Source organism: Arsenicibacter sp. R0_47 (assembly GCF_057652235.1).
The window spans coordinates 1-57,671 of the sequence record NZ_JBYFCJ010000027.1 but is presented as its reverse complement, the minus strand read 5'-3'; the positions used below and the strand labels follow the sequence as shown (position 1 = coordinate 57,671).

Annotated in this window: 51 protein-coding genes; 25 read left to right on the top strand and 26 right to left on the bottom strand. The window is 52.9% G+C overall.

The window, feature by feature from the left end:
* Window positions 1-65: 65 nt before the first annotated feature.
* The 3 genes from AC23NW_RS28775 to AC23NW_RS28765 are packed head-to-tail and all read left to right on the top strand — an operon-like array spanning window position 66 to window position 1,228.
* Window positions 66-536 (top strand): hypothetical protein, encoded by a 471-nt coding sequence (locus tag AC23NW_RS28775; protein WP_487453923.1) that lies wholly within the window; start codon window positions 66-68, stop codon window positions 534-536.
* A 24-nt stretch (window positions 537-560) separates the two neighbouring features.
* The gene (locus AC23NW_RS28770) at window positions 561-1,031 is read left to right on the top strand and encodes a hypothetical protein (protein ID WP_487453922.1); all 471 of its coding nucleotides are present in this window, start codon (window positions 561-563) and stop codon (window positions 1,029-1,031) included.
* A complete protein-coding gene (locus AC23NW_RS28765; protein ID WP_293846004.1) occupies window positions 1,028-1,228 on the top strand; it encodes a helix-turn-helix transcriptional regulator in 201 nt (66 codons plus the stop codon). Before AC23NW_RS28770 ends, AC23NW_RS28765 begins: the two co-directional genes overlap by 4 nt.
* A gap of 110 nt (window positions 1,229-1,338) precedes the next feature.
* Here AC23NW_RS28765 and AC23NW_RS28760 read toward each other — a convergent pair whose 3' ends face one another.
* The 5 genes from AC23NW_RS28760 to AC23NW_RS28740 form a co-directional block, all read right to left on the bottom strand.
* Complete coding sequence (locus AC23NW_RS28760; RefSeq protein WP_487453921.1) at window positions 1,339-1,785, bottom strand: nuclear transport factor 2 family protein; 447 nt, start codon at window positions 1,783-1,785, stop codon at window positions 1,339-1,341.
* A 138-nt stretch (window positions 1,786-1,923) separates the two neighbouring features.
* Window positions 1,924-3,108: a glycoside hydrolase family 88 protein gene (locus AC23NW_RS28755; protein WP_487453920.1), complete on the bottom strand. Its 1,185-nt coding sequence runs from the start codon at window positions 3,106-3,108 to the stop codon at window positions 1,924-1,926.
* Window positions 3,109-3,141: 33 nt separating this feature from the next.
* The gene (locus tag AC23NW_RS28750; protein WP_487453918.1) at window positions 3,142-4,278 is read right to left on the bottom strand and encodes an alginate lyase family protein; all 1,137 of its coding nucleotides are present in this window, start codon (window positions 4,276-4,278) and stop codon (window positions 3,142-3,144) included.
* A 176-nt stretch (window positions 4,279-4,454) separates the two neighbouring features.
* Window positions 4,455-6,233, bottom strand: a complete 1,779-nt coding sequence (locus tag AC23NW_RS28745; RefSeq protein WP_487453917.1) for a DUF11 domain-containing protein — start codon at window positions 6,231-6,233, stop codon at window positions 4,455-4,457.
* 252 nt (window positions 6,234-6,485) lie between these two features.
* Window positions 6,486-6,980, bottom strand: a complete 495-nt coding sequence (locus AC23NW_RS28740; protein ID WP_487453915.1) for a DUF4385 domain-containing protein — start codon at window positions 6,978-6,980, stop codon at window positions 6,486-6,488.
* Window positions 6,981-7,096: 116 nt separating this feature from the next.
* Here AC23NW_RS28740 and AC23NW_RS28735 point away from each other — a divergent pair, with 116 nt between their 5' ends.
* Window positions 7,097-9,283 carry a S9 family peptidase gene (locus AC23NW_RS28735; RefSeq protein ID WP_487453914.1) on the top strand — a complete coding sequence of 729 codons (2,187 nt, stop codon included), beginning with the start codon at window positions 7,097-7,099 and terminating at the stop codon, window positions 9,281-9,283.
* Window positions 9,284-9,353: 70 nt separating this feature from the next.
* Here the strand turns inward: AC23NW_RS28735 and AC23NW_RS28730 are convergent, their stop codons facing one another.
* A complete protein-coding gene (locus tag AC23NW_RS28730) occupies window positions 9,354-9,683 on the bottom strand; it encodes a hypothetical protein (protein ID WP_487453912.1) in 330 nt (109 codons plus the stop codon).
* A 207-nt stretch (window positions 9,684-9,890) separates the two neighbouring features.
* Between AC23NW_RS28730 and AC23NW_RS28725 the strand changes: the two genes are divergently transcribed.
* Complete coding sequence (locus tag AC23NW_RS28725; RefSeq protein ID WP_487453910.1) at window positions 9,891-11,027, top strand: hypothetical protein; 1,137 nt, start codon at window positions 9,891-9,893, stop codon at window positions 11,025-11,027.
* A gap of 90 nt (window positions 11,028-11,117) precedes the next feature.
* Here the strand turns inward: AC23NW_RS28725 and AC23NW_RS28720 are convergent, their stop codons facing one another.
* The 5 genes from AC23NW_RS28720 to AC23NW_RS28700 form a co-directional block, all read right to left on the bottom strand.
* Complete coding sequence (locus tag AC23NW_RS28720) at window positions 11,118-12,662, bottom strand: alpha-N-arabinofuranosidase (RefSeq protein WP_487453909.1); 1,545 nt, start codon at window positions 12,660-12,662, stop codon at window positions 11,118-11,120.
* Between the two features lie 123 nt (window positions 12,663-12,785).
* Entirely contained in the window at window positions 12,786-13,568 is a 783-nt protein-coding gene (locus AC23NW_RS28715; RefSeq protein WP_487453908.1) for an SDR family NAD(P)-dependent oxidoreductase, read from the bottom strand.
* Between the two features lie 94 nt (window positions 13,569-13,662).
* Window positions 13,663-15,783: an alpha-glucuronidase family glycosyl hydrolase gene (locus AC23NW_RS28710; RefSeq protein WP_487453907.1), complete on the bottom strand. Its 2,121-nt coding sequence runs from the start codon at window positions 15,781-15,783 to the stop codon at window positions 13,663-13,665.
* A 22-nt stretch (window positions 15,784-15,805) separates the two neighbouring features.
* Window positions 15,806-17,020 (bottom strand): mannonate dehydratase, encoded by a 1,215-nt coding sequence (gene uxuA, locus AC23NW_RS28705; RefSeq protein ID WP_487453958.1) that lies wholly within the window; start codon window positions 17,018-17,020, stop codon window positions 15,806-15,808.
* Between the two features lie 57 nt (window positions 17,021-17,077).
* On the bottom strand, window positions 17,078-18,718 hold the full coding sequence (locus AC23NW_RS28700; RefSeq protein WP_487453905.1) for a sodium:solute symporter: 1,641 nt from the start codon (window positions 18,716-18,718) through the stop codon (window positions 17,078-17,080).
* Between the two features lie 826 nt (window positions 18,719-19,544).
* Between AC23NW_RS28700 and AC23NW_RS28695 the strand changes: the two genes are divergently transcribed.
* The 4 genes from AC23NW_RS28695 to AC23NW_RS28680 all read left to right on the top strand — a co-directional run bounded on the left by AC23NW_RS28695 (window position 19,545) and on the right by AC23NW_RS28680 (window position 22,859).
* The gene (locus AC23NW_RS28695; RefSeq protein ID WP_487453903.1) at window positions 19,545-19,694 is read left to right on the top strand and encodes a hypothetical protein; all 150 of its coding nucleotides are present in this window, start codon (window positions 19,545-19,547) and stop codon (window positions 19,692-19,694) included.
* Window positions 19,687-20,712, top strand: a complete 1,026-nt coding sequence (locus AC23NW_RS28690; protein WP_293841541.1) for a LacI family DNA-binding transcriptional regulator — start codon at window positions 19,687-19,689, stop codon at window positions 20,710-20,712. The genes AC23NW_RS28695 and AC23NW_RS28690 overlap by 8 nt, the downstream gene beginning before the upstream one ends.
* 77 nt (window positions 20,713-20,789) lie before the next feature.
* The gene (locus AC23NW_RS28685; protein ID WP_487453902.1) at window positions 20,790-21,476 is read left to right on the top strand and encodes a response regulator transcription factor; all 687 of its coding nucleotides are present in this window, start codon (window positions 20,790-20,792) and stop codon (window positions 21,474-21,476) included.
* Between the two features lie 3 nt (window positions 21,477-21,479).
* Window positions 21,480-22,859 (top strand): ATP-binding protein, encoded by a 1,380-nt coding sequence (locus AC23NW_RS28680; RefSeq protein WP_487453900.1) that lies wholly within the window; start codon window positions 21,480-21,482, stop codon window positions 22,857-22,859.
* Here AC23NW_RS28680 and AC23NW_RS28675 read toward each other — a convergent pair.
* Window positions 22,852-23,943 carry an aldose epimerase family protein gene (locus tag AC23NW_RS28675; RefSeq protein ID WP_487453899.1) on the bottom strand — a complete coding sequence of 364 codons (1,092 nt, stop codon included), beginning with the start codon at window positions 23,941-23,943 and terminating at the stop codon, window positions 22,852-22,854. The two genes, AC23NW_RS28680 and AC23NW_RS28675, sit on opposite strands and share 8 nt — an antisense overlap.
* A gap of 223 nt (window positions 23,944-24,166) precedes the next feature.
* Between AC23NW_RS28675 and AC23NW_RS28670 the strand changes: the two genes are divergently transcribed.
* From AC23NW_RS28670 to AC23NW_RS28655, 4 genes are all read left to right on the top strand, one after another.
* Window positions 24,167-25,423 (top strand): TolC family protein, encoded by a 1,257-nt coding sequence (locus AC23NW_RS28670; RefSeq protein WP_293841530.1) that lies wholly within the window; start codon window positions 24,167-24,169, stop codon window positions 25,421-25,423.
* Window positions 25,424-25,562: 139 nt separating this feature from the next.
* The gene (locus AC23NW_RS28665) at window positions 25,563-26,648 is read left to right on the top strand and encodes an efflux RND transporter periplasmic adaptor subunit (protein WP_487453897.1); all 1,086 of its coding nucleotides are present in this window, start codon (window positions 25,563-25,565) and stop codon (window positions 26,646-26,648) included.
* A gap of 111 nt (window positions 26,649-26,759) precedes the next feature.
* Window positions 26,760-29,879 (top strand): efflux RND transporter permease subunit, encoded by a 3,120-nt coding sequence (locus AC23NW_RS28660; protein ID WP_487453895.1) that lies wholly within the window; start codon window positions 26,760-26,762, stop codon window positions 29,877-29,879.
* An 83-nt stretch (window positions 29,880-29,962) separates the two neighbouring features.
* Entirely contained in the window at window positions 29,963-30,166 is a 204-nt protein-coding gene (locus tag AC23NW_RS28655) for a hypothetical protein (protein ID WP_293841522.1), read from the top strand.
* Window positions 30,167-30,401: 235 nt separating this feature from the next.
* Here AC23NW_RS28655 and AC23NW_RS28650 read toward each other — a convergent pair whose 3' ends face one another.
* From AC23NW_RS28650 to AC23NW_RS28640, 3 genes are all read right to left on the bottom strand, one after another.
* Window positions 30,402-32,273: an alpha-amylase family glycosyl hydrolase gene (locus AC23NW_RS28650; RefSeq protein ID WP_487453893.1), complete on the bottom strand. Its 1,872-nt coding sequence runs from the start codon at window positions 32,271-32,273 to the stop codon at window positions 30,402-30,404.
* An 81-nt stretch (window positions 32,274-32,354) separates the two neighbouring features.
* Window positions 32,355-33,170 (bottom strand): peptidoglycan-binding domain-containing protein, encoded by an 816-nt coding sequence (locus AC23NW_RS28645; RefSeq protein WP_487453891.1) that lies wholly within the window; start codon window positions 33,168-33,170, stop codon window positions 32,355-32,357.
* A 32-nt stretch (window positions 33,171-33,202) separates the two neighbouring features.
* A complete protein-coding gene (locus AC23NW_RS28640) occupies window positions 33,203-33,805 on the bottom strand; it encodes a transposase (protein WP_487453890.1) in 603 nt (200 codons plus the stop codon).
* Between the two features lie 528 nt (window positions 33,806-34,333).
* On the opposite strand from AC23NW_RS28640, the gene AC23NW_RS28635 reads away from it, so the two are divergent.
* The 4 genes from AC23NW_RS28635 to AC23NW_RS28620 all read left to right on the top strand — a co-directional run bounded on the left by AC23NW_RS28635 (window position 34,334) and on the right by AC23NW_RS28620 (window position 36,656).
* On the top strand, window positions 34,334-35,443 hold the full coding sequence (locus tag AC23NW_RS28635) for a D-TA family PLP-dependent enzyme (protein ID WP_487453888.1): 1,110 nt from the start codon (window positions 34,334-34,336) through the stop codon (window positions 35,441-35,443).
* Window positions 35,444-35,514: 71 nt separating this feature from the next.
* Entirely contained in the window at window positions 35,515-35,862 is a 348-nt protein-coding gene (locus AC23NW_RS28630) for a hypothetical protein (protein WP_487453887.1), read from the top strand.
* A gap of 14 nt (window positions 35,863-35,876) precedes the next feature.
* The gene (locus tag AC23NW_RS28625; protein WP_293837922.1) at window positions 35,877-36,269 is read left to right on the top strand and encodes a DoxX family membrane protein; all 393 of its coding nucleotides are present in this window, start codon (window positions 35,877-35,879) and stop codon (window positions 36,267-36,269) included.
* A gap of 72 nt (window positions 36,270-36,341) precedes the next feature.
* Complete coding sequence (locus tag AC23NW_RS28620; protein ID WP_293837920.1) at window positions 36,342-36,656, top strand: GNAT family N-acetyltransferase; 315 nt, start codon at window positions 36,342-36,344, stop codon at window positions 36,654-36,656.
* On the opposite strand, the gene AC23NW_RS28615 is transcribed toward AC23NW_RS28620, so the two are convergent.
* Window positions 36,653-37,666: a threonine aldolase family protein gene (locus AC23NW_RS28615; protein ID WP_487453886.1), complete on the bottom strand. Its 1,014-nt coding sequence runs from the start codon at window positions 37,664-37,666 to the stop codon at window positions 36,653-36,655. The genes AC23NW_RS28620 and AC23NW_RS28615 overlap by 4 nt on opposite strands.
* Before the next feature lie 104 nt (window positions 37,667-37,770).
* Here AC23NW_RS28615 and AC23NW_RS28610 point away from each other — a divergent pair, with 104 nt between their 5' ends.
* On the top strand, window positions 37,771-38,547 hold the full coding sequence (locus AC23NW_RS28610) for an MBL fold metallo-hydrolase (protein ID WP_487453885.1): 777 nt from the start codon (window positions 37,771-37,773) through the stop codon (window positions 38,545-38,547).
* A gap of 4 nt (window positions 38,548-38,551) precedes the next feature.
* Here the strand turns inward: AC23NW_RS28610 and AC23NW_RS28605 are convergent, their stop codons facing one another.
* The gene (locus AC23NW_RS28605) at window positions 38,552-39,622 is read right to left on the bottom strand and encodes a DUF4249 domain-containing protein (protein ID WP_487453883.1); all 1,071 of its coding nucleotides are present in this window, start codon (window positions 39,620-39,622) and stop codon (window positions 38,552-38,554) included.
* A gap of 252 nt (window positions 39,623-39,874) precedes the next feature.
* Between AC23NW_RS28605 and AC23NW_RS28600 the strand changes: the two genes are divergently transcribed.
* The 5 genes from AC23NW_RS28600 to AC23NW_RS28580 all read left to right on the top strand — a co-directional run bounded on the left by AC23NW_RS28600 (window position 39,875) and on the right by AC23NW_RS28580 (window position 46,822).
* Window positions 39,875-41,236: a glycoside hydrolase family 88/105 protein gene (locus AC23NW_RS28600; RefSeq protein WP_487453881.1), complete on the top strand. Its 1,362-nt coding sequence runs from the start codon at window positions 39,875-39,877 to the stop codon at window positions 41,234-41,236.
* Between the two features lie 10 nt (window positions 41,237-41,246).
* Window positions 41,247-42,557 carry a rhamnogalacturonan acetylesterase gene (locus tag AC23NW_RS28595; RefSeq protein WP_487453879.1) on the top strand — a complete coding sequence of 437 codons (1,311 nt, stop codon included), beginning with the start codon at window positions 41,247-41,249 and terminating at the stop codon, window positions 42,555-42,557.
* A 13-nt stretch (window positions 42,558-42,570) separates the two neighbouring features.
* The gene (locus AC23NW_RS28590; RefSeq protein WP_487453878.1) at window positions 42,571-44,430 is read left to right on the top strand and encodes a rhamnogalacturonan lyase; all 1,860 of its coding nucleotides are present in this window, start codon (window positions 42,571-42,573) and stop codon (window positions 44,428-44,430) included.
* A gap of 45 nt (window positions 44,431-44,475) precedes the next feature.
* A complete protein-coding gene (locus AC23NW_RS28585; RefSeq protein ID WP_487453877.1) occupies window positions 44,476-45,246 on the top strand; it encodes a rhamnogalacturonan acetylesterase in 771 nt (256 codons plus the stop codon).
* Between the two features lie 178 nt (window positions 45,247-45,424).
* Window positions 45,425-46,822, top strand: coding sequence for a glycoside hydrolase family 30 protein (locus AC23NW_RS28580; RefSeq protein ID WP_487453876.1), 1,398 nt, complete (start codon window positions 45,425-45,427; stop codon window positions 46,820-46,822).
* 96 nt (window positions 46,823-46,918) lie between these two features.
* Here the strand turns inward: AC23NW_RS28580 and AC23NW_RS28575 are convergent, their stop codons facing one another.
* The 3 genes from AC23NW_RS28575 to AC23NW_RS28565 are packed head-to-tail and all read right to left on the bottom strand — an operon-like array spanning window position 46,919 to window position 48,845.
* On the bottom strand, window positions 46,919-47,818 hold the full coding sequence (locus tag AC23NW_RS28575) for a carbon-nitrogen hydrolase family protein (RefSeq protein WP_487453875.1): 900 nt from the start codon (window positions 47,816-47,818) through the stop codon (window positions 46,919-46,921).
* Between the two features lie 17 nt (window positions 47,819-47,835).
* A complete protein-coding gene (locus tag AC23NW_RS28570; protein ID WP_487453873.1) occupies window positions 47,836-48,435 on the bottom strand; it encodes a GNAT family N-acetyltransferase in 600 nt (199 codons plus the stop codon).
* A gap of 8 nt (window positions 48,436-48,443) precedes the next feature.
* Window positions 48,444-48,845 carry a nuclear transport factor 2 family protein gene (locus AC23NW_RS28565; protein WP_487453871.1) on the bottom strand — a complete coding sequence of 134 codons (402 nt, stop codon included), beginning with the start codon at window positions 48,843-48,845 and terminating at the stop codon, window positions 48,444-48,446.
* Window positions 48,846-49,209: 364 nt separating this feature from the next.
* Between AC23NW_RS28565 and AC23NW_RS28560 the strand changes: the two genes are divergently transcribed.
* Window positions 49,210-51,918: a TonB-dependent receptor gene (locus AC23NW_RS28560; RefSeq protein WP_487453869.1), complete on the top strand. Its 2,709-nt coding sequence runs from the start codon at window positions 49,210-49,212 to the stop codon at window positions 51,916-51,918.
* A gap of 138 nt (window positions 51,919-52,056) precedes the next feature.
* On the opposite strand, the gene AC23NW_RS28555 is transcribed toward AC23NW_RS28560, so the two are convergent.
* Together AC23NW_RS28555 and AC23NW_RS28550 are read right to left on the bottom strand one after the other, a co-directional pair.
* Complete coding sequence (locus AC23NW_RS28555; RefSeq protein ID WP_487453867.1) at window positions 52,057-52,836, bottom strand: class I SAM-dependent methyltransferase; 780 nt, start codon at window positions 52,834-52,836, stop codon at window positions 52,057-52,059.
* A gap of 20 nt (window positions 52,837-52,856) precedes the next feature.
* Window positions 52,857-53,570 carry an SDR family oxidoreductase gene (locus tag AC23NW_RS28550; RefSeq protein ID WP_487453866.1) on the bottom strand — a complete coding sequence of 238 codons (714 nt, stop codon included), beginning with the start codon at window positions 53,568-53,570 and terminating at the stop codon, window positions 52,857-52,859.
* A 187-nt stretch (window positions 53,571-53,757) separates the two neighbouring features.
* Between AC23NW_RS28550 and AC23NW_RS28545 the strand changes: the two genes are divergently transcribed.
* Window positions 53,758-54,738 (top strand): porin family protein, encoded by a 981-nt coding sequence (locus tag AC23NW_RS28545; RefSeq protein WP_487453864.1) that lies wholly within the window; start codon window positions 53,758-53,760, stop codon window positions 54,736-54,738.
* Between the two features lie 104 nt (window positions 54,739-54,842).
* On the opposite strand, the gene AC23NW_RS28540 is transcribed toward AC23NW_RS28545, so the two are convergent.
* The 4 genes from AC23NW_RS28540 to AC23NW_RS28525 all read right to left on the bottom strand — a co-directional run bounded on the left by AC23NW_RS28540 (window position 54,843) and on the right by AC23NW_RS28525 (window position 57,596).
* Window positions 54,843-55,700 (bottom strand): SDR family NAD(P)-dependent oxidoreductase, encoded by an 858-nt coding sequence (locus tag AC23NW_RS28540; RefSeq protein ID WP_487453862.1) that lies wholly within the window; start codon window positions 55,698-55,700, stop codon window positions 54,843-54,845.
* Window positions 55,701-55,810: 110 nt separating this feature from the next.
* Window positions 55,811-56,032: a hypothetical protein gene (locus AC23NW_RS28535; protein WP_293837886.1), complete on the bottom strand. Its 222-nt coding sequence runs from the start codon at window positions 56,030-56,032 to the stop codon at window positions 55,811-55,813.
* A gap of 42 nt (window positions 56,033-56,074) precedes the next feature.
* Window positions 56,075-56,518: a MarR family winged helix-turn-helix transcriptional regulator gene (locus AC23NW_RS28530; protein WP_487453861.1), complete on the bottom strand. Its 444-nt coding sequence runs from the start codon at window positions 56,516-56,518 to the stop codon at window positions 56,075-56,077.
* Window positions 56,519-56,729: 211 nt separating this feature from the next.
* Window positions 56,730-57,596: a sterol desaturase family protein gene (locus AC23NW_RS28525; protein WP_487453860.1), complete on the bottom strand. Its 867-nt coding sequence runs from the start codon at window positions 57,594-57,596 to the stop codon at window positions 56,730-56,732.
* Window positions 57,597-57,671 lie beyond the last annotated feature (75 nt).

The window sequence follows — 57,671 nt, the reverse complement described above, 5'->3', positions numbered from 1 at the left end:
CCACTTCGTTTGACTATTTGTAAAGTAAACTTTACTTTTGGACAAACAAACTTATACTAGTCCGCATGAACACAACACTCTTATTCCCGCATTATTTCCGGTACATAGGCTGGGGACTAATCCTTGCCTTTTTGGGCACGTGGGGTTATCTGGAATTACATCCGGACTCCGGCATTGACGGCTACCTGACCATCCACGTCAGCAATGACTGGCTGTCGACATTCTATGACACCACCAGCCTTGATTTTACGGACGAAATCATGTGCATTGCCCTGATTGCCGGTTTGCTCTTTATTGGTTTCTCCCGCGAGAGACTTGAAGATGAGATGATTAATCAGCTACGGCTGAAAGCCCTACAGGCAAGCGTCTACCTGAACTACGCATTGCTGATGCTGGCCATTATGCTCATTTACGGACTAGGATTTTACAACATCCTGATGTACAATATGTTCACTATACTGCTCTTCTTTATCGTCTATTTCCAGCTCACTTTACGCAAAAACCGGCGTATGGCCCGACGCATGCTGGCCTTTTAACCCTGCTAACCAACAGTAAACATCATGAACACGAACCTCTTATTCCCCCATCGCTACCGCCTCATCGGCTGGATAATTTTTATCCCGTCGCTGGTGCTGGGCTTACTCTATTTATACACTGAATTCCGGCTCAGCTTCCTGACGTTTGGTAAACCTGATGATAATGCCTCTATCGGGGCGCTATTCGGGCCATGGCCAATCAACCTGACAGACGAACTAGCCGCGCTCGGCCTGATTATCGGCCTGTTATTTATCGCCTTTGCGCGGGAGAAGCATGAAGACGAGATGATTCAGCACCTGCGGCTGGAGTCTTTGCAGTGGAGCGTATACGCTAACTACATCATTCTGAGTCTGGCCATTATGCTGATCCACGGCAGTCCGTTTCTATCGGTTATGATCTACAACATGTTCACGATTCTGCTGGTGTTTGTGATCCGGTTCAGAATTTTACTGTATAAAAACAGCCGCGAGCTGGAGAAGGAGGTTAGTGTATGAAGAACCGCATCAAAGTTGCCCGGGCCGAAAACAACTGGTCGCAGGCTGATTTAGCCGAGCGGATCGGCGTGAGCCGCCAGACGATCAACTCCATCGAAACCGGCCGTTACGTCCCTTCCACCATTCTCGCCCTCAAAATGGCGCATGAGTTCGGCAAACCGGTCGAGGAACTGTTTATGCTGGAAGAAGGGGAATAACACCCATTTGCTAAACAATAATCTGATTTACAGCGATATAACTCACCACATAACCACATCGAAAGCATAGCTTTTCTGTACTGGTTATGTGGTATTTATAGTATGTCTATTTACTCTTTATTCTCCTCAAAATCGTCAAAATAGGTAAAATCTTTTACGATGAGGCCATTTTCGATCGTAAGTATCGTGCATATCGGCAACTCAAACGTTACCTTATCCGGACCGGTTCCGCTTGAGGTAAACTCGACAATAATATGCTTATCACCTGACGGGTATATCTGAGTAACCTCATCGTGTAAATCGGGAAATAGTTTTGTCAACTCTGTATATTTCTTAATAGTCTGCTGCCTGGTTTGTTTGACAATTCCCGGCCCAAGCGTTGGGTCTTTAAACTCAGCTACTTCAGCATACATAGCTGTCATTTTCACAAAATCATGCGCATTGAAATACGTAAAATATTGTTTTACTAACCGCTCATTCTCTGTTGAAGTCACTGACGGATTCGTACAAGATGTCAGTATGAGAATTGACGCCAGAACGCCGAACAACTGTTTCATGATCAGGGCTTTTTATCAGGTTATCAATCTGTTTTATATGAAAGGGTGGCAGATAATACTTTCCTACCTTAATTGTTTATCGACAACGACAACTCTTTTCCAACTCATTTGATCTACCCTCTTAGCCGCAATCCCCCCCTACAATTTCTGCTTCCGCAGTAACGCCTCCAGATAGTAATAATCGGCATAGGACAACGGCACATCGACCTCGCTGTTTGCCGGTTTAGACCCGGTGCTGTGTAGCAGTATAAAGCCGTGGTTCCCCCCTTCCGGCGACACATAGTTTTTAGCCAGATTGGCGATGATCCGGTCAGCCTTTGCGCGGTACATAGTTCCCTGTTTGCTGAATGCCGATAATTCATAGAGTGCCGATGCCATCACTGTTGCGGCCGACACGTCGCGCGGTTCGTCCGGAATCTTCGGCGCATCAAAATCCCAGTACGGAATCAGGTCGGCAGGCATCCGCGGATGCTGCAGGATAAACACCGCCACCTTTTCGGCCTGTTCCAGAAATGCCTTGTCGCGGGTTTCACGGTAGCACATCGTATACCCGTACAATGCCCACGCCTGCCCGCGCGCCCAGGCCGACTCGTGACTGTAGCCCTGATGGGTATTTTTCTGAATGACCTTCCCCGTCAGCGTGTCATAATCCACGACGTGGTAGCTGCTCATGTCGGGACGGAAATGGTTTTTCATCGTCGTTTGAGCGTGTTTTACGGCAATGTCGGCAAAGGTCCTGTCGCCCGTCAGTTTCGTGGCCGCAAAGAGCAGTTCCAGGTTCATCATATTGTCGATGATCACGGGGCATTGCCAGACATCCTTGTGGTGATCCCACGACCGGATGATGCCGGCCGCCGGCTTATAGCGCTTAATGAGTGTCCGCGCCGACTGGATAATTACGTCCTTGTATGCCGGATCGTTGGTAAGCCGGTAGCCGTTGCCGAAACTACAATAGATTTTGAAACCCATGTCGTGGGTACCGGCATTGAGTTTTTCGTTCTCAATTTTTGCCGTGTACAGGCGTGCCTGTTTCAGCCATTCCGGATTGTGGGTGTATTCGTACAGGTACCAGAGTTCGCCGGGGAAAAAGCCGCTTGTCCAGTCGCGGGCGGGCACAAGCTGGAGCGCCCCCGTCGGGCTGAGGGTACGCGGAGAGACGGGCACCGCTTTCGCAGTAGCCGGTGTGGCGGCCGGTATATCAGCCAGCATCACCTTTGCCTGTTTCTCCGCCAGATCAAACTGGCTTTTAATCAAGGCTTTCTGAGCAAAGACGCTGCTGTTAAAGGCAGCGAAAGTAAGGGTAATAAGTATAGTTTTTTTCATGAGTAACGGGATGTGTAGTATTCTTCTCAGGGTTCACAACCAAATGACCGGATTACGGACGGGCAGATTCCGCAGCACTTCCTCTACCTTCGGGTCGTGCTCCAGCGATTGCCATGTTTTCAGCCAGGCCGGTTCCTGAAACTGTACAGCGCCGAGCACCAGAAACGGATGCGCTACCGGCCAGTCGTTCCAGTACATCACATCGGGCTTCAGAGGCCAGGCTGCCTTGTCGGCTACAAACGGATAGAGGTAGCTGATGCCTTTACGGATCGAACGGCCGTCGGCAGTCTGGTAGTGCCAGAGGTCATCGGCAGGGGTCGACAGGATCCGGCAGATCATGGTCATCGCGTCGAGGTTAAACAGCGAGTAGCCATAGGGCTTGGTGCGGCGCAGTTCCAGCGGAAAACTTCCGTCGGCAGCCATCTGGTTGGGCAGTAACACCGTTTTGTAGCGGTTCCGGCAAAACGCCATCAGGGTTTCATCGCCTGTCAGTTTAGCGAACGAAGCGACCTGCATGACCCAGCAGGTACCGTGGTTGTTTTTGGCCTCCATTTCGTCTTTGCCATACGGATGGGTCGTCAGCCAGACCAGGTACTCAGCGAACCAGTTACGGATTGCCGCCACCTGCCGTGGATCGGCCGGTTTCGCCTTTTCCATGACCAGCACGCACTGTGCCACCTCCATCAGGTGAATGGTGTCAATAATGCCGATCCCCCGTCCGGTAAACCGCCCTTTAATGGCCTGCGCATAGGTCAGCGACGGATTCATCCGCGTGGTGGTATCCACAAACCAGGCGTTCAGGTGACGGAAAGCCTGCCGTACATAACGGTCATCTCCGGTGAGCTTCCAGGCCGATGCCAGGGCACCGACAATCCGGCTGAAACGGATCATGGCTTGCCGGTGCGCCACAAAATTATCGGGATTCGTCAGGCCGTCGCGCTGGATATACGGCCCATTCAGGTTCGTGGAATCGGGCCACCAGTAATCGCCTTCTGAGAAAAAATCATGCTTCCCGCCCGCCGACCGCGGACTACGCTGCGCCGTTACGGTGACGGGTTGCTGCTGCATGGCCCATGCCGCTTCAGTCAGGATATGCTGCTTCAGGGTTTGAGCGACAATGCCGGACTGCGCATTAGCCTGCTGATACAGCCAACCAATAACGATCAACAAGATAGTTAACAGGTATTTCCGTAAATACGGTCGATTCAGAGTAAACAAAGTATATCTCTTTTTTTAAAGGGTAAAGAGCTCCATTCTACGTTACATACTCATGCCGGCATGGTCAATAAGCATAAAAAAAGCCCGGCAACTCGCCGGGCTTTTTTCTTCAACAAGTATGGGTTATTTTATCTTGACTTAGTTTTCTTAATCACAAAAGGTACACAGAGATTTGCCGGACAACATTCACCCTCAAAGACAATAATCGGGCAGCAACCTTCAGCCGGACAGGTTCCGACAGTTGTCAGATAAGTATATGTCCCCGGTTCTCGGATCGTATATGTACGACCTTCCCCTACCTTGATCCCATTCCGGAACCATTGCACACTGGTGACACTCGACGGAGTCGACACCTCAAATTCATCACCGGCACACATCGGAATCGGTACAGTCACACAAGCTGTTCCCAGGTCGTCTTCAAGGTAAGAACCGTTGTTAGGTATCGAATTCGGATCGCTCTGATCGACTTTTGTAATTTCGGCTTTATTGAAAAGTGGTCCGTAGGCCATTACTCTGGCCTGTAGAATCAGCGATGTCGATGTATTTGCCGACAGGCTGCTTACTTTCCATTGGGCGATACCATTCACAACTGTTACGTTCGGTGTTGCACTGACAAACTGTAGGCCGGCTGGCAGTGTATCGGTTACCACCACATTTGTTGCGGTATTTGGCCCCTTATTCGTCAATGTCAGGGAGAAACTCACAACGCTATTCATCGTAACCGGCCCTGTCGCCAATGCTTTCTTTCTCAACGATAAGTCAGTAGCAACTGAAGAACATAACTGCTGCGGACAAATATTCAGATTATCATAAATCGTACCAGTTGGCACGGTAACAAGCGAGAAGGTATTTGCTCCGGTGATGGCTACTTTATTCATGATTGTAACCGGAACCGGATCTGTTGATTTTCGCCAGTCGATAGTAAAGCAAGGGGCGGTACTGCTACCGATGTAGTCAAACTGAATACAGGAAACCGTCGTCCAATCGGTTGATACAGCTTTGGCAATGGTTACGCTGCCAGGCGGACTGAATTTTACATTAAGCGAAAGGATACCAGCTGAACCGGATACGGCAGATCCATTCAAATCCTGCGGTGTATAGCCGTTATTGGAAGCGGGAGCATTGCTGGAATAATTTTCTTCCAGTACAATCTGCGGATTCGTCAGCATAGCGGCGCTGTAATTAAACCGGAAGTTAGCATCTCCCATCAGGAACGTGCCCGAATTTGGTGATGTTGACTTGACCTGCACCCGCATAGTTACTTTCTTCGTCACACAGTCGAATGATTTCAGGTTAAGCCGTACCCCGTAACTGTCACTACAGTACTGGTTCGGACATACATTCAGATTGTTGTGGGTAACCGGCGTAACATCGCTGGTGGTGTAGGAAAATGAGTTTCCGCTGGCAACAATTACCTCGCTCATCCCGGTAGCCGGAAAGGTTGTATCCCACCGCAAATCGAAGCAGGTAACCAACTGTTTAAGCGTAAACTCAATGCAGGAAACGGTCATGTACGACGTTCCGACGCGGGTTGGATTCGGTCGCCCGCCATAAATGTTGTTCAACACAACCCGGCCCGTTGTCGGGCCTTCCGTTGATCCGTTCAGGTTCTGGCTCCCATAAGCACTCTGACTGGCCGGCGCATTTCCCGAAAAATTTTCCTCCGAAACGATTCTGGGATTTGTTAAGATCGTTGAGGGGTAAGTAAACCGGAAATTACCATCTCCCATTAGAAATGTAGAGTTTGCATCAGGAGCTTTAACTTCTACCCTGATTACAGCTTTCATGGTGGAACAGTCCACCGATTTCACAGTAAAGCGCACATCAAATTTACCATTCTGCGCAAAACCAGCATAACCCGCCAAGGTCAGCAAACCAAATAAAAATAATCGTAAACTTGTTTTCATGGTCACATAATTAAATGCCTACGGTGTTCTTTTTCAGAATTTTTATGCTTGATCTTAGGACGTATAACCAGATCAATTAGTATCAATTACACGACCATTTTTTCATTTATTATTATCTCTTTCACCAATGACACAAATAGTACATTCAGTTATCTATTTCATATAATAAATCATTGTTTTTGGCACACTAATGATTTTTTGAGTACGTTTAACTTTCCAGTATTGGTATAGTTGTTGCCAAAAGCAAAACAATTACCCATGATTTAGTTGCCATGATTTCTTTTGCACTGCATATACCTCATCTTCTCTGACTTTCAGATACATCTCATAAAAAATCCGTGCGCTTTCAGCCTTTTCAGCATCTTCTTCGCGGGGTAGCTGTGCGCGGCCGTGTGCCCCGCTCCGGCCTTTCTGATCTGCCGGTACCGGGCCATCGTATTTCTGCCCTGACTTGTGATTGGCATATCGGCGGGCACGGGTATAGCCCATCTGGAGAAACTTACGGGCCATATCCATGCCGATGAAGTCACTGTTCTCCTTATAAGCCAGAAATAGTTTATAAATGGCTTCCGAGGATTCCCGGGCGATGTCGGGTGTTTTAAAACGCCAGTGGGGTAAAATCTCCGATTTGTACGGTTCTACCAGCAATACCCCCTGCTCGCCCTTGCCTACCCGGTACAGGTCAGGCTGTTTACGGAAATCAGTATTTTTAAAGTCAAGGCTGTAATCAAACGGTTCTTTTGCCATTGGTTTTAATCATTTATCCGGCTACTACTCTCCTAACCCGGCTGCGACGCAACGCTCACAAACTATTTATTTACTAACTTGTACCCCTTAATCGTTTTACTCAGATCACTTCACCAATGCGCAAGCTGCTTTTAGTAGGTGCTTTATTAGCTGCCTGGCTTTCGGGTTCGGCCCAGTCGGGGCAGGGAATCCGCTGGTCTGCCGACGGGAACGCGTATACACAGGTCCGTAATGCCGGCCTTGTGAAAGTCGATGTTGCCACGGGCCAGGAAACCCCGCTTATCACCCGTGACCAACTTAAAAAACCCGGCACCGACACGCCGCTTCAGATTGCCGGCTACTCCTTTTCAGCCGACGACAATACGGCCCTGATTTTTACCAATACCGCCCGCGTGTGGCGCTACAATACCCGTGGCGATTATTGGGTCCTCGACCGCAAATCGGGACAGCTGCGCCAGCTGGGCAAGGGCAAACCGGCTCAATCACTGATGTTTGCCAAACTCTCACCCGACGGCACGAAAGTGGGCTATGTCAGCGAGCACAATATTTACGTGGAAGATGTAGCTTCCGGCCAGATTACCCCGCTGACTACCGACGGCACCCGCAAACGCATCAACGGAACGTTTGACTGGGCCTACGAAGAAGAATTTGACTGCCGCGACGGCTTCCGGTGGAGCCCCGACAGCAAACAGATTGCCTACTGGCAGGTCGATGCCAGCGGCATCCGTGATTACCTGATGCTGAACACCACCGATTCGATTTACTCGTATACCATTCCGGTGGAATACCCGAAAGTCGGCGAAAGTCCGTCTCCGGCCAAAATCGGCGTTGTGAGCGTCAACGGCGGGCCAACCAGCTGGATTCAGCTGCCAGGCGATCCGCAGCAGCACTACATCACCCGCATGGAGTGGTTCCCGGCCGTCAATGACATCATTCTGGAGCAACTCGACCGCAAGCAGCAGGTCAGCAAGGTATTTATCTGCCAGCCGGCGACCAACACGATCAAAGCCGTTTACGGCGATCTGGACAAAGCATGGCTCGACGGCAAACACCGCTGGGGTACCGGCGATCCGTCGGGCTGGGAATGGCTCGAAGGCGGTAAAAGCTTCCTGTGGGTATCGGAAAAAGACAACTGGCGCCACCTTTACAAAGTAACCCTGACCCGCGACGGCATGAAGGAAGTACTGCTGACGCCGGGTCAATACGAAATCGGCACCATCAGCCACATCGACGAAGCGACCAACTACGTCTATTTCATCGCCTCGCCCGACAGCCCGATTCAGCGGTATCTGTACCGCGTGAAGATGGACGGAAAGGGTAAACTCGAAAAGGTAACGCCGGCCGGACTGAACGGAACCCACGGCTACAACATTTCGCCGAACGGCAAGTGGGCCATCCATACGTTTACCAGCCATACAGTACCGAACGGACGCGAATGGATTAAACTACCTGAGCACAAAGCGCTTAAAGAAGCCGAAAGTCTGGCCGCCACCATGAAACCGGTCCCCGACCGCAACATTAAGTTTTTTAAACTGACTACCGACGATGGTGTAACACTCGACGGCTGGATGGTGAAACCGGTGCCGTTCGACAGCACGAAAAAATACCCGGTGGTCTTCCACGTATACGGCGAACCGGCCGGCTCAACGGTCAACGATGTGTATTCGACCGGCTTCAACAACCTCTTCAACGGGGACATGGCCAAATCGGGGTACGTGTATGTGGCACTCGATAACCGCGGTACGCCGAACCTGAAAGGCACGACCTGGCGCAAGTCGATTTACCGGCAGATTGGCCGCCTCAACATCCGCGATCAGGCGATGGGCGCGAAGAAACTGTTCCAGCAACATGCCTGGATCGATACCAGCCGCGTGGCCGTCTGGGGATGGAGCGGCGGCGGTTCAACGACCCTGCACCTGCTGTTCCAGTATCCGGAGATTTACAAGACCGGTATCTCGATTGCGGCCGTTGGCAACCAGCTGTTCTACGACAACATTTATCAGGAACGCTACATGGGTATTCCGCAGGAAAACCGCGAAGACTTTGTACTGGGCTCGCCGATCACCTACGCGAAGAATCTGCGCGGCAACCTGTTGTACATTCACGGTACCGGCGATGATAACGTGCATTATTCCAATGCCGAAGTGCTGATCAATGAGCTGATTAAACACAATAAACAGTTCCAGGTCATGCCGTACCCGAACCGCTCGCACAGCATTTCGGAAGGGCCCGGTACCAACCTGCACCTACGGACATTGTATACCAACTACCTGTTGCAGCACTGCCCTCCGGGCGCGCGTTAATTCCCGTTGCAACATCATTAAAAAGGGCTGACGAACATCAGCCCTTTTTTAATATCGGATCGTAGTCGTTTTATTTTCCTGACTCTTTTTTGGCAACGGCCGTTTTTTTGAGCGTGACGAATATCACCCCGTTTACCGCATCAGGCCCGTAGGCCACCACCAGCGCCGGTTCGTTTTTACGGACATCGATACGCTCGATCATATTCGGATCAATCGCATTCTTCTTCTTAACCTCATCCATCGCCATCACCTTGCCATCGATGACAAGAATTGTTGGCATCGGCGCCGGCTGTACACTGGCTCCAGCCACAGGCTCCGGCGTAATTCTAGTGTTATTCGGGCTACACCCGGCCAGCGTCCCTACCAAGGCTACGGCTAAAAGAGCGTGTACGTTTTTCATACGGTGATCGGTTAACTATGTGATTTGTAAGCACGTAAAGATAGAAAGATTATATAGATCAGGATATCGTAAAACGTAAATTTAATCGCTGCCCACAACACTTCATAAACCCAAACCAACCGTCAGTCGGTGTAACCGTGCAGTTCGTGAAATGCCCGTGCACCATAGCTACAGGCGTGGGTAGCTTTGCTCAAAAGAGCAAAGGATATGAACCCATACAAGATTAAAGGCATCACGCTGGCCATTGCCCTGCTGGGGGCTCAGCAGGTAAACGGCCAGGGACTTTTCCAGAAACTGAAAGATAAGGCAGAGGCCGCTACCGGATCCATATCGGGCAGCGGTGGCCAGAAACCCACAAAAGCGCTGTTCGAGAAACAACAGGCCGACGCGGCGAAAACCGTTCTGGAAGGTAAACTGCCGGCCAAAGACAAATACGGCCTCACCGGCATTTACTACTGCCGTGAGCTATTTGTGTGCGGAACAAAGGAAGACAAACCCGATATGGCCATCGGTAAGTTTCTGGTTACGTTTGAGAAAGGCACGAATGAGGTGAAGGCAGTACTGACCCCTAGCTACGGCGTGGAAGCAGGCGTAGCTCCCCTGATGATCGGCCGGAACGACTACCCCGCCGACCTGGTCCTGAAAATCAGCTCGGCCATTAATCAGCCCCGGTTTGACGCGACACTTGGAAACGGCAGCTTTTATGGATTTTACGCCAAACAACGCATTGTGAAGGACGGTCAGGACGTGAAAGATACCAAAGAGACGTTGCGCAATGGAGCAGGCCTGCACCTGGTCCTGATTGAGCCGGGCCTCATCCTGATTACACCCGGCAGCGGCCTGTATTATATCCCTAAAAACGGCCGCGCGCCAGAAGATGTCGCGAAGGAGAAGATGGATCCGGTTGCGGTACTGTACAGCAAAGACAAGGAAGCTAAGGCGAAAAACCTTACCGATGAGCAGCTTTACGACCTCCTCGTTACCCACCAGAAAGCCTATCAAAAACGGGATGCACTGATGATCGACGGCCAGAAAGAAGCGTACAAAGAAATTGATGCCGCCAATACGCACCTGTTTAACGGCAGTTCGTCCGGGAAAAGCAGCAGTACCAAAGAGAGCAGTACGGGTGCGGTTAAACCCTTCAGGGTTGAACTCCAGAACCTGACCGGCGACGATGTTTATTATACCCTTCAGGGTATGAGCAACTCGCTTCAGCGGATCGGCAATAAGATCATTACCAGCATCACGGTAAAACCCGGCGTCAGTATCGTCTCGAAAAGCGGAAGGGTGATCGCTACCATCACGGAAAGCACCAAACCAGGCTCCCGCATCAAAATCGAGTAAAACGGGCTGAAGCTGCCCCTGAGTGACTATATGTCAGTCAGGGGCAGTGCTCCACAATTGCAGTGAAACGGAATAGCATTCCGTTCTACATTAATTCAGTTCCAGAACCGCTACTGAGGCCGCCGGCAGCGTCACCGTCAGCTGATTGCCCTGTACCTTTGCACCGGTAAACGGAGCCGGTTTAATTTTCGACGGATTCTCGAAGGTGTTATGGTCACGAACATTGCCTGATGCCAGTATCCGGCCGGTAACGCCCGCCGCCTTTACCGATCCCAGCGACAGCGTAATCTGCTGCGGCTGCTTCGGATCGATGTTGGTCAGTGAAATGTGGACACGGCCGTTTTTATCCTTCGACGCCGATGCCGAAATGGCCGGCAGTTTAATGTCGCCAAGCACATAGTCGTTGGTTTTTACCTCCACCGGCAGCATCAGCGCATCCTGGTGCACATTGTACATTTCGAGTACGTGATAGGTCGGCGTCAGGATCATCTTTTCTTCGTTCGTCAGAATCACCGATTGCAATACGTTGATCGCCTGGGCCAGATTCGCCATTTTTACCCGCTCACAATGTTTGTGGAAAATGTTGAGTGTTGCACCGGCCAGTACGGCGTCGCGCATGGTGTTCTGCTGATACAAAAAGCCCGGATTGGTGTTAGGCTCGACATTGTACCACCCACCCCATTCATCAACCACCATCGCCACTTTTTTCTGCGGATCATACTTGTCCATGATCGCAATGTGTTTAGTCAGGTAGTCGTCCATCAGCAGCGCCTGCTTCATGGTTTTGGCATATTCTTCGTCGGAATACTGGGTGGCGGAGCCTTTTTTGCCTTCATCCCAGGTCAGCACCGAATAGTGGTGTAAGGCAATGCCTTCCATCAGACTCGTTGGAATATCGCGCATCATCACCTCCGTCCAGTGGTAGTCGTTCGAGCTGGCCCCTGACGCCACGCGGAACAGCTTCCGGGTCGGCGAGTAGTTGTACATAAAGGTGGCATACTGGCGGTAGATGTTGGCGTAGTATTCCGGCTTCATGTTGCCGCCACATCCCCATGCCTCGTTCCCAACGCCCCAGATCTGCACATCCCACGGCTTTTCGCGGCCGTTTTGGCGGCGCAGGTTCGACATCGGACTTTCTTTCCCGAAGTTGACATATTGCACCCAGTCGGCGAGTTCCTGCACGGTGCCGCTGCCCACATTACCGGCCAGATAAGGTTCTGTTCCGATGAGCTCGCACATATTCAGGAAGTCGTGTGTACCGAAGCTGTTATTTTCCGTAACACCGCCCCACCACGCATTCACGATTGACGGGCGGTTTGCTTTCGGACCAATGCCGTCTTTCCAGTGGTAAGTATCGGCAAAGCAACCACCCGGCCAGCGCAGGTTCGGGATTTTGAGCTTCTTCAGCGCATCGACCACATCGTTCCGTACCCCGGCCGTGTTGGGGATCTGCTTATTATTTTCGCCGACGTAGAACCCGCCATAGATACAGCGGCCAAGGTGCTCGGCAAAATGCCCGTAAATATGCCGGTTAATGGTGTGCTTCGCCTCTTCGGCCTTGAGCGTCACCTGATTCTGGGCAATGCTCAAGCCACTGCTCAGCGCCAGCCCTATGAGTAAAAGTGCTTTTTTCATTGTAACATGTATTTAAACAACCACTGAGTTTATATGAGTGTTGCACGGAGCTACACGGAGTCATTCATGCCGGAAAGTGTGTAACTCCGTGTCTGAAACTCCGTGGAACGCTGTGGTTAAATCTTAAAAACCAATCGAATTTCCTCCGTCTACCGGCAGCGAGGCACCGGTGATGTAGCGGGCTGCTTCCGAGGCCAGGAACACGGCAGCATAGCCGATGTCGGCGGGTTTGCCGAACTTCGCCATCGGTGTCCGGCGCATAGCACGGTCACGGCGGTCGGGGTCGCTGTTGAAGGCGGTCCGGCTCATGGCGGTTTCGATAAAGCCCGGCGCAATGGCGTTCACCCGGACACCTTTACCCGACCACTCCGATGCCAGAATCTTCACCATACCTTCGACCGCCGATTTCGACGCCCCGTAAGCCGCCACACGGTCGATGCCGTAGTAGGCCGCCATCGACGAAATCATGATGATTGACCCGCTCTGCCGCTCCACCATGCGGCGGGCACAGGTCCGCGTCAGGGCAAATACGGCGTTCAGGTTGGTTTGAATGATCCGGTTAAAATCCTCGTCAGATACTTCCAGCGCGGGCTTTTTCATGTTAATCCCGGCGTTATTCACCAGAACATGAATCGGGCCGTGGGTCGCTTCGATTGTTTCGACCAGGGCCTCAAGGCTACCGAGTTCGGTTACGTCGTTGGTAAAATAAAAGGCCTGTTCGCCGCCCTGATTCAGTTCGGCAACGGCCTCCTGTAACGGCTGCTCACGGCGGCCCGTGATGACGACACGCGCCCCGGCCTGCACCATACAATGGGCAATGGCCAGGCCAATGCCGGTGCCGCCGCCGGTAATGAGAGCGAGTTTACCGGTGAGCGAAAAAGGGGTTTCTACTAGTATGTCTTCCATGTTGTTTCGTATTTAAATCAGGCGACCACGTAATGCATCAAATTGGGCGACCACGTGGGGTCGCCCGTACGGGGCGGATCGGGGCGGGATAAAATCAGCGCATTTGATAAATATCCACAAGGCGTTTTACCTCTTCGAGCGTCCGGTCGGGTTTCTTGAACGGCGCGGGTATCGGCTGCTTGGCAAAGGTCTGGAAATAGAGTACACAGGCATCGCGCCACCAGATGGCTTCGCGGTGCTGCGTGGCCAGCCGACCGGCGACATCCGCGTAGAGTTCAGGATCAATCGCCGGTTTGGCTTGTGCCCACTGTTGCTGCATCCAGCCCACGGCATCCGCACCGGTATAGTAGCGGGTACAGATTTCGTCCCACAACGACCGGCCGGCCGGCAGTTTTTTGGTCCAGGCCACATGGTGGAACCACAGCAGATACGGCAGCGGGCAGGTTTCCGGATTATTCCACTGCGCCTGCACCTCCGGTTTGTACTGGCTCAGGGCATTGCTGCCGCTGGCCGTCCGGTCAAACCCGACACCAATGGAATCGGCACGGTGGTAATAGGTGTGCCGCCAGTCGGGCCGGGGGGCGCGGTCCAGCCACGGCTCAGGGCCGTAATGGATGCCATAGCCCATGATATGGTGTAGCCCCAGCGGATTCGTATAGTCTACGTAAATCTCGCGTGACCGCAACATCATATCGGTAATGGCTTTTGTGGCTTTCGGTTCGGTAGTCAGCGTCATGTTCACCCACTCGCGGGCCAGCGTTTCCGAGCTCAGGGTGTGGTCCCAGGCCAGCCGGCCAAAGGCATACCAGTTCGCCTGCCCCATCGGGTTGCCCGTCCAGTTGCGGTCAGAACCGGTATTAGCAACCCCGGCCATAGCCGACAGCGTGTAGTTACCAACGGAGCCGTCGATCACCTTTGCCACCGTAGACCCCTTACCCTTCTGCCACGTATCCGAGTCCAGACACTCCTTAAACAGCGGTGCTTCAAAAACCGAATGCGTCGCAAAGCCAAGATACTCCTGCGTGATCTGGAACTCCATTGCCAGCGGCGTTTTGTCCATGGCGCCGAACAACGGCGAAAACGGCTCCCGCACCTGAAAGTCGATCGGGCCGTTTTTTACCTGCACAATCACCTTTTTATTGAATTTGCCGTCAAGCGGCTTAAACTCCTCGTAAGCAGCCTTGAAGCGGTCGCCTTTGGGGTCGGCCTTATACACAAACGACCGCCACAATACGATGCCGTCGTGATCGCCCAGGGCTTCGGCCAGCATGTTCGCGCCGTCGGCATGCGTCCGCCCATAGTCCTGCGGACCGGGTTCGCCTTCGGAGTTGGCTTTCACCAGAAAACCGCCGAAGTCCGGAATCAGCCTGTAGATTTCGGCAACCTTGTCGGTCCACCACGCTTTAACCTGCGGATCGAGCGGATCGGAGGTCTTGAGGCCGCCCACCACTTTCGGGGCAGGAAAATAAACTGACAGATACACGCGGATGCCATACGCGCGGAACACCTTCGCAATGGCCGCCACCTTTTGCAGGTATTCGGCGGTCATGAACCGGGCACTCGCGTTGACATTGTTCAGCACCGAGCTGTTGATACCCAGCGAGGCATTTGCCCGGGCATAGTCGCGGTAGCGGGGATCGACGGTTTCGGGCAGTTCGTACCACTTCCAGAGCGTGCCACCGGCATACCCCCGTTCGATGGTTCCGTTTACGTTATCCCAGTGATTCAGCATCCGGTAACGGACTTTCGGGCTGCTGCTCTGCGGCAGTCCGGCCAGTGGCTGGCGGGTCTGCAAATGGCGCAGCAACGCAAACGCGCCGTACAACACCCCTGCATCGGTTTTGGCCGAGATAACCACATTGCCCCCTTGTCGGGTCAGCTGATAGCCTTCGGCGTTGGGCAAATCCACTGCCTGCGAAACCGTCAGCACGATGCCGCCGGTTTTGTTGCCCGACGCCACAACCGGCACCGGCTTGCCCAGCAACCCCTGCAAACCGGCCTGCAACTCACCGGCCGCCGAGGATAGAACCTCGCTCCGGCCGTTTACCTGAATAAATCCGGCCTGTGATGCATAAGCGGCCCGCAAGCCGGCATCGCTGATCAGATCGTATTTGAGCCAGAGCCGGTAGCCGTCATCAGCTTTCGCGGAAAACGACACCATCAATACTGCGAGCAGACAAAGCCAGTTGCCCGCCGTTTGCACGAATGTCCTCATAAAACGTTGTGTTTGTTATACGTTATGGATTCAGGGACCGGGTAATGCCCAGCTCCAGGCCGCGCAGTTCAGCCAGCCCGCGTAACCGCCCGATGGCCGAATAGCCGGGATAGGTTTTCTTCGCCAGGTCGTCCATCATCTGGTGGCCATGGTCGGGGCGCATCGGAATTGACGTGACGCCCTCACCGGCTGCTGCCCGCCGCTGTTGTTCTTCGACAATGGCTTTCACTACGGCATACATATCCACATCGCCGTCCAGGTGGTCGGCTTCAAAAAAGGACTCGTACCAGCCCTCGCGCGTTGTCGGCTCCCGTTTTGTGGTCCGGAGGTGGATGAAGTGAATCCGGTTGCCAAAGCGCTGAATGATACCCGCCAGATCGTTGTCCGGCCGGATCCCGAGCGAACCCGTACAGAACGTAATCCCGTTGGCAGTCAGGTCACAGGCGGCCATCAGTTGCGCCAGATCCGCCTCCGTACTAACCACACGCGGCAGGCCCAGCAACGGCATCGGCGGATCATCGGGGTGAATGCACAGATTGATACCAACCTCAGAGGCCACCGGCGCTACCTCCCGAATGAAGTAGTACAGGTTTTCGCGCAGTTGCACATCGCCGATTTCAGCGTATTCGTCCAGCAAGCCCTGAAACGTTTCCAGCTCAAAGGCTTCTTCGGAGCCGGGTAAGCCCAGCAGTACCGTATTACGCAGCAGCTGAATCTCGTCAGGTGTCATCGCAGCAAACCGCGCTTTGGCAGCTTCCTGCACAGCCGGGGCATAATCAGCTCCGGCATTGGGCCGGTTCAGGATGCAGAGGTCAAAAATGGCAAAGTCTTCCCACACAAACCGGAGTGCCCGTGAGCCGTCCGACATCACATAGTTCAGGTTTGTCCGCGACCAGTCAAGCACCGGCATAAAGTTGTAGCAGACGGTCGTAATGCCGCAAGCCGCCAGGTTCCGCAGCGACGTTTTATAATTGTCAATACAACGTGAGCGTCCCGGCCGTGCTTTTTTGATGTCTTCGTGAACAGGCAGACTTTCTACGACGGCCCAGTGCAGGGGCGTAAAGCGGTCATTGCCGGCTTCGATCAGGCTGATCCGCTCCTGAATGGCGTCAACCGGCCATACCTCGCCGACCGGAATCTGGTGCAGGGCAGTGACCACACCCGTACAACCCGCCTGCCGGATATCCATAAGGGAGACGGGATCGTTCGGCCCGAACCACCGCATGGTTTGTAGCATCATAAGGGGATAAAAAAAGGCGGTCAGCGTTTTTCACCCTGACCGCCGTATTGAAGGCTAGAAGAAAATAATCCAGAGAACAAGCAGCATCACACCCAGAATGATCGATGCTACCAGGTTTTGCCGGCGACGGGCCGGATTTTCAATTTTATAGTCCTCACTCATATCCACGTTACCTGCATATTTGAAGGTAAGGCCGTTCAGTTTTTCCTGCGTTGGCTTTTCGGTCATCACACTGACCACGATCAGCAGGAACACTGAAATCACGAACAGGATAATGGCAAAGTGCATGAAGTTCATCTCGACCATCGTCTTGATAAACGGGTTCGTAAACGGACTGGATTTGTGAACCACCTCCAGTACAAACCGGAGCAGACCCAACACAAAGCCGGTCCAGAGCACAACAGTAGCCCCTTTGGCGTTGGCGCGCGGCCAAAGCAGACCCACCAGGAATACGCAGGCAATCGGCGGGCTGATGTAGCCCTGCACGCTTTGCAGGTATACGTACAGCTGATCAGACAGTACCGTCACAAGCGGCACCCAAAACAGGCTCACCGCCACCAGCACTACAGTTGAGATCCGGCCGAAGTTTACCAGTTGTTTCTCCGACGCCTGCGGGCGGAATTTCTGGTATACGTCGAGGGTCATCAGGGTAGAAGCCGAGTTAAAACAGGCGGCCAGCGAGGCCATCAGGGCCGCCAGCAGCGAAGCAACCACCAGCCCGCGGAAACCCGTTGGCAGTAAGTACTTCACCATCACCGGATATACATCGTTTGGTTTCAGTTCCTGACCGGGCAGCAACAAACCCTTCTGGTGCAGCGCGTAGGCAATCAGACCAGGTAACACAAGGATAAATACCGGCAGGATTTTCAGGAAACCGGCCATTACCGTACCCGATTTGGCATGGTCAATGTTTTTAGCGGCCAGAACCCTCTGCACAATGCTCTGATCGGTACACCAGTACCAGATACCGACAATATAGGGCGCTATAATGACCCCCGTCCATGGAAATTCAGGGTCCGACATGGGCTTGAACATGTTGAAATGCTCAGCCGGTACATTGCGCACCAGTTCATCCCAGCCACCGACTTTATCGAGGCCGATCCACGTAAGCGCAATAGCCCCGATCAGCAGGATAAACGTCTGGATCAGTTCGGTATAGATTACGGCGCTCATGCCGCCGGCAATGGTATAAACCCCCGTAACGACCACGAGCAGAATCGACGATGTGTAAATATCCCAGCCCATTACCTCTTTCAGCAGGATGCCCGCCGCGAAGAGGTGAACCGAAATTTTGGTCAGAATGTAGGCAACAATCGATACCGAGCTCAGGTACCAGCGGCTGGCCGAGTTATAGCGGCGTTCGAGGAACTCCGGCATCGTAAACACCCCCGATTTCAGGTAGAACGGCACAAAGACCCAACCCAGAATCAGCAGACAGATACTGGCCGACCATTCGAAGTTACCCGTTGCGAGACCCGAGGCATACCCCGTCCCTGACAATCCGATAAAGTGTTCAGTTGAAATGTTCGAGGCAAACAACGACGCCCCTACGGCAAACCAGCCTACGTGCCGGCCGGCCAGAAAGTATTCGGTACTACTCCGCTCCTGCCGGGCAAAGTAAAAACCGATCGCAAATACGATCAGAAAGTAAACTGCAATGATCGCGTAATCCAGAACACCGAATTCCAGGTTCATACAAATAAATAGTAAGGTTGGGTTTAATGACTACGATACCTACTCAGACGGCAAAGATGCATTTTTTCAAAACAAGCCGGCACTTTTCCGTGCAATAGTTTCGTTGGCCCGGACATTGATTTCACCCTGTTTATTCCGGAAAAATGATTTTTAGAAAAATATCTGCCGGAAACAGAAACAACATGAAGCAGGCGCTGAAAAAGTTGGTCGTTGAAGAAAACAGGTTGGTTGTCGTACCGGCGTTACCGGTCTTTTTCCGATCAAAACAGCACTCCCGTCAGTGACAGGAGGCTGTCGAACAACTTACTTATGGTAATACCTATCAAATGAATACTGTATAGGAACAAAATAAACGTTAATTTCTACTGATCTTAACGCAGCATTTATTTTATACGGGTTCATTTCTTTCGGTGATGATACATAAAAAACACTGCTCCCCGTCCATCTCCAGACTGCACGCAGCATGGAACAGGACGGGGGTAGTCGTCACTCAACCTTGTTTTTCAAGACCAGTTCCTCACACGTACCGATCACCTGTTTTCGGGCCAGATTCCGGGCGCAGTGCGTGTGTGCTCTGATTCCGGTGCTAAATTTCAGGGATTATATTTATTCTTGCAACCGATTGCACAAAAATTTATGCCATTTTTTGCTGATAAAATATAAAACTATGGTTTACCCCGGGGTAAATTATCCGAACTTATTAAGCAGAGAGTCGCAATTTTATAAACCATATATACACGCAGATAAACAAAAAGGCCCGCTAGCCATGGCTTGCAGGCGTTCGAGGAGAAATTTTATCATTTATGTTGGGAAAATCTGAAAAGTAATGTACAAATTGCAATCGATTGCAGACTACATAGATACACCCCGACCGGCGTTATTCGGGCAGGCGAATGTGGATTTTACGGTCTGTACTATTCAACGCTTTGACGATACAGCCAGTCCCGGCCTTTTTGACGATTATTTTCATGGATAAAGACGTTACTATTTACGATATAGCCAAACTGCTTAACCTGTCACCGGCAACCGTAAGCAGGGCTCTCAATGACCACCCTTCCATCAACGCCAATACCAGGGAACTGATCACGGCCAAAGCAGCTGAGCTTGGTTACCGCTCCAATGCGTTTGCCAGCAACCTGCGGCGGCAGCGTACCAACACCATCGGGGTTATTGTGCCGCGGCTGAACAGTCATTTTGTTTCCAGTGTACTGTCGGGCATGGAAAAAGTAGCCAATGAACGAGGTTATAACCTGATTATCAGCCAATCGCAGGAGTCGGTAAAAAAAGAGAAGGCCAGTGCGAAAACCATGTTCAACGGACGGGTTGACGGATTATTGGTTTCGCTTGCTTACGATACCGAAGAGATTGACCACCTGGATGTATTCATCAAAAAAGGCATTCCGCTCTTGTTTTTCGACCGCGTCAGTACGCATACCAAAGCCACAAGTGTGGTGATTGATAACGTAAAGGCCGGTTATGCTGCAACGACGCACCTGATTGAGCAGGGCTGCCAACGGATCATGCATGTAACGGGCAACCTTAAACGGAATGTGTATACCGACCGTCTGAAAGGCTATAAACTCGCCCTCATTGACCATAATCTTCCTTATGATGAATCGCTGCTGGTTGTTAACGACATGAGCCGCGAAGCCGGTATCGATGTGGCAAAGCAAATCAGCAGCATGTATAATAAGCCTGACGGGCTGTTCATTACCAATGACTTATGTGCGGTTAGCTGCATGGCAGCCCTCAAAAAGGAAGGATTCCGGATCCCGCAGGACATTGCCGTTGTGGGCTTTAATGACGATCCGGTGGCGCAGGTCATCGAACCCAATCTTACGACCATCCATTATCCCGGGGAAGAAATGGGTGAAATTGCCGCGCAAAGCCTGATAAATCATCTGAACGGCTTGGTTAATATCCAGACAACCAATACCATTGTCCTGCATTTCGAACTGGTTGTCCGGGAATCTTCGGTACGCACTACGGGGTAATCTAAGCTTTTTCTAATCGGCAGCCGGAGACGAAAACGCATGGTTCAGAGTTAATCTATTGTCAACTTGCTGCCAATATGAAGAAAATACTGATCATCGAAGACGACCGGCGCATTGCCCAGAACATCAGCCGGGGCCTTCTGGATGAGGGTTACGAGACCGAAATTGTTTATGAAGGGACCAACGGCCGCCAGATAGCCCTCCAGCAGGATTTTGATCTGGTACTGCTCGATATAAACCTGCCGGGCCTGAACGGCTTCGAAATCTGCCGCAGCCTGCGTCAGGAAAAACCGGCAATGCCCATCATCATGCTGACGGCGATGGGTGAGGTTGAAGACAAAATCGAGGGTTTACAGCTCGGGGCCGATGACTACATTGTTAAGCCATTCGATTTCAGGGAATTGAGTGCCCGCGTAGCCACTTGTCTCCGGCGCGCCGATCTGCTCCGGAAAACCGACAGCGATGATGTTCTGCGGATTGCTGACCTGACCGTTAACGTATCGACGAAGGTGGTAAAACGCCAGAACCGTTATATTGACCTGACAGCCAAGGAATTTTCCCTGCTCGAATGCCTCCTCCGGAACCGTGGCCGCGTGATTTCAAAAATGGACCTTGCCGAGCAGGTCTGGAATCTCAACTTCGATCCGGGCACCAATGTGGTTGAGGTGTACATCAATTACCTGCGTAAAAAGGTAGACAAGGACTTTGACCAAAAACTGATTCATACCCGTCCGGGGCTGGGCTATATGATAAAGGATGAGTAAACCATGAAGATCAAAAACCGGATTGCCCTGCAATTTTCGATTATCGTAGCGTCGATCCTTTTCTTTTTCTCCCTCATTGTCTACCTGACCTCATCGACCTACCGGCGGGAAGAATTCTATGAACGGCTGAAAAAAAAGGCACGGACAACCGTCCGGTTTCTGGTTGAAGTACAGGAAGTCGATACGAAGCTGCTGAAAATCATTGACCGCAACACCATGACGGCCCTGATTGCCGAAAAGGTGCTGATCTTTAACGAGCGGAATCAGCTGATTTACAGCAGTGTCGATGATCAGGTGATCCGGTTTAAGCCCTCATTGCTCGAACAGGTACGACAGGAAGGCGAAATTGAGACCTTTTCCGATGAAAACGAGCTGGTCGGCATTCTCTACACCGATAACGGGCAGAAACTGGTCGTGCTGGCATCGGCGGTTGACCAGTTTGGCCGGAGCAAACTACGGAACCTGCGGAAGACACTGGCCTGGGGACTGGTCATCGGCATCGGGCTTACCGTCGGACTAGGCATCTTCTTCGCCGGTCAGTCGCTGCACCCCATCAGTGTGATTAACCAGCAGGTTCAGACGATTACGGCCAATAATTTGCGGCAACGGCTACCGGAGGGCAATCAGCGCGACGAAATTGACCAGCTGGCCATGAACTTCAACGTTGTCCTCGACCGCCTCGAACAGGCTTTTGAACAGCAGCGGAGTTTTGTTTCCCACGCCTCCCACGAGCTGCGCACACCGTTGGCCGCCCTTAAATCGGAGATTCAGCTGGGGTTGCGGAAACCACTCAATCCGGATGAGCATGAACTGATGATGCACAACCTGATGGAAGATACCGAGCGGCTTATCAACATCACCAACAGCCTGCTGTTTCTGGCCCGGATTCAGAACAACCTTGAGCCGTCCGCCCTCACTACCGTCCGCCTCGAGGAACTGATTTTCGACGCCCGCGACGAGCTCCTGAACATTCATCCCGACTACCAGATTCATATCGATTTCCAGAACATGCCCGATTCTGAAGACGAAACCAGTGTAAAAGGAAAACCCGACCTGTTACGCCGGGTTTTGCTGAATCTGATGGATAATGCGTGTAAATACAGTGCTGACCACACAACCCGCGTCAGTATTTCGACCAATGCCACCAACTGCCAGGTAGCCATTCAGGATAAGGGCATCGGCATTCCGCCCGAAGAGCTGGGGACGATTTTCAGTCCGTTTACCCGGGCGTCAAACTCGCTGGGTTATGACGGGTTCGGCATGGGGTTGTCGATCTGCCGCCGCATCGTTGAACTGCATCACGGCAAACTGACCGTTAGCAGCCGGCTTAATCACGGCAGTACTTTTTTCATGAGTATTCCGCACCTGCAATCAGCTACTTAGCCGAGAAACGGTATACTGTCGTTGTTTTATAGGTTTCACCCGGCCGCAGCGTTGTTGCCGGAAAATCCGGCTTATTCGGCGAATCCGGGAAGTGCTGGGTTTCGAGACACAGGCCGTACCGGCGCGTAAACGGCACACCTTCGCGGCCCTGGAATTTGCCGTTCAGGTGGTTACCGGTATACAGCTGCACGGCCGGTTCGGTCGTAAACATCTCCATGTACCGGCCGCTTTCGGGTTCATACAGCGTTGCACCGAGTCGCAGGGACGTTGGCTTTTCGGCAAATACCCAGCAATGATCATACCCGTTACCAAACCGGATCTGCTCTTCTGCCGTATCGTTGACCCGCTCGCCGACTACGGTTGGTTTCCGGAAATCGAACACCGTACCGGCTACCGGCCGCCGCTCCCCCGTCGGGATCTGCGTATTGTCCGTTGGCAGGAAATGATCGGCGTTGATAGTCAGTACGTGACTCATCGCATCGTGTTTCATACCCGACAGGTTGAAATACGCGTGGTTGGTCAGGTTCAGTACCGTCGGCTTATCCGTTGTTGCCTTATAATCAATCCGTAAACCGTTGTCTTTCTGTAAGGTATAGGTCACATCGACCGACAGGTTACCGGGATAGCCCTCCTCCCCGTCCGGCGACGTGTAGTGCAGGGTCACCGCCGGTTCGGCGCCGTTTGTTTCGGTAGCTGACCACAGTTTTTTATCAAAACCAACCATGCCGCCGTGCAGGTGATTCGCCCCGTTGTTGACCGCCAGTTTGTATTCCTGCCCATCGAGCGTGAAGCGCCCTTTGGCAATCCGGTTACCGAACCGGCCGACAACCGGTCCCAGATTCGGTGTGCCCTTCAGGTAATCGGCGAACGTCGGTACACCGAGGGTAACGTTTTCAAACTTGCCCTGCTTATCGGGGGCAGTGCATGAGACAATGTAAGCGCCGTAGTTCGTCACTTGCACTTCCATGCCGGCGGCATTCCGTAGTGTAAACAGATACGCTTCCCGGCCATCAGGCATTGTTCCGAAAACGGTTTTCTGCACGCCGGGTTTTGGTGCCGATTCCGCTTCTCCGTTAGTTGACATCAACATATAACTGATTAATAAAACCCAATAATAGACCTTTTTCATGGAGCCGGAAATTCTGATGACAGTATTTTGCGGTAAGCAGGCTGAGAGAACAGAGTCCAAAAGCCATATTTATCCTGTAATACTGTCCGTAAAACACGTATTTAATTTTTTTCTAAAGTGCTTTTAAGGGGCATCTAAGGTGCAAGAGGCAGTTTTGTGGTGTATTTACTCACTGAACATGCGCTTTATTCTTGTTCTTATTGGCTTCTTCATTACACTGACCGGTTCGGCACAGGATACGCTGCGGCTATCCATGCGGCAGGCGGACAGTCTTTTCCTGCGAACCAATGTCTTATTACTCGCCGAGCGTTTCCGGATCGAAGCGGCTCAGGCAGAGGTTATTCAGGCCAGCCTGCTGGCAAATCCTACGATTTCGTTTGAGCTGAGTGCGTTCAACAGCGCATCCCGGACCAAAGTCCTTGACGTTGGCCGGCAAGGGCAGAAAATTGTCAGTGCCGAGCAACTGTTGTTTACCGCCGGCAAACGCAATAAACGCATTGCGCTGGCGCAGGAAGCCGCCCGGCTTACCGAATTTGAATTTACCGACCTGCTGCGCGGCCTGCGTTTCGAGCTCCGGAGTCAGTTCTACGACACGTACTTTCAGCGGCAGACCATTAACCGGTACAACCAACAGATTCAGACCATTCAGCAGACCGTGGATGCGTTTGAAAAACAGTATGAACGTAACAACGTGTCGCTGCGTGAGCTGCTCCGGCTGAAGGCGCTCCTGTTTCAGCTGCGCAACGACCGGACCGATATTCTGTTCCAGCTCGCCGAAAACCAGAAATCGCTGCGAACCTTACTGGGCACCGAATTTCCGGTAGTACCGATTGTGAATGAAGCGGGTTTGCTCGGCTACAGCATCAACGGTCTGTCGGCCGACAGCCTGCGGGATACCGCTCTGCGGCAGCGTTCTGACCTGAAAGCCATGCAGTCGCTGACAAAACAGGCGGAACTCAATTACAACCTGCAGAAAGCCCTGGCCAGACCCGATGTGAAACTGGCGGGCACCTATGATCAGGCGGGCAGCTACATTCCGCACTATGTCGGTGTCGGGTTAGCCATTGATCTGCCGGTGTTTAACAAGAATCAGGGAGCCATCAAATCGGCACGCAGCCAGATCAGCTACCAGCAGCAGTACGAAAAGCAGAAGCAGCTCCAGATCGCGAATGAAGTCAGCACGGCCTACGACAAAGTCGTAACGGTAGAACGCATGGTACAGTCGGTGGAAGGACGTTTTACGGATCAGTTTGAACAACTGAATCAAGGCATTATGACCAATTTCGGCAAAGGCAATATTTCGCTGCTGGAGTTTGTCGACCTCATCGAAACCTATAACGAAAGTATTCGTGAACTCAACCGCCTGAAGGCCGACCGGATCGGGGCGTATGAAGCATTAACCTACGCCGTCGGGCAGGATTTATTCAGCCGGTAAACCACCCCTGCCCCTCCCGAATCGTCGGCCCGGCCTGAAATCAGGGAAGGGGAGCACTAAAAGCCACCAGGCATAAGCCCCTCCCCTCAATTGAGGGGAGGGGTCGGGGTGGAGTAAACACATTACAGACAAAAACACTATGAAAAACACACTGATGTATAGCCTGCTCTCCGCCCTGGCGGTACTGGCCGCCTCCTGCCATACACCGAATGAAACGGAAGAGGCAAAGGCATTTATGCTCTCCGACACCATGATGCACCGGATTAAAGTCGACAGTGTGGTACTGGAACCGGTGCGCTCTGAACTCACGCTGGTGGGCAAGGTCGCGGCCGACGAAAACAAGGTTATCAAGGTATTCCCGCTGGTGGGCGGGGTTGTGGAAGAAGTGGGTGTTGAACTAGGCGACTATGTCCGCAAAGGGCAGAAACTGGCCCTGATCCGGTCGGGCGAGGTGGCTGATTTTGAACGCCAGATGATACAGGCCCAATCGGACCTGCTGCTGGCCCAGAAAAACCAGCGGGTGGCCGAAGATCTGTTTGAAAGCAAACTGACAGCTCAGCGCGAAGTGGTGGCCGCCCAGAAGGAAGTGGAAAAGGCACAGGCCGAACTCAACCGCGTGAAAGAAGTTTTCCGGATTTATGGCCTCGGCCAGTCATCGACCTACACCGTTAAGGCGCCGATCGACGGCTTCGTGATTGAAAAAAACGTGAACCGGAACATGCAGCTGCGTTCCGACAACGCGGATAACCTGTTCACCATCGGGCAGATCAGCGACGTGTGGGTGCAGGCCAATGTAAACGAAAGCGATATTGGTCGGGTTAAGCTGGGTATGTCGGCCGCAATTCAGACGCTCAGCTACCCCGACCAGCTTTTTCATGGCCATGTCGACAAGATTTTCAGCGTCCTCGACCCGAATACCAAAGCCATGACGGTCAGGATCCGGTTGCAGAATCAGGCTATGAAGCTGAAGCCGGAAATGCACGCCACGGTCAAACTATACTTTGACGAAGGTCAGAAAATGGCGACCGTCCCGTCGGAAGCGGTCATCTTCGATCAGTCGAAACATTACGTACTGGTGTTTAAGGACCGCGCCAACATCCAACCCCGCGAAGTGACGATCCATAAGGCGCTGGGCGACATTACGTATATACGCTCCGGCATCGAACCCGGCGACCGCGTCATCTCCCGCAACCAGCTTCTGGTGTATAACGCACTTGGCAATTAATCAGCGATTGGGTGATTGAGTGATTGAGCGGACAAGCTGTAGTGAGTACGTTCGCAGCTGGTCATTCCCTCCCGACACTCAATCACTCATTCGCTCACCCACTCATTTTTTATGAATAAACTCATAAAATCCATCGTCGGTTTTTCGTTGAAGAACCGGTTCTTTGTCTTTTTTGTCACGGCGGGGCTTATCATTGCCGGGGTGTTCAGCTACCTGAATACGCCGCTGGAAGCCTTCCCGGACGTGACAAACACCCAGATTATCATCGTTACGAAATGGAACGGCCGGAGTGCCGAGGAGGTCGAACGGTTTGTGACGGTCCCGATTGAGGTAGCCATGAACTCGGTGCAGCGGAAAACCAACGTCCGGTCAACAACCATGTTCGGTTTGTCGGTGATCAAAATTATTTTTGAGGATGATGTTGAAGATTTCTTTGCCCGGCAGCAGGTAAATAACCAGCTCCGGACGGTGTCGCTGCCCGAAGGGGCCGACCCCGATGTGCAGCCTCCCTACGGGCCAACCGGCGAAATCTACCGCTATACCCTCAAAAGCAGCCACCTGAACAGCCGTGACCTGCTGACGCTCCAGAACTGGGTCATCGACCGGCAGCTGCGGGCGGTTCCAGGCGTAGCTGATATTGTGGCCTTCGGCGGGCAGGATAAGATTTACGAGGTGCGGGTCAATCCGACACAGCTGGCAAAATACGACCTGACCCCGCTGGAAGTCTATCAGGCCGTTACCCGCAGCAACATCAACGTCGGCGGCGATGTCATTGAGCGCAACGGACAGGCGTACGTCGTGCGCGGGGTCGGGCTGCTGACCTCCACCGAAGACATCGGCAACATCATCATCGAAGAGCTGAACGGCAACCCCGTACTGGTCCGCAACGTGGCCGACGTGGCCGAATCAAGCCTGCCCCGCGTCGGACAGGTCGGCCTCGGCAAACAGGATGATATGGTCGAAGGGATCATTGTGATGCGCAAAGGCGAAAACCCGAGCGAGGTACTGACACGGGTAAAGGAAAAAATTACCGAACTGAACGAGAAGGTGCTGCCGTCGGATGTTAAAATGGAAACGTTTTATGACCGCGATAACCTGATTCAGTTCTGTACGCAAACCGTGCTGCACAACCTGACGGAAGGCATCATTCTGGTAACGGTCATCGTATTCCTGTTCATGGCCGACTGGCGGACTACACTCATTGTGTCGATTATTATTCCGCTGGCGCTCCTGTTTGCGTTCATGTGTTTACGGCTGCGGGGTATGTCGGCCAACCTCCTGTCGATGGGAGCCATTGATTTCGGGATCATCATCGACGGGGCCGTTGTGATGGTCGAGGGCATTTTTGTCTCACTCGATCATCTGGCTCACCGCGTCGGCATGAAGAAATTCAACAACATGGCAAAGCTGGGGCTGATCCGCAAAACCGGCGGGGAGCTGGGCAAGGCCGTTTTCTTCTCCAAACTGATCATTATCACCGCCCTGCTGCCGATTTTCTCGTTCCAGAAGGTGGAGGGTAAAATGTTTAGTCCGCTGGCCTGGACACTGGGTTTTGCCCTGATGGGTGCTTTGCTCTTTACGCTGACGCTGGTTCCGGTCCTTTGCTCAATTCTGTTGAAGAAGAACGTCCGTGAACGCAACAACCCGGTCGTCAATTTCTTCCAGAAATCGGTGTCGGGCGGATTCAACTGGACGTTTAAAAACCGGAAAATCAGCCTCTTTGCAGCCACGATTGCACTGGGCATCACCTTTATGTCGTCTACATTTCTGGGTACGGAGTTTCTGCCGCAGCTCAATGAGGGCGCACTGTGGGTAACAGCCGAGCTACCGATGAGCATGTCGCTGCCGAAAAGCGTGGATATGGCCCGCACCATCCGCGAGGATCTGCAGACGTTTCCGGAAGTTAAACAGGTACTGTCACAGGTGGGCCGCTCCAACGACGGTACCGACCCCAACGGTTTTTACTTCTGCCAGTTTCAGGTGGATCTGCTGCCTAAATCAGAGTGGAAGCGTAAAATTACCGTCGATCAGCTGACCGATGAAATGGACCGGAAGCTGAAAAACTATTCGGGCATTCTGTACAACTACTCCCAGCCGATTATCGACAACGTGGCCGAAGCAGTGGCGGGTTATAAGGCCAACAACGGGATTAAAATCTTCGGGCCCGACATCTATCAGCTGGAGAAATACTCAAAGCAGGTAATGGAAGCCGTTCAGTCGGTCAATGGTATCCGCGATCTGGGGATCATCCGGAATGTGGGGCAACCCGAAATGAGTGTGCTGTTTCATGATCACAAAATGGCGCTCTACGGCGTTACGACCGCCGATGCCCAGGCCGTGATCGAAATGGCGATCGGTGGAAAAACAGCCTCGATTCTGTACGAAGGCGAACGGCGGTTCGACATCCGGCTGCGCTATGCCGAAGAGTACCGCAAAACCGAGGATGATATCATGCGGCTGATGGTGCCGACGCTGCACGGCAACAAGATTCCGCTGAGCGAAATTGCTACTATCCGCAAGATTACCGGACCGGCCTTTATTTACCGCGACCTCAACAAACGGTTTATCGGGGTTAAATTCTCGGTGCGCGGTCGTGACCTGGGCAGCACCATTGCCGAAGCCCAGCAACGGGTACGCGAGAAAATTCAGCTGCCGAAAGAATACACCATTGAGTGGGTCGGCGAATTTGAAAACCAGGTACGCGCCACGAAGCGGCTGGGTCAGGTCGTACCAATCAGTCTGGCGGGGATTTTTGTGCTGCTGTTCATCATGTTCGGCAATGCCAAAGATGCGGGCCTTGTGCTGCTGAACGTACCGTTTGCGCTCATGGGCGGCATTCTGGCGCTGCATACCACCGGCATGAACTTCGGGATTTCGGCGGGAGTCGGCTTTATTGCCCTCTTCGGGATTTGTGTGCAGAACGGGGTGATTCTGGTATCGGTCTTCAATCAGAACCGGAAAGAGCGTATGCCGCTCGATGAAGCCATCCGGCGGGGGGTGCAGAGCCGCATCCGGCCGGTAGTGATGACGGCCCTGATGGCGGCCATCGGGCTGCTGCCGGCGGCTATTTCAACGGGCATCGGCTCCGAAACGCAGAAGCCGCTGGCCATCGTTGTCATCGGCGGGCTGATCACGGCTACGATCCTGACGCTGCTGGTGTTCCCGATTATTTACCGGATTTTCTACCGGCACACGCATACCGTTCAGGCTGCGAAAGAGCCGGTCATGTAATTCTAATCATTTTATAATCTGATCCGTATGCAACTTTGCTGCATATAGTCGTTATTCATATAACACTCATGTTATGTACCCTTATGACCTGGTTAGATTATACAAAAATGATTCTTGACAAAGTCCGTTTCGACAAACGGCTGGTTCTTAAAGAACTACGTAAACTAATAGCCTATCTGTCACCAAGTGAGCGCTCGCAGCTGGTCATCTGGTGCCGGAAAACGTTAACGATCCGCATCTCGCTCCGTCAACCGCGACGATTTGCGTATCTGTATGTTTCCAGATAAAACACGTAGAGACGCAACATTTTGCGTCTCTTTTTTTACATCCCTGCGTTTTTTCCTACGCAAAAGAGCTGCAGCACAACGTACTGCAGCTCTTGTTTTTTTTGTACAAAGAAGACGCAACATTTGCGTCTCTACCGGATTTTATCCCTGCGTTTTTTTCTACGCAAAAGAGCTGCAGCACAACCTACTGCAGCTCTTTTTTTACTGTGCAAAGGAGACGCAAAATATTGCGTCTCTACGGGGTAATTTCCAGCACGAAAAACTTCTTCGGCCCGATCATCAGTTTATCCAGCGATACCCGCTGACCAGTCATTACATCCAGGGCAGTTGTTGCGCCTTTCAGCTGCTCGGCAAAACGTTTCAGGTCAAGCCCTTTTTCCTTCTCGCCGGTATTTGAAACAACCATGACCTTGCTGGTATCGGTGTACCGGAAATACACGTACATACCATCGTCGTACGGCATAAACTGCATGAACTTACCCTGCGTCAGGGCCGGCGATGTTTTCCGGTACTGCGCCAGGGTTTTCATGAAGTCATACAGCTCGTTTTCGCGCTGGTTCCGGCCACTTTTCAGGAATTTGTTTTCCTTATCTTCTTTCCAGCCACCCACAAAATCCTTGCGCACTTCGGCGTCGGTCGGGTCTTTAAAGTTCTTCACGCCCAGCTCGGTACCATAATAAATCTGCGGAATACCGCGGATAGTCATCAGCCAGGCCAGGCCCATTTTATACTTATCAATGTCTTCGCCGATGACCGACAGAAAGCGGTGTTCGTCGTGGTTATCGAGGTACGTAACCAGTAAGTCCGGACGCTTGTAGAGGTAATCCTGTACCAGCAGGTTATACAACCGGTTCACGCCGTCGCTCCAGCCGTATTTCTGGTTCAGGGCATCTTTCACCGCCACAAAAAACTGATTGTCCAGCGTCGACGGCAGGTTGCAGGCAAACGGCAGGCCATTGATGTTGTTGCGTACAAACGCGGCCTGATTGGCGACTGTCGTCGCCAGTGACTCGCCGAAGAGTAGCATGTTCGGGTACTCGGTAAGCAAGGCGGCGTTGCAGCGGTTCATAAACGCCATGTCGTTGTACATGTACGTATCAATCCGCCAGGCATCGATATTAAAGTACGCGACGGTCCAGATCGCGTGCTGGATCAGAAACTTCGCGACGAATTCGTTTTTCTGGTTTAAATCCGGCAGAAACGGCATAAACCAGCCATCCGACATAATCCGGCGGTCATAGGCTGAGGCGTGCGGATCCAGCACGGCGGGTTCCTTGAACGACGTCTGGGTAAAGGTATCCCACTGATTCAGCCAAGCTTTAAACGGCAGGTCTTTCAGAATCCAGTGGTTGATGCCAACGTGGTTATACACCGCATCCTGAATCACTTTCAGGCCCCGTTTGTGGGCTTCATCAATCATGGTTTTGTAGGCATCATTGCCGCCAAACCGCCGGTCAACGCTGTAATGATCGGTGAAGCCGTACCCGTGGTAGGCACTACGCTTCGTACCGCCTTCATCGGTGGTCGGCTGGTCGTTTTCAATGACGGGATTAAGCCATAACGCCGTCACCCCCAGATCGGTAAAGTAGTCGAGGTGATTCGTAATACCCTGCAAATCACCGCCATGCCGCAACCAGGGGCTGGTCCGGTCCATAAGCGGATCGGCCATGTCGGCAAATTTGTCGTTCGACGGATCGCCGTTGGCAAAGCGGTCAGGCATCAGCAGGTAAACAAAATCGGCCGGCGATACGCCTTTGGGCTGGTACGGATTTTTGGGTCGCAGCTCATAGGTCTGGGTAACGGTCGATTTGCCGCTGGTAAACACAAATTCCAGCTTTCCGGCTCTGGCATCCGGCCTGATCTCCAGATCAGCGAAAAGGTAATTCGGGTTTTCGACCTTGTGTACCTTCTTCAGTACCACCCCTTTGTAGGGCTTTAGCGTCAGGGTGTGGGTGGCGAGTTTATCGCCGTAAAACAGCACCTGCAATTCCGGTGATTTCATGCCGACCCACCAGTTGGTCGGGTTCATCCGTTTAACCGGCGACTGTTGGGCATGGGCCACTGACAGGGCCATGACCAGTAACAGAGACGTAATTAATTTTTTCATGGTTCATCAATAGGTATCCTGTAGAGACGCAATATATTGCGTCTCTACAAAATGGCGTAATATAACACAATATTGTGCAAATTATGCACCTAACCCATCGATTGAAAACACATCAATTACGCCTTTCCGGAAATTCCGTACCCGCGCAAACACGCCTGTACCGTTACTCGATCCTTTCACATCGGTATTACCTTCCAGTGTTTCAAATACATCGCCATCGATACCGGTAATGATTCCGGTATGAAACCAGTCGGAAACCGTTGCCATCCTGATCAGAAACACATCCCCCGCTTTTACTTTTCCGGGATCTTTCCGGACAGCTGCGTTATCAATCAGCCGTCCGTTCTGCTTACCTGCCATAGCCACCACATCGCAGCTCAATGTCTGCGGCATCAGGCCGGTAAAGGACTTGCCATGGGCCGTGGCGGCAATATCCAGTACCGACTGCACAAAGCCCATGCACCACTTAAACGGCGATCCATCGAACCCATCGCAATAGCTCCGGACCCACGGCCCGAGGTTCTGCGCATCGTCGGCCTGTAGCTCGATGGCTTTCAGTTTCAGATGATTCTGTGCAATCTGGAGTACCTGTTTACGGATATCAGTCTGTTTGGCCGGAATCGTGAATGCCTTTTTCAACGGCCCCGACAGTTCATTGAATACCGCTGCGGTTACGATACCGGTCTGCGGCAGCCCGGCGGCTTTCTGGAAGTTCTTCACCGCCTTTTCGGTAGCGCTCCCGAACTCGCTGTCGACGGTAGTGGCCAGCGCTGCGTCCGGGAAACGGGGCACCGACAGGTTCAGCCACTCCTGGACCTGTTTAACCGTTTTTCCCTTACTCCCTTTCTGACAGGTTCCGGTAAATTTCAGTTCTTGCTGGTAGGCCGTTTTGATCATGGTTACAGGCATTTGCACGCAAAATACCATGACTACATGAACAAATTAGTATCATTTTTATAATCCGTATACCATTTTGCCGGATTTTGTATAATGTATTGCCGGATGCGTTTCAACTCCTCTTCATTACGAACGACACGCTCATAATAGCGGGTTTGCCAGCCGAACTCAATCTTGTTATTACCGGCAAATTTGGTCACGCCGATCTTATATCCGCGAATAACTGATGCCAGATTCTGTCTTTGTGGTCCAAACGTATTTTGCTCCCATTGGCGGTCGTCCTCTTTTTGAAACCAAAGCAGGCCATGCACATGGTTTGGCATTATCTGAAACGTATCCAGTATTACGAATGGAAAATGCTCAGGAATGGCCAGCCAGCAATCAATTGCCTGCTGCCCGATCGGTGTTGGCACTAAACAGGCCTCATGGTCTTGCCCGACAATATCCCCGAAATAGTGGAGTTTATCACGGGTACAGATCGTAACAAAATAGCAGCCATTTGATCCATAATCATACGTGGCCAATCTGGCAGCATCAATACGGTATTTATCCTTAAACAACCCTTCGCCCATGATGTTTTTTAATACATCCAGACGCTGCTCCGTACCATTTGTCACCCCGTAGAGACGCAACATCTTGCGTCTCCAGCCACCACCGCGCGCATATGTTTCAATTGACGGCTACCATCGGATGCGTTCCTGCGCAATTCAGATATCGATCTATAATTTAGAGTTCTGAGACGCAAAATATTGCGTCTCAGACCACCGCCGCGCGCATACGCTTCAATTGACGGCTACTATCGGACGTTCCTGCGCAATTCAGATATCGATCTATGATTTAGGTCCTGAGACGCAAAATATTGCGTCTCTACGGGAAATCGCAGGGCCAATTAACGCAATACGCAGTAAACGTATTCATCGTAGAGACGCAACATCTTGCGTCTCCAGCCACCGCCGCGCGCATACGCTTCAATTGACGACTGCCATCAGATGCGTTCCTGCGCAATTCTGATATCGATCTATGAATTAGCGCTCTGAGACGCAAAATATTGCGTCTCTACGGGAAATCGTAGGGCACCTGATAATGGCTCGTTTTTTGATTTTGATTGGAATTTTGAGACGCAAGATGTTGCGTCTCTACGGGGGTTTGGTTTCTTTTGGGCCATGAATACATCCTCAACGGACTGGTACGCTGTCCGGAACCCTGACCAGGCGACATCGCCTACCCTGCTGATCTATCCTGACCGGGTGCTGTATAACATCCGTGAAGCCATCCGGATGGCAGGTGGCGCAGACCGGATGCGCCCGCACGTGAAAACGCATAAAATGCGGACAGTATCGGATATGATGCTGGCCGAAGGCATCACCCGGTTTAAATGCGCCACCATTGCCGAAGCCGAAATGCTCGCCCAGGCCGGTGCACCTGATGTGCTGCTCGCCTATGCCGCCGTCGGGCCGGCAATCGCCCGGCTGCACCAGTTGCAGGAGACTTACCCCGATACACAGTTTGCCTGTCTGACGGATCATCCCGACGCCGCAAAAGCGCTTTCCGACGCCTTTACCGACCAGCCGCTCACGGTTTACATCGACCTCAACGTCGGCATGAACCGGACGGGCATCAAACCCGAAAAAGCGTTTGACCTGATCGCTTATGCCCGAACCCTGCCCGGCATCCGGGTGGCGGGGCTACACGCCTACGATGGTCATCTGCGCGATACCGACCTGGCCGAACGCATCCGCAAAGCTGATGAGGCATTTGCCCCGGTCGAAGCACTACGCCGGCAAGTCCTTGAGCAACTGGACATTGACTTGCTCGTTGTCGCAGGCGGCACGCCGACATTCCCGTGCCATACCCGCCGCCCCGACGTAATCACCAGCCCCGGTACGTTTGTGTTCTGGGATGCCGGTTATGCAGCTCTTACCCCCGACCAGGCGTTTGACTGGGCCGCCGTACTGATGACCCGCGTTATTTCGATTATCGACGAACAAACGCTTTGCCTGGATCTGGGCCATAAAGCTATTGCCGCCGAAAATCCCCTGCCCCGCGTGGTGTTTCTGAACGAACCCGACGCGCAGCCTATCGGTCAGAGTGAAGAACATATGGTTGTCCGGATTGCCGGTGCGGATAAATTCAGGCCGGGCGATGTCTGGTACGGCATACCGATCCACATCTGTCCGACGGTCGCACTCTATAATTCGGTATTTGTGGTCGAAAACGGTGAGGTGATCGGAACGTGGGAAGTAACGGCGCGGGGTCGTAAACTGACGATCTGACGAGTGCTTGTCCGGGACATAAAACTTTCGGCGCTCTCCGGGGTTCTATTCAAAAAACAGAACACAACGTTATGAACCCGAACGAAACACACTATGATGCCGCCGATGATCAGAATCAGGGCGTTATCAGCACAATGGCCAAAAACAATGAATCGCATGATACCGAACTGGTCAGCACCCGTATTCCGCGGCTCGACCCGAATATCGTGACCAGCCAGAGCGGAGCTGCCATTGACGACGGTGATGAAGAATATGAAGACATTACTGTAGCCGAAGACGAGGATACCGCAACTGAAGGGGACGAGGCGTACGAAGACCTGACGGAAGTCGAAGAAGAAACCGACCTGACCGATCACGACCACCACCAGGACGATAATTATTCGCTGGGTGGCCATGTAACACGGTCGGGTGGTGTATAACAACCAACGTGTATATGCTTAATTTTTCTGCCAGCCAGCTCGCTCAGCTTGTTATCCGCCTCGGAATGGGTATCAACATGCTCATGCATGGTCTGACACGCATTCCCAACCTGTCCGGCTTCGTCAGCAAAATGGCGCCGGGGTTTAGTGAAACGGTTTTACCGGAACCCGTAACCGTAGCCTTTCTGTACGTGCTTCCCTTTGCGGAACTCGCCAGCGGGGCACTGATCCTGATTGGTGGCCGGTTGCTGAAATGGGGTTATGCCCTGGGCGGACTAATCATTGTCTCCCTGTTGTTCGGCACCACCCTGAAACAGGACTGGCAGACAGCCGGTACGCAGGTTATTTATATCATTGCCTTTTACCTGGCCTTGCGCGGGCTTGATGAGCCGCGGCGGGTTAGTTAACCAGAAAGCCCTGACAGATTGATTCCGTCAGGGCTTTCTGTTATTTATCGATCAAACACGATACACAACCGTATGAACCTGACTGATTACCCCGTAGAATTTCATCCGGAACGCCACCGGTTCGAACTGACCATCGACGGTCACCTGTCAATTCTGGAGTTCCGCCAGCTGAAAAACAACGCGCTGGCGCTTACGCATACTGAAGTAGACCCCGCGCTGGAAGGCAAAGGCGTCGGCTCGTATCTGGTCAAGAGCGCTTTTGAGTACATCGACCAGCAGCACTGGACTATTTTCCCCTACTGCCCGTTTGTGGTAACCTACCTGCGCCGCCATCCGGCCTGGTACCGGCTGGTATCGCCCGATTTCGAAGAACCGGAGGAGTTTTAACTAATCTGCTGCGCAAAGGCAGTCAGGTGATCGTCCGTAAAGTCGAGGTGCGTTACGAAGCGTACCAGATGTTTACCGAATGTTACCGCGCGGATGTCTTTTGTCGCCAGCTCCTGCACGTAGTCCGTTGCCAGTATCGTCTCCGGTAACTGTACGATGACGATATTGGTATCGACGGGCATCACCTCAACAACTTCAGGCCGCTGCGCCATGATCGCCCCGATATTCCGGGCACGGGCATGGTCGAGTTTCAGGCGCTCAATGTTGTGGTCGAGTGCATAGATACCGGCTGCCGCCAGATACCCCGCCTGTCGCCAGCCGCCGCCCATCATCTTCCGGAACCGGCGCGCCTGGGCAACAAACGCCTTGTTGCCCAGCAGCAGCGAACCAACCGGACAACCCAGCCCTTTGGACAGACAAATGCTGATGGAGTCGAACAACTGACCATACGCCAGTGTGCTCTCACCGGTTTCAATCAGGGCATTAAACAGCCGCGCCCCATCAAGGTGCAGGGCCAGTCCGTGCTCGTCGCAAACCTGTTTGATCGCCGCAATTTCGGGGATGGTATAGTAACAGCCACCGCCTTTGTTCATGGTATTTTCAAGACTGACGAGCCGTGACAGCGGACGGTGCGGATCGGACGGATTGTTAACCGCGTCGCGGACCAGTGCCGGCGTCAGTTTTCCGCGTTCGCCCGGCAGCAGCGCCACCGACGCAAACGCATTGACCGCAATACCGCCGCCTTCATACAGATATATATGCGAAAGCTGGTCGCAGATGACCTCATCGCCGGGGCGCACGTGGGTACGGATGGCCAGCTGGTTAGTCATCGTCCCTGACGTACAGAAGAGGGCGGCCTCCATGCCGAACATAGCAGCGGCTTTGGCTTCGAGAGCCTGTACAGTCGGATCATCGCCAAATACATCGTCGCCGACTTCGGCCGTAAACATGGCCTCCAGCATCGCCGGAGTAGGTTTTGTAATGGTATCGCTTCGTAAATCGATCAGCATAGAAAAAGCAAGGGTACAGCCTCCCGAATTGTTTGTTGTGAATTGCAAATGTCTGACTTTTCTTGGGGAACAACGTGTCAATAAACGTCGTTTCTTTGTAAGCTATGCAATTATTTATTACCTCACTTAACTCAGGCAGCAACGGCAATTGCTACTATGTCGGCAATGAACAGGAAGCGGTCCTGATTGATGCCGGCATTTCCTGCCGCGAAACCGAGCGCCGGATGCATCGTCTGGGGCTGTCTCTCCGTACGGTTAAAGCCATTTTTATCTCCCACGAACACAGCGACCATATGCTGGGCCTGCCTAAACTAGCCCAAAAATACCAGCTGCCGGTCTACATTACCCGCCCGACGGCGGATCACTCGCGGGTATCGCTGACAGGGCTGGCACTGCGGGATTTCCAACCCTACACGCCTGTTCAGATCGGTTCGCTTATGGTCACCGGCTTTCCCAAATATCACGATGCTGCCGATCCGCATAGCTTCATGGTGTCGGGTAACGGGGTTAATGTCGGTGTTTTTACGGACATCGGGGCGGTTTGTGAACACGTCATTACGCACTTTAAACAGTGCCACGCAGCGTTCCTGGAGGCCAATTACGACGAAGAGATGCTGGAAAACGGGCGTTACCCGATCTTCCTGAAACGACGGATCCGGAACGGGCATGGTCACCTGTCGAATCAGCAGGCACTGACCCTGTTACTGGACCACAAACCGGCTTACATGAGCCACCTGCTGCTGGCCCATATGTCGAAAGACAATAACTGCCCGCAGCTGACAACGGCATTATTTACGCCACACATGGGTAATACGGACCTGATCATTGCGTCGCGTCAGGCAGAAACCCCGCTGTACCGGATCATGACTCACCTGAACTGATCTGCTAATTGTCCCACCAACGGGGCTTGATGCCCGTACGATAGGCGCTTTCCACACAAGCCGCGCAACCGGCCAGCGCATCAATCCGGATTTTTTTGCCCACCGGATCGCCGACGGCATCCTTAACGCGGTCAATTTTAAGCGCCCTGACGGCTACACCTGCCGCCCCGAAATAACCATAGGCCGCTTCGTCGGGGTGATTTGTGCAGCGGATATTTCCGCCCAGCGATACCGGTGCTGCATCGAAAATGCCGCCCGTATTGCTGACCAGCTTATCGGCGGTGTTAAAAAACTGAAAGGCCCCTTTACTGATCCGCTGCTGTTCAACTTCAACATAGTACGTTGTCAGAGAAGTAAACGGGGCACTCATGATGTATTGCCGGCTGATCAGGTTGCCGTTAATGCGGGTATCGGAACGCAGGGAAATGCAGTTTGTGTAGCATTGATTGATATCCCAGCAAGGTGAACAGCAGGCCACACCCGTGTAATAGCCGTCTTCTGCCGCATCGGGGCTTACCCGGCACGACGACAGGGCTTCGTAGTTTTTCCATTGCCAGCGGTAGTAATCGCCGGTGGTTTCGGGGTCCTGCGTGTCGATGTATACATCCCACTGATTGCGTTTGTCGTTGGTGGATGCGGTCGGGTGGTAGGTATATTCGTAGTAAATCGCCTGAATTGGCGGCGAAGCTTTGAGCAGTTCAGGGGCCGATTCGTAGGCGTGGCCGTCGGTTGTTTTGACCGTTAGTTTGTACGACCGGCCGGCCAAGCCCCGAAGGCCGCCGGTACGCGTCTGGTATACGCCCGGACTTAACTGCTGCAGCACTTCGGTCGTGCCGGCATCGTCGGAAATCACCACGCTGGCATTATACACCAGATAGTTCAGGCTGGCAAACGAGTAATCCGTTGTGTAACTCAGTTTTATGACATACGGCCCCGGCTGATCGGTAATCATGCCTTCCACAATCAGCCGTTTTCCGATGGACGGTATATCGGGCGAATATTGCTTCACACACGCCCCTGCCCAGAACGCGCAGATAATCACTAACCAGCTGTTCGACAAAAATTTAGGGCGCATACTGTATGGAGTAACTGACTAGCGGGCGTTACCGCCGCCTTGAAACATTATCTGATGTCTGTACGCTTCTACAAGACCGAATGTGGCAAAGCCTACTTCTTTTTTTAATCTAACAAAAAAACGGCAGAATGCAGGAAAGTACATGATGGGTGCCTTTCGGATTTCGCCAATATTTACTGCAACAAAGTAAAGCCCTTACCAACTGCGCTTTTCCGGTAAAAAACGTACCTGCCTTTTCTTATCAGAATCAACATGAAAACACTGACTACCAGCACATTATTATCACTTGCACTCCTTTCGGGCATAGCCAGTGCACAGAAAGCACCGGCCAAAGCCAACGATTCGACAACGCCGCTGCATGCCCTGCAGCCGGACTATATCGTTCCGTATGGCAATCCGGGCGTCGACAATGTGACGAAAGTACTGAACCGCGTTTATACTTATCTGGACGCCGTAACCCCTACCGAAATCATTGATAAATCAACCGGAAAAACCATTACCGATAAGAGCAGCTTTAACCCGAATGCGGTGTTGAAACCGGGCGATTTCCGGCTGACGAGCTATGAGTGGGGCGTGACCTATGCCGGTATGCTGCTGGCGACCGAGGCCACCGGCGATCCACGCTATGCGGCCTATACCAACAAACGCATTGATTTTCTGAACAGTGTCCGGCCGTATTTCAACGGGCAGGTAGCCGCGAACCCCACCGCTAATACGTCGCTGCGGCAGCTGCTGGCACCGCATGCGCTTGATGACTGCGGGGCCGTCTGTGCCGCCATGGTCAAAGCATCGCTTGCCGGTGGGCTGAAGGTCGACCCCCGCCCGCAGATTGACACCTACATCAACTACATCCAGACCAAAGAGCACCGGCTCGCCGACGGGACACTGGCCCGCAACCGGCCGCAGAAAAATACGCTCTGGCTCGATGACCTGTTCATGAGTGTACCGGCGCTGGCGCAGATGGGCAAGCTGACCGGCGAAACAAAATACTTTGACGAAGCGGTAAAGCAAGTCCTGCTCTTTTCGAAGCGCATGTTCAACAAGGACAAAGGGCTTTACATGCACGGCTGGGTCGAAGGCATGGACACCCATCCGGAGTTTCACTGGGCCCGCGCCAACGGCTGGGCCATCATGACCAAGGTGGAGCTGCTGGACGCGTTGCCGGAAAATCACCCGGGCCGCCCCGCCGTGCTGGAACTGCTGAAAGCACACGCGAAGGGCCTGGCAGCCCATCAGTCGGGCATGGGCTTCTGGCACCAGCTCCTTGACCGGACCGATTCGTACCTCGAAACTTCGGCAACGGCCATCTACGCCTATTCGATTGCCCGCGCCATCAACCGGGGCTGGCTCGATCCGCTGGCGTATGGCCCGATGACCCTCCTCGCGTGGAATGCCGTGGCGACCAAGGTAAACCAACAAGGGCAGGTTGAAGGTACCTGCGTTGGTACAGGCATGGCCTTTGATCCGGCGTTTTACTATTACCGCCCGATCAATGTCTATGCCGCTCACGGCTACGGACCGGTTCTGCTGGCCGGTGCCGAAGTGATTAATCTGCTGAAAAAACGGTCGTTCGAGATGAATGATAGTTCGGTTCAGCTGCTGGAAAAACGATAACCCGTCACGAATGCGAATACTGCTCTTGTTATTGCTGGCCGGACCGGCGTTGTCACAAACAACGCCGATGGCCTTTGATTTTGGTTCAGGTAAGGTACAGAAAGGCTATACACAAGTCCTGCCCGAATCGGTTTACAGCCAGGAAACCGGCTTCGGTTTCACCAAAGATGCGCAGCTAACCGCCGTTGACCGTGGCGGCAAGGACCGGCTCCGGAGCGATTACTGCACCAGCGACCAGCCGTTTTACTTCACGGTTGATGTGCCGGAGGGATCATACGATGTCACCGTCACCCTGGGCGATGCCGGGGGTGAATCGGCTACCTTTATTCGCGCCGAATCGCGCCGGTTGACGGGTGGAGCGGTGAAAACGGCGAAGGGGCAGTTTGTCACCCAAACCTTCACCGTCAATGTGCGGTATCCGGAAATCAGCGCGCAGGAAAAAGTCCGGCTAAAACCCCGCGAACTGGCTTACCTGAACTGGGATCATCAGCTGACACTGGAGTTTAACGGACCGGCCACCAAACTCTGTGCCCTGACCATTACCCCGAATACAACCGCCAGAACGGTTTTTCTGGCCGGTAACTCCACCGTAGTCGATCAGGACCGCGAACCGTGGGCCGCGTGGGGGCAGATGATTCCGTACTTTTTTAAGCCGGGCAACGTAGTAATAGCCAACCATGCCGAATCGGGCGAGGCCCTGAAAAGTTTTCAGAGTGAAAAACGGCTCGTTAAAATCCTGAGCCTGATGAAGCCCGGCGATTACCTCTTTATCGAATTTGCCCACAACGACCAGAAGCCGGGCGGCGCACACGTCGACCCGTTCACAACCTACAAAGAGCAGGTAAAATACTACATCACCGAAGCCCGCAAGCGGGGCGGCATTCCGGTGCTGGTAACATCGATGCACCGCCGCGACTTCGACTCAACCGGCCACATCCGCAACACCCTCGGCGACTACCCAGCGGCTATGCGGCAAACGGCACAGGAAGAGCAGGTGGCGCTGATCGACCTCAATGCCATGAGCAAGGTCCTCTATGAAGCCTGGGGGCCGGAAGCTTCCCTCAAAGCCTTTGTCCACTACCCTGCCAACAGTTTTCCCGGACAAACCCAGGAATTGAAAGACAATACCCATTTCAGTACGTACGGGGCTTACGAAATCGCCCGGTGTATTGCCGAAGGCATCAAACGCACCATTCCTGATCTGGCCAAAGAGCTGAAACCGGAGCTAACAACCTTTGACCCCGCCCGGCCCGACCCGATTCAGTCGTGGTACTGGCCGCTGAGCCCGATGATTACCGCCATTAAACCCGATGGCAACTAACCTAACGTACGTTATGAAAACCCGTAGTCTTTTCGCCTGCCTGCTGCTCTTGATCACCACTGTTGCGCAGGCACAGCGGCAAATGGAACACCTCAGCCGCGGCCTGATTGCCATCCCGCAGGCCGGCAACAGCGTTTATGTCGGCTGGCGGCTGCTGGGGACGGAACCCGATGCCATTGCGTTTAACCTGTACCGGACATCCGGCAACGGTAAAGCGGTAAAGGTCAATCCGGCGCCCATCCGGCAGAGTACCAATTTCGTGGATCAGGGTGTTGATTTAAGTCAGTCTGTCCGGTATACAGTCAGGGCGGTACTGAACGGAAAAGAGCAGGCCGACAGCAAACCGGTTACCCTGGCCGCCAATGCGCCGGTGCAACCGTACATTAATCTGCCGCTGCAAACCCCCGACGGCTATGTCCCGAACGATGCCTCGGCGGCCGATCTTGACGGCGACGGCGACTATGATCTGGTGGTGCATCAGACCAAAAACGGCCGCGACAACTCTCAGAAAGGCCTTACCGGCGCGCCCGTTCTGGAGGGCTACAAACTGGATGGCACCCTGCTCTGGCGCATCAACCTAGGCACCAACATCCGCGAAGGAGCCCATTACACCCAGTTTATGGTCTATGACCTCGACGGTGACGGACGCGCCGAAGTGGCCTGCAAAACCGCCGACGGCACCATCGACGGCCTCGGTAAGGTCATCGGCGATTCCAGTAAACACTGGGTTGACCGCGACGAGAACAGCCCCCGCTTCGGTAAGATCATGGACGGCCCCGAGTACTTCACCATTTTTGACGGTAAAACCGGGGCAGCCCTTATAACAACAGACTACATTCCGTCGCGCAACCCGACCAATGGATGGGGCGGCGTTGGCGGTATCGGGGGCAACGATAACAACGGCAACCGCGTTGACCGGTTTCTCGCCTGCGTTGCCTATCTCGACGGCAAACGCCCGAGTGTGATCATGTGCAGGGGCTACTACGGCCGCACCGTTCTGGCCGCCTGGGACTGGCGCGATGGCAAACTCACTTCCCGCTGGGTGTTCGATTCAAAAGACATACCGGGCTATTCGGGTATGGGCAATCATAACCTGACGGTAACGGATGTTGACAACGACGGTAAGGACGAGATTATCTATGGTTCGATGGCCGTTGATGATACGGGCAAACCACTCTATACCACCAAACTCCGCCACGGGGATGCGCTGCACGTATCGGATCTTGACCCCTCACGGCCGGGTCCCGAAGCGTTTGGCATCCACGAAAACGAAGCGCGGATTCAGGGTTTTGAAAACGGGTTCGGGGCAGCCCTGTTCGATGCCCGGACCGGGGAGATTATCTGGGGTAAAATGCCGGGCGAAGACGTAGGCCGGGGCGTGGCCGAAGATATTGATTCGACCAATGCCGGCGCCGAAATCTGGTGGTCGGGATCGAACGGTTTGTATAATACGAAAGGGGAACGTATCGGCGACAATCCTTCCTCGACCAACTTCCTTGTCTGGTGGGACGGCGACCTGACCCGCGAACTGCTCGACGGCAACCATATTGACAAATACCGTGCGGGCCGGTTATTTACCGCCGAAGGATGCGCCTCGAACAACGGGTCAAAATCGACGCCCGCCCTGAGCGCCGACCTCTTCGGTGACTGGCGGGAAGAGGTAATACTGCGGACAACGGACAACAGGAATCTGCGCATTTTTTCGACGACTATCCCGACGAATCACCGGTTTTATACGCTCATGCACGATCCGCAATACCGGCTGAGTATTGCCTGGCAGAATGTGGCCTATAACCAGCCCCCGCATACCGGCTTTTTTCTGGGCCACGGCATGAAAACACCACCAAAGCCCAATATTACGTTAACCCGTTAACCGCTTTTACAACAACCAACCTCTGGACAAAAACCTGTTCTGTATATGAAAAAACTCCTGTTTCTCTGCCTTATCTGCTTTGCCTTCAGCCAGTTTCAGCAACGGCCTACCCTGTATATCATCGGTGATTCGACCGTCCGGAACGGATCGGGCAAAGGTTCTGACGGGCTCTGGGGCTGGGGCAGCGTCATCAGCCCGTATTTCGACACCACCCGTATCCATATTGAAAACCACGCCATCGGCGGACGCAGCAGCCGGACTTTTCTGACCGAAGGCCGCTGGGATAAAATCATGGCAGCACTCAAACCCGGCGATTTTGTGATCATGCAGTTCGGCCACAACGATGCGGGGGCTATCAATGACACAACCCGTGCCCGTGGCTCGATCAGGGGTATCGGCGATGAAACGGAAGAAATCGACAACCTGCTGACGAAGAAGCACGAAATCGTGCACTCCTACGGCTGGTACATGAAGAAGTACATCCGCGACACCAAAAGCAAGGGCGCAACCCCGGTTGTCTGTTCGCTGGTGCCCCGCAATGTCTGGAAAGACGGCAGCGTACAACGCGGTATAAACAGCTACGCGACCTGGGCAGCCCAGTGTGCGACCGCCGAAGGTGCCACGTTTATTGACCTGAACGAGAACATCGCCAGAAAATACGAAGCCGGTTATAACGAGGCAAAACTGAAAGCGGAGTTCTTCCCCGGCGACCACACGCACACAAACCTGGCCGGTGCGAAGTTCAACGCTGCCGCCGTGGTAGAGGGACTGCAACAACAACCCGCCTGCCCGCTGAATCAATACCTGAAGAAGTAAATAGTGGCTAGTGGTGGCACGAGCGTAGGACGCCCCCGTTTGACAGGGCCGCCTGTCGGTCGGGGACGCCTAGTCGGGGACGCCTAGTCGTTCCACCACTGGTTTAAACTAATTTAAAAATAATTACATCTTTGTGCTTCTTATTGTCTCCGTGCCTTTGTGGCACTACCCTATGACCATGATGAAGCAAACCCTTACCGTGCTGGCCTGCGCCGGTCTGCTCACGATTACCCGTTTCGGAGCTATAGCCCAGCCCGTTGCGCTCTGGCTGACGAATCCCGACGGCTCTGCCCTGTTCAAAAAACAAACTACTCCGCTATCGTTTCAAGCCGCGACCGTTTCCGGGCCGGTTATTCAGATCGACCCTACCCAAACCTATCAGTCAATGGACGGCTTCGGCTATACGCTGACGGGCGGCAGTGCGATGCTGCTGCAAAAAATGGGGGCTACACAGCGGACGGCCATCCTGAAAGAACTGTTTGCAACCGACGGCAATAACATCGGCGTCAGCTTTCTGCGGATCAGTATCGGCGCCTCCGACCTCGATGACCGGACGTTTTCGTACGATGACCTGCCCGCCGGTCAGACCGACCCAACCCTGGCACGGTTCAGTCTGGCTCCGGATAAACCCTGGCTTATTCCGGTTCTGAAACAGATTCTGGCCATCAACCCGGCCATCCGCATCATGGGCACGCCCTGGTCGCCGCCGACGTGGATGAAAACCAACGGTGAAACCAAAGGCGGAAGCCTGAAACCAGAATTTTATAAGACCTATGCGCAGTATTTTGTCAACTACATTCAAGCCATGAAGCGCGAAGGCATCCGGATCGACGCCGTTACCATCCAGAACGAGCCGCTGCATCCGGGCAATAACCCAAGCCTGCTGATGCTGCCCGAAGAGCAGGCGGCGTTCATCAAAAACAATTTGGGACCGGCATTTAAAACGGCGGGCATTACCACCCGCATCCTGCTCTATGACCACAACGCCGACCGCGTCGATTACCCAATCTCTATCCTGAACGATCCGGAGGCCCGAAAATACGTCGATGGTTCGGCGTTTCACCTCTATGGCGGGAAGGTTGAGGCATTAAGCGAGGTTCATAACGCCCACCCCGACAAGCACATTTATTTCACCGAACAATGGATTGGTGCGCCCGGCAACATGAAGGGCGATATGAACTGGCACGTCAAAAACCTGATTATTGGTGCTACCCGCAACTGGAGCCGCACTGTACTGGAATGGAACCTGGCCGCCGACCCGAAGCAGGAGCCGCACACCATCGGCGGCTGTACGGGATGTCTGGGAGCGCTGACGATTGACGGCAATACCATCACCCGCAATCCGGCGTATTATATCGTGGCCATTGCCAGCAAGTTTGTCCGGCCGGGTTCGGTCCGTATTGCTTCGTCAATGGCCGACAAACTGCCGAACGTTGCGTTCCGGACGCCGAAGGGGGAACATGTGCTGATTGTGCTGAACGAAGCGGCAGGTCCGCAGACGTTTTCGGTAGCGTTCAAGGGCAAAACCATGACGGCTTCGCTGCCGGCCAACTCAGCGGGGACGTTTGTGTGGTAGTTTTCTGACCACGAAGGCGGGAAGACAGAAAGGAGCACAACGTGTATAAAAACTTCGTGCCCCTTCAGTTCTTCCCGCCTTCGTGGTTCAAAAAACCTATATCTGTACCGTCACTACCTTAATGTCTTCCAGGTAAAAGCCGGTGTGCAGGCGCTGGTGATCCTTGTAGTTGAACACCTGCCCGTCTTCACGGACGTGGTCGAGCAGCGATAAATCCAGCGACTGAACGAGCCAGCCCGGCTGTTGCGGCGGCATGGTTTTTACGATGCCCTCTTCGGGCAGTTTTTTATCGGGGGCGGCGTAGATAGCGGCAAACCCGTAGTTCAGGTCAACGGCCGGCGACCACGGGGCCTCGCCAATCGTCTGCGACACAATCGTGTAAGCCTGATTTTCAAGGGCCCGCGCCCGTGCGCCCACGTGTACCCGCGTTGCCCCGCGAATGGTTTCCGTGCAGCTTGGGGCCAGAATCAGCGAGGCACCGGCACCGGCCAGCCAATGCGAACCCAGCGCAAACTCAACATCATAACAAATCTGAATGCCAAAGCTGCCCCAGTCGGCTTCAAACAGGGTCAGTTGCTTGTCAGCCGATTCAATACCCCACTCCTCGTCTTCAAAACGGGTCATGAAGAACTTATCCTGATAACCGACCAGGCCTTTCGGCGAAAACACATAGACACGGTTTACCCGTTTTCCATTGTCGATTACCGGCAGGCTGGGCGCCACAATCACCACCTGATGCATCAGTGACAGTTCGGCAAACACGTCACAAAACGCATCTTTCAGTGAATCCATTTCCTCCACCTGCTGCCGGATGTCATGCCTGACCGCTTCCGGAAAAATGCTGACCAGTTCCATAGAACCGTATTCCGGAAAAAGCAGGAGTTCGGCCTGCTGCGAAGCCGCCTCGTTGACCCAATGGCTAACGTGCGATTGCCAGGCTTCGAACGAGGTATGGCCGGTGATGGGGTATTGGGCCGTAGCCACGGTTACATTCATGATCAGAAAGGGGGATTTTAGGGGGTTAACGGCCGCATCCAATAGATCATTGGCTTTGGCGTTGAGTGGGTTTCACCGATATCTGGCCAGTCAAATGTACTTTGCAGGGCCGGCACCTTCCGGTAGCCGCGCTTGAGCCAGAAAGCATCGTTCGGGCGGTAACCGGCAGGTTGGGCCGGATGGTTTCCGCCACGGTCTACGGCGCAGAAACAAGTGGTCGTATAAGTACCGAAGCTACGGGCATGGCCTTCCCGTTCATCAAAAAAACGGTGTCCCAGACCGAGGCCACGGTAAGCTTTCAGCAGAATACTCTCACCAAAATAAAAAATCGTGTTCAGGTCCATGCCTGCCGTTTCGAACGGCTGCCGGACCTCCGCCGTCTCGTCGGCCAGGGGAATACAGGTGGTAGCCCCGACCATGACAGGCCCGTCATAGACTGCAAACAAAAATGCCTTATCAGCCCTGGCATATGTCTGCAGATAGCTTTTTTCGTACGTTACCGAACCTTCGTAGAGATATGGAAAATCGCGGAAAACAGCGATCCGCAGCGAGGCAAGGTCATCAAAAACCTCTCCGATGCCCGCTCCCTGTTTCCGGATGAACGACAAAGTCTCCATACCGTCCACTATTCAGAAACCAGCTTAACCCAGAGCGGTAGGTTGTAATAGGTCGTTACACGTGAGATTTTACCATCTGTAACGGCAACAAAGGCCGCTGCCGGCAACACATACGTCTGACCATGCGCGGGCGGCAACCCTTCCTCTCCCTGTTTGTAAATACCGTTTACAACAAACTCAACCGCGATCCGCGAGTCTGAAGATTCGGTGAAGAATACCATATCGGTCAGCGTTTCGTCGTAGGCAGTGTCCATCAGTTGCAAAAACTCAGTAAATTTTTCGATGCCGATACGAACATCTCCCTGATTGGCCTCATGCCTGATTTCCGGATGCAGCAAGGCCAGCATACCTTGCCAGTCTTTCTGATTGAAACACGCGTAATACTGCTGTACGATTTCTAAAGTGGTCATGTAATTGAGAAGGTTAACGCTATTGCCAGCGCCAAAAAAATAATAACTGTATCCGAAAGATACCCGTGAAGTACAACTTTACCAAAAAGCCTATTGGTTCCCGGTTTATTATTCCGGCCGGCAAAATTTACCCTACAATACTTCCCTCATCTCACCATCCACGAAAAGTAATATTCCCAACCGGTTGTTTTATGTCTTAATGACACTTATCACCTACTTAATAAACGGAATTCAGTAATTTACATACAAGATAATACAACAAATATGTATCGCTATTAACTAAAAACACAAAATATTATTCCGCCATTACTTTTTCACTCAAAATACTTTATGTTTAGCCCGTTAACCACCTATCATCTGTATTATGTTAAAAAATGTATTCACCTTATTAACCGTATTCCTTACGGCTCTTTCGGTTTCATTCGCACAAACCCGGCCGGTTTCCGGAACGGTAAAAGATGAAAAATCGACTCCGCTAGCCGGTGTCAGTGTACAAGTAAAAGGTACAAACCGCGGCGCAGTTACCGACAATGAAGGCAAGTATAAAATCGACATCTCCGACAATGCCACGCTGGTCTTTAGTTTTATCGGCTTCAAACCACAGGATGTTACGGTCAAGGCCGGCCAATCGGTTATTGATGTAACAATGGCCGAAAATGCCGAACTATTGAGTGAAGTAGTCATTGCGGTTGGTAGCCGAAACTCGAAGCGCACCATTACCGACTCCCCGATTCCGGTCGATATTCTGTCGGCTACAGACTTGCGCAGCACCGGCCAGCCAACCTTCGATAAAGCGTTGCAATACCGCGTGCCTTCGTTCAATACCGTAAATACACCCGTCAACGATGCCACATCGCTCCTTGATCCGTACGAAATCCGGAACATGGGCCCGAGCCGCACATTGATCCTGATCAACGGGAAACGGAAAAATACCAGCGCGCTGATGTACATCCAGACCTCGCCGGGCCGCGGCGAAAGCGGTGCCGACATTTCGGCCATTCCGCAGCAGGCCATCAAGCGGGTTGAAATCCTGCGCGACGGGGCATCAGCTCAATACGGCTCTGACGCCATCGCCGGGGTTATGAACATTATCCTGAAAGACAAATACGAATACGGCTCGGCTACCCTTTCGGCCGGTATCACCGCCAAAGGAGACGGGCAGCTGTTCGGGATTGCCGTTAACAACGGGGCCAATTTCGGTAAAGGCTACCTGAACTATACCATCGATTTCAGCCGTTCGGCCCTCGCCAACCGTCCGGGCAAGGTCAGTGCCGAAGCCGAAGCCGACCCTGATCTGGGATTCGGTGCACCGCTGGCGCAGGTAAAAGCGTTCCTGGCCCAGAAACCGGATGCCGGAAACATTAACGGGCAGCCGGAAACGACGTCGGCTAAGTTCCTGATTAATGGCGGCAATTCACTGAGCGACAACACAGAGTTCTACTACACAGCAGCTTACGTCTATAAGAAAGTCAACAGCTTTGCCAACTACCGGACGCCTTACTGGCGCACAACCGACGACGGGCTGCTGACACCGGCCGGTCAACCGTATATGGGCTATGTACCGACTTTCCAGGGCGACCTTAACGATTATCACGCCACCGTCGGCCTGCGCAGCGAAACCAACGGCTGGAAAACGGATCTCAGCTTTACAACCGGCGGCAACAAGCAATTGTATACCGTATCGAACTCGCGCAACCGCAGTCTGGGTAAGAACTCTCCGATCTACTTTAAACCAGGCGGCTACTCATTCTCGCACAACGTCGGCAATATTGACATTTCAAAAGCGGTTTCCGATAAGCTGAATGTGGCGTTCGGCAGCGAGTTCCGGGCGGAGACCTTTACCGTATTTGTGGGTGATACAGCATCGTATGTCGGCTCAGGGGCAGACTCTTTCCCGGGCATTACGCCGAACAACGCCGGTTCCAACACCCGGTTTAACTTCGGGGGCTATGTCGATCTGGGCTACGACATTACCAAAGACTTCCTGATCAACGGAACGTTCCGGGCCGAGCGTTACAGTGATTTCGGCAACGCTACGGTCTTTAAAATCAGCTCCCGCTACAAGCTTCTTGACGATAAACTCACCCTGCGTGCCTCGTATTCAACCGGTTTCCGCGCACCGCTGCTGCACCAGATTTATCAGCAGCTGGCCCAGGCAAGCTTTGTACCAGGCAAGGGTATTCAGACAAAGGGGATTGTTAACAACGTAAGCCCGCAGGCGTTTGCCCTGGGTGTACCGAAGCTGACACCGGAAAAATCGACCAACTTTACATTTGGCCTGGGTCTGAATCCAACCCGTAACCTGAGCATCACGCTTGATTACTACAACATTAAGGTAAAAGACCGGATTGTGCTCGGCTCAGAGATTGCCGGAACTGCCGCCGGTAATACGGCACTGGATAAAATCCTGACATCCAACGGCATTGTTGCCGTGAGTTTCTTCTCAAATGCGCTGAACACGACCACCTCCGGTCTGGATTTTGTGATTTCGCAGCGGAACCTGCTGCTGGGCGGTAATAAACTCGGAATCAACCTCGCAGGTAACTATACGTTCGAGAATAAATATACGTCAGTCAAAAATACGAAACTGATTGCCGACGCCGGTAAGTCGGTATTCGACCGCACGCAGGACGCCCTGCTGTTTACCTCGCGGCCAAAATATAAGATGATCCTTGGCTTTGATTATCAGATCAAAAAGATCATTTTTAACCTGAACAATACGCTGTTTGGCCCGACCCGTTTCCACCAGAATGGTCTGGACGACAATACCGATACGGAGTTTGTGCCCCGCGTCGTTACCGACCTGAGCGTTTCAATTCCGTTCTCGCCGAAAGCGACCCTGACCCTGAACGCGTCAAACCTGTTCAATGTCATGCCGAAGTGGAATTTCATCGACCTGAAAACCGGCGTGAAAACGCACTACAACGCAGACGACAACATACCGAGTCAGAAATACTTCAGCCAGTATAACCTGATTACGTTCAACGGCCGGTATTCAAACGTAACGTATGACGGGTCTCATTTCAGTCAGCTGGGCACTATTTTCAATGCGCAGTTTAACCTGAAATTTTAGATCAACGTGTAGAGCCGCAAGATATTGCGGCTCTTTTACTACAATCCGTACCCAACATCTGCATGACAATTGCCTGTCATTTCCGGTCCATACGTACGGCTCACACCGGCATCACCTGAGCCGCAATATCTTGCGGCTCTACGTTTTTGCGACAATAACATGCGTATCAAAGGCATACGACGCCTTAACAATCGTCTCCTCAATCGTAAAACCTGCTTCGTTTAACAGCAACTGCATTTCAAAAGGCAGAAATGCCCGCAGCGTCGCCAGATCACGGCCGATTTCCGCATAGGCCTCCTCCCCGTTTTGCTGCGCAACGCCTTGCCGGGCAACGCCTTGCCGGGCAAAATAAACCGAAGCCCAGTCCCAGGTCAGGCCCGTTGCCAGATTAGGGGTATACCGGCTCTCGCGCCGGTAATCAATTCCCCCGAAAGACGCGTTATGCACCAGTAGCTGATCAGGCTGCAACCGGTCAAAAAAGGAAACTGCTTCAATAAAGTCGAAGACCAGTAACCCGTCCGGTTTCAGTGCTCCGGCAATGTGCCGGAAGGCCGACAATAACTGCGGGTTAGTCAGCAGGTATGAAATGCTGCGGGCCGTAATCAACACGGCATCAACTGGTTCCGGAATAGTAAACGCCGTCATGTCTGCTTTCATAAACGACACACCGGGAGCATGCTGCCGGGCGAGCGCCAGCATATCCGCACTGATGTCCATGCCCGTGTAGGTCACATGCGGGCTCAGCCGGCTGGCCAGATGACCACTGCCGCACCCGATTTCGAGCACTGTCCGGCAATTGTGTTGCCGGAGCAGGCCGTGGTAAAACGTAAACTCCTCATCGTAATCAATGAAGGTACGATACATGGCATCGTAAACGGCTGCCAGCGTTGTATAGAGCGTTGTCCGGTGGTTTTCCATAGCACCGGCAAATTACACATTTACCAGGGCATCCGCCTGTTATCCTGCCAGAATCCGCCCGTTTCAGACAGCGGAACATCGGTAGCTATCCAGACAATGGCCTCCGCCCCTTTTTCGACCGGACGCGGGGCCGATGTGCCGCCCATGTCGGTGCGCGTCCAGCCCGGACTGACAGAATTGACGGCGATATTATGTTCCTTCAGCGATGATGCCAGTTGACGGGTTACGGCATTCAGCGCAGCCTTTGAAATACTGTAGGCCGGTGCATAGGTTTCCATATTCTCCAGCGACGCCACCCCGCTCGACACGTTAATGATCCGGCCGCCATCGGGACTTTTCTGCAAAAAGGGCAGGAAGTCCTGCGTTACCAGAATCGGGCCAATGGTGTTTGTTTTCAGCGTCCGTTCCAGCATTTCGGCGTTCAGGCACAAAATATCTTCACCGTGATCCTCCAGAATAGCGGCGTTATTGATCAGCACATCGAGGTGATCGGCCTTCTGCGAAAACGTCCCGACCGCCTGCCGGATACTGACCGGATCCGTTACGTCGAGCGGCAGACAGATGGCTTCGTAACCTTCCGAGCACAGCTCTTCGCAGGCCAAACGCCCTTTTACAAAATCACGCGAACCAATAAAAACGGCAAATCCGCGTTTACAAAGTTGTCGGGCTACCTCATGACCGATGCCACGGTTGGCCCCCGTTACCAATGCTATTTTCGACTGTTGGGTTTTCATGACGCTTTTCGTTAATATGCTCCTGCCCTGAGGGGTCAGGGTTCATTATCATAAATCCGTTTTCGTAACCAGATGTTTTTAACTCCCTACCGAATACTCAAAAGCGGTCACCTTTCACTCGGTCATCCGTTCACCTTACTCCAATATCTTGTAACATTGTTACCATTCAACTCCCGTTCTATCTAGTATGAAAAAGATTTGTCTTTCAGCAGTTATGATATGTTTGTCCGGCTCACTTGTGTTTGCGCAGACGACACCGGCAAAAAAAACAACAACAACGACGACAAAACCAACATCAGCAACCGGTACCAAACCGGCAGGCAGCGTCACCAAACCGGCTTCTACGGCTCCGGCGGCAACACCGGCGGCAACCACAACGTCCGGCGAAGGCTCTGAAAACCGCCTGCAGAAAATGTATGATGAATACCACGGCGTTAACCAGTCGAAACCGGGCGCAACCACACCGGCTAAACCAGGCACGACCGGCAAACCGGCACCAGCCAGCCGGCCAGCGACAACAACACCGGCTCCGGCACCTTCTGCCGTGGCCATGTCCGACGATGAAGCCGGTTTTCACGTTGGTTTCCGGGCAGGGGCATCCTACCTGCTTCCGCTCGAAACGGTTACAGGCGCTAAGCTTGGCAGCGAAGTGGGTTATGTCGGGGGGCTGGTCCTGAATTTCGGTCGCGGCCTTTTCTCATTCCAGCCTGAAATCAACTATAGCCAGCAGAAAATCAAGGCAACCGCCAGCGGTACGAACCTGGATTTAACGGTTACCGGTATTGAAAACCGGATCGAAGTCCCGCTCCTGCTTAAGTTTTCGTTTGGTGAGCCGGCGGCCACCCGCTTTTTCGTGAATGTCGGCCCTTATGGAGCCTACACGCTGAGCGGCCGGACAAAAGGTACGCTGCTCGGGGTACCGTTCGACGATAAAGTAACGTTTAATGGCTCTGAGGGACGGATTTCCTACGGAGCAGCCGGTGGTCTGGGCGTGGCACTGCCGCTGGGTCCGGGCCATCTGACAGTAGAAGCCCGTGCACTGTACCATATTGGCGATAACAGTCCGAAAGTCTCAACGCCAACCTCGCCTACCGAAGATCCGTCAACCATTAAACGGGCACTATTACAGGGAACTATCGGCTACCTGATTCCGATCGGCGGGCGATAATTAATGATATGTAGAGACGCAATATTTTGCGTCTCTTTTTTTATACCCCAATCAAACCTGAATACCAAACACGACAGTGATTTGAGACGCAAGATATTGCGTCTCTACACGAAGGGTAATGAATTGTTCCACAACCAGTCAACGTTCTGTGACGTGATGTCGGGGTTGCGGGTTGTTTTGGGTTTACAATCCTGAAAATAACCACCATTGTTTGCCGCGCCGATGGTTTTCAGCGGGGCAGCAGCCAGCCAGATGGACGTTTCGGCGCCCTTTTCCGGTGTCCGCATAAACGGCTGGGCGAGTGCCAGCGCTACTTTAAACAGACCGGTTGAGGTATTGGCAAAGTTCGTTTTCACCACGCCCGGATGTACCGAATAAGCGGTGATACCGGTGCCGGCAACGTCTTTTGCCAGTCCTTTTGCAAACAACAGGTTTGCCAGCTTACCGTCGCAATACGCCTGCAGGGTGGAAATCCCTTCAATCCGGCGGAACAGCCGTGCTTTACGCCCCATCTGATAGGCCGCCGACGACAGGCTGATTACCCGCACATCCTTTGTTTCGGTTGCCGTCCGTTTCAGGAGCGGCATCAGGTGGTGCGTCAGTACAAAATGCCCGATATGATTGGCAAAAAACGACTTTTCGATCCCCTGACCGGCTTTGCCACCGGTTACAAACTCAATTTTATCAGGCGTATAGCCGGCATTGTTGATCAGGACATCCAGCCGGTCGTAATGATCAATAACATAGCCCGCCGCCTTCCGGACCGAATCCAGATCCGATAAATCTGCCTGTAGCAGTTCAGCGTTGATCTTCGGATTTGCTTTTTTGATGTCGTCCAGTGCTTTTGCTCCTTTTTGTGCATTGCGGCAAACGAGGATCAGATTAAAACCCCGTTGCGCCAGTGCTTTGGCCGTTGCCAGTCCGATACCAACATTAGCGCCTGTAATCAGTGCAGTTTTCATAGTGAATTCGCAGCTATTATAAACCAACAGAGACGCATTGAATTGCGTCTCTGTTGGTTTATAACCCGAAAGGTTAGTATGTTGTTATGAGTAAATAGCTTTGTTACATGCTAAAACAGTAATTTCCACCCGTTAAAAAATAAGTCCTTACCCGGTTCGCCGCGCAGCTGACGCAGCATGTCGTTGACGTCAGACACCGGCTCATCAACAACCGGCTTTTTCTCCCGCACAATGGCCGTAATTCCCTCCTCTGCCAACTGCTGGCAAACTTCTTTTGTCATGGCACTTCCTTTTCCGGCCAGCAAGCCTATACATGGTTTGTTGTTTTTCATACCTTAAATTTGTTTGCACATACAACAATATTTTCAAAAAATTTATTCGCCTTCCAGCGCACGAACGGCACGGAATACCTGCTTAGCGAGGGCGTGGGCCTGCTCTTCACCGATTGCCGTCATATATCGTTCGCCGGTGCGGTCCCAGGCCGCACGGATGTCGTCTGTCATGGCAATTCCCTGTTCGGTCGGGTAGACAAATGTATTTTTGCCTTCTGCCTCCCGTTTTACCAGGTGTTTCTGTTCCAGCTTTTCAATCAGCCGCGTAATGGTTGATGGTGTCAGATACAGCGAGTTACTCAACTGCGAAGGGGTAATACCAGGGCTGTCGATCACCTCCATCAGCAAATACGCGTGTGAGTACGACAAGCCAAACCGCCCGAACTCCTCTTCCCCGATAGCCGTAATGGCGCGCGCCAATGCATTGGCCGAAAACATCAGGCATGCACTGAAACGGGTCACTGGCTTTTCAACGTCGGTCTTCATGGCTATATATTTCTGTTGATACAAAAGTAGCCCCTTTATTTGTATGTACAAGCATGTGTCTGAAAATAATTGATGCAGGCGGAAAATATGGAGGGCTAAAAAAAGCGGCCACGGCTAAAGGGCAACCATGGCTAAAAAAAGGGCCCGCGGCTAAAAAAAGGGCGACCACGTGGGGTCGCCCGTACGAAATGCAGCAATGCAAAGATGGGATTCAGCTATTTGCTTCGGATTCGATGGCGGTCTGGCAGGCAATGACGGGTTGTTCTTCGTCAAGGTCTATAAACGGCCGCTGTAGCAGATATCCGAATGTGGCGCCGCTGTCCGGCTCCGGATGCGTATCGAGGCCAAACCGGAGTTCATGCACGTTGAGGGTACGGAATGTACCGAAAAAGCGGTCCCAGATCGTCAGCACATCACCGTAATTACTGTCGGTATAGGGCTGCACAACATGGTGATGTACATGGTGAAAGTTTGGGGTCACAAAGACATAGCTCAGTGCTTTATCCCACTTTTCGGGTAACCGCAGGTGGGCATGGGCCGTCACATTGCTGATAATCTGCAGAAACTGTCGGGCCATCAGCGCCCAGAACGTGGCTCCGCTGATAAAGACAAACAGCAACAGAAACGTCAGCCGGATCGCTGTTTCGCCCGGATGCTCGCGCAGCACCGTCGATACATCTACGTTAGGGTCAGCATGGTGAATGGCATGAAACTTCCACAGATTCGCATAGCGGTGCATAAACACATGGTACACGTATTCCAGAAAATCCAGCACCAGAAACACGATGATAAAATGCCAGACCGGCGACTGCATACCCGGAATCGTATAGGCAATTCCCCAGTGGTGGTCGGCCACCCAGTTCAGGTCTTTGATCAGCAGGATACCAAATACCAGCTGAACCAGTCCGCTGACGGTAACAAAAGCAGCATTTGTCAGCGCATGATAGCGGCGGGCATACGTTAAACGCCAGTTTTCTCTTTGTTCCAGCAGCCAGAATGAGAACAAACTTAACACCAATACCGCGATCCGGTGGGAATCCGGCATAGTCGTAAAATAGTCAACAACGTCAGTTAACATACAGGGCTTTCTCATAAAACCCTATGCATGGTCATAAATTCGATTAGTGAGTTAAAATCATCCGCAAACTGATCG

Bases quoted from the DNA above. Each gene is read 5' to 3' on its own strand.
- AC23NW_RS28775 (WP_487453923.1), top strand. From the start codon at position 66: ATGAACACAACACTCTTATTCCCGCATTATTTCCGGTACATAGGCTGG.
- AC23NW_RS28675 (WP_487453899.1), bottom strand. From the start codon at position 23,943: ATGTCAACTAACGGAGAAGCGGAATCGGCACCAAAACCCGGCGTGCAG.
- AC23NW_RS28530 (WP_487453861.1), bottom strand. From the start codon at position 56,518: ATGAAGACCGACGTTGAAAAGCCAGTGACCCGTTTCAGTGCATGCCTG.
- AC23NW_RS28620 (WP_293837920.1), top strand. From the start codon at position 36,342: ATGAACCTGACTGATTACCCCGTAGAATTTCATCCGGAACGCCACCGG.
- AC23NW_RS28565 (WP_487453871.1), bottom strand. From the start codon at position 48,845: ATGACCACTTTAGAAATCGTACAGCAGTATTACGCGTGTTTCAATCAG.
- AC23NW_RS28585 (WP_487453877.1), top strand. From the start codon at position 44,476: ATGAAAAAACTCCTGTTTCTCTGCCTTATCTGCTTTGCCTTCAGCCAG.
- AC23NW_RS28605 (WP_487453883.1), bottom strand. From the start codon at position 39,622: ATGCGCCCTAAATTTTTGTCGAACAGCTGGTTAGTGATTATCTGCGCG.
- AC23NW_RS28630 (WP_487453887.1), top strand. From the start codon at position 35,515: ATGAACCCGAACGAAACACACTATGATGCCGCCGATGATCAGAATCAG.
- AC23NW_RS28665 (WP_487453897.1), top strand. From the start codon at position 25,563: ATGAAAAACACACTGATGTATAGCCTGCTCTCCGCCCTGGCGGTACTG.
- uxuA (WP_487453958.1), bottom strand. From the start codon at position 17,020: ATGCTACAAACCATGCGGTGGTTCGGGCCGAACGATCCCGTCTCCCTT.
- AC23NW_RS28740 (WP_487453915.1), bottom strand. From the start codon at position 6,980: ATGGCAAAAGAACCGTTTGATTACAGCCTTGACTTTAAAAATACTGAT.
- AC23NW_RS28710 (WP_487453907.1), bottom strand. From the start codon at position 15,783: ATGAGGACATTCGTGCAAACGGCGGGCAACTGGCTTTGTCTGCTCGCA.
- AC23NW_RS28645 (WP_487453891.1), bottom strand. From the start codon at position 33,170: ATGATCAAAACGGCCTACCAGCAAGAACTGAAATTTACCGGAACCTGT.
- AC23NW_RS28580 (WP_487453876.1), top strand. From the start codon at position 45,425: ATGATGAAGCAAACCCTTACCGTGCTGGCCTGCGCCGGTCTGCTCACG.
- AC23NW_RS28720 (WP_487453909.1), bottom strand. From the start codon at position 12,662: ATGAAAAAAGCACTTTTACTCATAGGGCTGGCGCTGAGCAGTGGCTTG.
- AC23NW_RS28590 (WP_487453878.1), top strand. From the start codon at position 42,571: ATGAAAACCCGTAGTCTTTTCGCCTGCCTGCTGCTCTTGATCACCACT.
- AC23NW_RS28680 (WP_487453900.1), top strand. From the start codon at position 21,480: ATGAAGATCAAAAACCGGATTGCCCTGCAATTTTCGATTATCGTAGCG.
- AC23NW_RS28690 (WP_293841541.1), top strand. From the start codon at position 19,687: ATGGATAAAGACGTTACTATTTACGATATAGCCAAACTGCTTAACCTG.
- AC23NW_RS28570 (WP_487453873.1), bottom strand. From the start codon at position 48,435: ATGGAGACTTTGTCGTTCATCCGGAAACAGGGAGCGGGCATCGGAGAG.
- AC23NW_RS28555 (WP_487453867.1), bottom strand. From the start codon at position 52,836: ATGGAAAACCACCGGACAACGCTCTATACAACGCTGGCAGCCGTTTAC.
- AC23NW_RS28695 (WP_487453903.1), top strand. From the start codon at position 19,545: ATGTACAAATTGCAATCGATTGCAGACTACATAGATACACCCCGACCG.
- AC23NW_RS28535 (WP_293837886.1), bottom strand. From the start codon at position 56,032: ATGAAAAACAACAAACCATGTATAGGCTTGCTGGCCGGAAAAGGAAGT.
- AC23NW_RS28595 (WP_487453879.1), top strand. From the start codon at position 41,247: ATGCGAATACTGCTCTTGTTATTGCTGGCCGGACCGGCGTTGTCACAA.
- AC23NW_RS28600 (WP_487453881.1), top strand. From the start codon at position 39,875: ATGAAAACACTGACTACCAGCACATTATTATCACTTGCACTCCTTTCG.
- AC23NW_RS28540 (WP_487453862.1), bottom strand. From the start codon at position 55,700: ATGAAAACTGCACTGATTACAGGCGCTAATGTTGGTATCGGACTGGCA.
- AC23NW_RS28735 (WP_487453914.1), top strand. From the start codon at position 7,097: ATGCGCAAGCTGCTTTTAGTAGGTGCTTTATTAGCTGCCTGGCTTTCG.
- AC23NW_RS28525 (WP_487453860.1), bottom strand. From the start codon at position 57,596: ATGTTAACTGACGTTGTTGACTATTTTACGACTATGCCGGATTCCCAC.
- AC23NW_RS28610 (WP_487453885.1), top strand. From the start codon at position 37,771: ATGCAATTATTTATTACCTCACTTAACTCAGGCAGCAACGGCAATTGC.
- AC23NW_RS28700 (WP_487453905.1), bottom strand. From the start codon at position 18,718: ATGAACCTGGAATTCGGTGTTCTGGATTACGCGATCATTGCAGTTTAC.
- AC23NW_RS28685 (WP_487453902.1), top strand. From the start codon at position 20,790: ATGAAGAAAATACTGATCATCGAAGACGACCGGCGCATTGCCCAGAAC.
- AC23NW_RS28635 (WP_487453888.1), top strand. From the start codon at position 34,334: ATGAATACATCCTCAACGGACTGGTACGCTGTCCGGAACCCTGACCAG.
- AC23NW_RS28640 (WP_487453890.1), bottom strand. From the start codon at position 33,805: ATGTTGCGTCTCTACGGGGTGACAAATGGTACGGAGCAGCGTCTGGAT.
- AC23NW_RS28625 (WP_293837922.1), top strand. From the start codon at position 35,877: ATGCTTAATTTTTCTGCCAGCCAGCTCGCTCAGCTTGTTATCCGCCTC.
- AC23NW_RS28730 (WP_487453912.1), bottom strand. From the start codon at position 9,683: ATGAAAAACGTACACGCTCTTTTAGCCGTAGCCTTGGTAGGGACGCTG.
- AC23NW_RS28615 (WP_487453886.1), bottom strand. From the start codon at position 37,666: ATGCTGATCGATTTACGAAGCGATACCATTACAAAACCTACTCCGGCG.
- AC23NW_RS28755 (WP_487453920.1), bottom strand. From the start codon at position 3,108: ATGAAAAAAACTATACTTATTACCCTTACTTTCGCTGCCTTTAACAGC.
- AC23NW_RS28655 (WP_293841522.1), top strand. From the start codon at position 29,963: ATGACCTGGTTAGATTATACAAAAATGATTCTTGACAAAGTCCGTTTC.
- AC23NW_RS28725 (WP_487453910.1), top strand. From the start codon at position 9,891: ATGAACCCATACAAGATTAAAGGCATCACGCTGGCCATTGCCCTGCTG.
- AC23NW_RS28550 (WP_487453866.1), bottom strand. From the start codon at position 53,570: ATGAAAACCCAACAGTCGAAAATAGCATTGGTAACGGGGGCCAACCGT.
- AC23NW_RS28575 (WP_487453875.1), bottom strand. From the start codon at position 47,818: ATGAATGTAACCGTGGCTACGGCCCAATACCCCATCACCGGCCATACC.
- AC23NW_RS28745 (WP_487453917.1), bottom strand. From the start codon at position 6,233: ATGAAAACAAGTTTACGATTATTTTTATTTGGTTTGCTGACCTTGGCG.
- AC23NW_RS28560 (WP_487453869.1), top strand. From the start codon at position 49,210: ATGTTAAAAAATGTATTCACCTTATTAACCGTATTCCTTACGGCTCTT.
- AC23NW_RS28670 (WP_293841530.1), top strand. From the start codon at position 24,167: ATGCGCTTTATTCTTGTTCTTATTGGCTTCTTCATTACACTGACCGGT.
- AC23NW_RS28545 (WP_487453864.1), top strand. From the start codon at position 53,758: ATGAAAAAGATTTGTCTTTCAGCAGTTATGATATGTTTGTCCGGCTCA.
- AC23NW_RS28715 (WP_487453908.1), bottom strand. From the start codon at position 13,568: ATGGAAGACATACTAGTAGAAACCCCTTTTTCGCTCACCGGTAAACTC.
- AC23NW_RS28770 (WP_487453922.1), top strand. From the start codon at position 561: ATGAACACGAACCTCTTATTCCCCCATCGCTACCGCCTCATCGGCTGG.
- AC23NW_RS28760 (WP_487453921.1), bottom strand. From the start codon at position 1,785: ATGAAACAGTTGTTCGGCGTTCTGGCGTCAATTCTCATACTGACATCT.
- AC23NW_RS28660 (WP_487453895.1), top strand. From the start codon at position 26,760: ATGAATAAACTCATAAAATCCATCGTCGGTTTTTCGTTGAAGAACCGG.
- AC23NW_RS28650 (WP_487453893.1), bottom strand. From the start codon at position 32,273: ATGAAAAAATTAATTACGTCTCTGTTACTGGTCATGGCCCTGTCAGTG.
- AC23NW_RS28765 (WP_293846004.1), top strand. From the start codon at position 1,028: ATGAAGAACCGCATCAAAGTTGCCCGGGCCGAAAACAACTGGTCGCAG.